Origin of the sequence: Pseudomonas macauensis (genome assembly GCF_047902425.1) — a bacterium.
Lineage (GTDB): Bacteria > Pseudomonadota > Gammaproteobacteria > Pseudomonadales > Pseudomonadaceae > Pseudomonas.
On the sequence record NZ_CP138377.1, the window covers coordinates 564952 to 620510 of the forward strand.

Consider the following 55559-nt stretch of genomic DNA (forward strand, 5'->3'; position numbering starts at 1 on the left):
ATGCACTGGGTGTTTTCTTCCATCAGGTAGGCGATGCACGGATCGGAGTTGATCACGATCTCGTAGGCGAGGCCCATCTGGCCGCGCTTGTAGTTCTTTTCCGTGCTGAGGAAGTGCTTGCCATAGGACCAGTGGTTGTAACCGATGGGCATGCCGACGGAGGCGTAGGCGTCCATCATCTGCTCGGCGGTGATCACCTCGATCTGGTTGGGGTAGGTGTCCAGCGCGTAACGTTCCGCGATACGGCTGATTTCGCGGTCGTATTGGCGGATCAGCTCGAAGGTCCACTCCGAGCCGGTGGCAATCGGCTGACGCTTACTCATGCGACGAGCCTCCTCTGGAACAGCTCGCGGAACACCGGATAGATGTCCGAGGAGGAGACGATCTGCTGCTGGGCGAAGCTGTCTTCGAAGCTGTCGCGGATCTTCTCGTACTCGAACCACAGCGCCTGGTGCTCGCGCGGGGTGATCTCGACGTAGGTGTAGTACTGCACGAACGGCATGATCTGTTTCATCAGGATATCGCGGCAGACCGGAGAATCATCGTTCCAGTTGTCGCCATCCGAGGCTTGCGCGGCGTAGATGTTCCACTCGTTGGTGGGGTAGCGCTCGGCCATCACTTCCTGCATCAGCTTGAGTGCGCTGGAGACGATGGTGCCGCCGGTTTCGCGGGAGTAGAAGAATTCCTCTTCGTCCACTTCCCGGGCGCTGGTGTGGTGGCGGATGAACACCACTTCGATCTTCTCGTAGTTCCGCTTGAGGAACAGGTAGAGCAGGATGAAGAAGCGCTTGGCGATGTCCTTGGTGGCCTGGGTCATGGAGCCGGAGACGTCCATCAGGCAGAACATCACGGCCTTGGAAGTCGGGTTGGGCTGTTTGACCAGCAGGTTGTACTTGAGGTCGAAGGTATCGAGGAACGGTACCCGGTCGATGCGCGCACGCATGCCGGCGATCTTCTGTTCCAGTTCCTGGATGTCGCCCAGGTTGTCCGGCTCTTCGCGCTTGAGCCGGTCCAGTTCGGCCAGGGCCGCGCGCAGCTTGCTGCGGGTCGAGCCGGACAGGGCGATGCGCCGCGCGTGGGCCGAGCGCAGGGTGCGCACGATGTTGATACGCGAGGGATTGCCCTCGTTGCTGATGCCGGCGCGCACGGTCTTGAAGGTGTCGCTACCGGTGAGATGACGCTTGACCAGGTTGGGCAGTTCCAGGTCCTCGAACATGAAGTCGAGGAATTCCTCCTGGGTGATCTGGAAGACGAAGTCGTCCATCCCATCACCCTGGTTGCTGGCCTTGCCGCCACCGCGTCCGCCGCCGCCGCCCTGGGGCCGCGGGATGTGTTCGCCGGAGGTGAATTCCTTGTTGCCGGGGTGGACGATCGTCTGCCGGCCGCCACGGCCATGGTGCAGCACCGGCTCGTCGATATCGCGGCCGGGAATACTGATCTGCTCGCCATGTTCCATATCGGTGATGGAACGACGGCTGACGGCCTCCTCCACGGCCTTCTTGATGTGCTCACGATAACGCCGCAGGAAGCGCTGGCGGTTCACCGTGCTCTTGTTCTTGCCGTTCAGACGCCGGTCGATGACGTAGCTCATGAATGCTCCTCAGGGCCTGCTGCGCGGCGGCGTGGAGCCGCCCCGGAGCAGGTCCGAATGCGACGGCGACCGGCGCGACGGAAACCGCCGCGCCGATGGCAGACTACTGCGACTTGCGAACCCGCAGATACCATTCCGACAGCAGGCGCACCTGCTTCTCGGTGTAGCCGCGCTCGACCATGCGTTTGACGAAGTCGTTGTGCTTCTGCTGATCCTCCTTGCTCGCCTTGGCGTTGAAGCTGATGACCGGCAGCAGGTCCTCGGTGTTGGAGAACATTTTCTTCTCGATCACCACGCGCAGCTTCTCGTACGACAGCCAGCTGGGGTTCTTGCCGTTGTTGCCGGCGCGGGCGCGCAACACGAAGTTGACGATTTCGTTGCGGAAGTCCTTCGGGTTGCTGATGCCAGCCGGCTTCTCGATCTTCTCCAGTTCCTCATTGAGGGCGGCGCGGTTGAGGATCTCGCCGGTTTCCGGGTCGCGGTATTCCTGGTCCTGGATCCAGAAATCGGCGTACAGCACGTAGCGGTCGAAGATGTTCTGGCCATACTCGCTGTAGGACTCCAGGTAGGCGGTCTGGATTTCCTTGCCGATGAACTCGACGTAGCGCGGCGCCAGGTATTCCTTCAGGAAGCGCAGGTAACGCTCGCGGGTTTCCGGCGGGAACTGCTCCTGTTCGATCTGCTGCTCCAGCACATAGAGCAGATGCACCGGGTTGGCCGCCACCTCATGCGGGTCGAAGTTGAAGACTTTCGACAGGATCTTGAAGGCGAAGCGGGTGGAAAGCCCGGCCATGCCCTCGTCGACCCCGGCGGTGTCGCGGTATTCCTGGATGGACTTGGCCTTGGGATCGGTGTCCTTGAGGTTTTCGCCGTCGTAGACGCGCATCTTCGAGTAGATGTTGGAGTTTTCCGGCTCTTTCAGGCGCGACAGCACGGAGAACTGCGAGAGCATCTTCAGGGTGTCCGGCGCGCAGTGGGCGTGCGCCAGGGAGCTGTTGACCAGCAGTTTGTCGTAGATCTTGATCTCGTCGGAGACGCGCAGGCAGTACGGCACCTTGACGATGTAGATCCGGTCGATGAAGGCCTCGTTGTTCTTGTTGTTGCGGAAGCTGTGCCACTCCGACTCGTTGGAGTGGGCGAGAATGATGCCGCTGTAGGGCAGGGAGCCGAGGCCCTCGGTGCTGTTGTAGTTGCCTTCCTGGGTCGCGGTGAGCAAGGGGTGCAGGACCTTGATCGGCGCCTTGAACATCTCGACGAATTCCATCAGGCCCTGGTTGGCCCGGCACAGCGCGCCCGAGTAGCTGTAGGCGTCGGCGTCGTTCTGCGGGAATTCTTCCAGCTTGCGGATATCCACCTTGCCGACCAGTGCGGAGATGTCCTGGTTGTTCTCATCGCCCGGCTCGGTCTTGGCGATGGCGATCTGGTTGAGGATCGAGGGATGCAGCTTGACCACGCGGAACTGGCTGATGTCGCCGCCGAATTCGTTGAGGCGCTTGGTCGCCCAGGGCGACATCACCGAACGCAGGTAACGCCGGGGAATGCCGTAGTCCTCTTCGAGGATGGCGCCGTCTTCATCCGGGTTGAACAGCCCCAGGGGCGATTCGAACACCGGTGAGCCCTTGATGGCGTAGAAGGGCACGTGCTCCATCAGCTGCTTGAGCTTTTCGGCCAGGGACGACTTGCCGCCGCCGACCGGGCCGAGGAGGTAAAGGATCTGCTTCTTCTCTTCCAGGCCCTGGGCCGCGTGACGGAAGAAGGCGACGATCTGGTCGATGCACTCTTCCATGCCATGGAAGTCGGCAAAGGCCGGGTAGCGGCGGATCACCTTGTTGGAGAAGATCCGCGACAGGCGCGAATCGACGGAGGTGTCCAGTAGCTCGGGCTCACCGATGGCCATCAGTATCCGTTCGGCAGCGGTGGCGTAGGCGGTCTTGTCCTGCTTGCAGAGATCCAGGTACTCCTGCAGGGAGTATTCCTCTTGGCGGGTCGCTTCGAAGCGTTCCTGGAAGTGACTGAAAATGCTCATGACGTCTCCTCGCTCGATGCATGGAGCCGGCGCGGGATCGGTCGTGTGCGGGTGCGGTCGGGCCGCCAGTGATGCCGGCGAGAATCCCCCAGAACTCCAACGGAACCTGGCCTCTGCCCTGATCCGCCCCAAATGGTCACTGCCGATTACCCGGAAGCCGGTGTGCCGGCTCTCCCTGTTTTGGATGGCCTGAGGGAAAGGATAGTTCGTTCTCAGACCTGTAAAGGGCGAAAGCGCGAGAAGTTACAGATTTTTTGAAGGGCTATTCCGCCTCTTTCGTAGGGGCTTTCAGTCAGAACCGCCTGCGCTGGTATCCGCGGGATAGACGCTGCGCCACAGTTCGAAGCCGCCGTCGAGGCTGTAGACCTCGGAGAAGCCCTGCTGGACGAAATAGGCCGCCGCGCTCTGGCTGGAGTTGCCGTGGTAGCAGACCACGACCAGCGGTGCGTCCATGTCCGCCTCGCGGATGAAGTCGGCCACCGAGTAATTGTCGATGTGCCGCGAGCCGGTGATGTGGCCCATGGCGTAGCTCTGCGGGTCGCGGATGTCGACGACCTGGGCGCCGCCTTCGCGCAGTTGCTGGGCCAGATCGGGGGCGATGCGCTTGAAATCGCTCATGTGAGATACCTCGCAAGAGGCGGGGCGCCTGGCCCCGCTGGAATCAGGGGTGTTCGCGGGCGCAACTGCAGTGGAGGCGCTCGAGGGTGTCGACGTTCAGCAGGGTCATGCTGCCGCCCCAGACGCAACCGGTGTCCAGGGCGAACAGGCCGGGGACATCGCACAGGCCTTCCAGTGCCGCCCAGTGGCCGAAGATGACCTTGCGTCCGGCAGCCTTGCGCTCGGCGTGGCTGAACCAGGGGGCGTAGCCGGGCGGCGCGGTGTCCAGGCCTTCCTTGGATTTCAGGTCGAGCTTGCCCTCGGGGGTGCAGAAGCGCATGCGCGTGAAGTAGTTGGTGATCACCCGCAGGCGCTCGATGCCGTGCAGCTTCTTGTCCCACTTGGCCGGCTCGTTGCCATACATGCCATCCAGGAACAGTGGCAACTGCTCGTCATCGTGCAGCACCGCCTCGACTTCGGCGGCGCGCTGCAGGGACTTCTCGATGGTCCACTGCGGCGGAATGCCGGCATGCACCAGGGTGAAGTCGCGCGCGGCGTCGTGGTAGACCAGCCGCTGCTGACGCAGCCACTCGATCAGCTCGGCGCAGTCCGGGGCCTCGATGATCTCGCGCAGGGTGTCGTTCTTCTTCAGGCGCTCGGTGTTGTAGGCCACGGCCACCAGGTGCAGGTCGTGGTTGCCCAGCACGCAGACCAGCGACTCGCGGATGGAGTAGAGGTAGCGCAGGGTTTCCAGCGAGGCCGGGCCACGGTTGACCAGGTCGCCGACCAGCCAGAGCTTGTCCTTGGCGGGGTCGAACTTCACCTGGTCGAGCAGGCACTTGAGCGGTTCCAGGCAACCCTGCAGGTCGCCGACGGCGTAGGTGGCCATCAGTGCAGGGCCCCTGGTACGGCCAGGCGGAACACCGGGATCTCGGCGTCGAAGTGATGGCCGTCGTCGGCGATCATCTGGTAGCTGCCGTGCATGCTGCCCACCTGGGTGGCGAGCACGGTGCCACTGGTGTAGGTGTGGCTGGCGCCCGGCTCGATCAGCGGCTTCTCGCCGACTACGCCGGCGCCGCGCACTTCCTGCACATGGCCGTTGCCGTCGGTGATGACCCAGTGGCGGGTGAGCAGCTTGGCGGCCTGTTCGCCCTGGTTGTGAATAGTCACGGTGTAGGCGAACACGTAGCGTTGCTGTTCCGGCTGGGATTGCTCCGGCAGGTGGCGGGTGGTGACGCTGACGGTGACGTTGTAGCGCGGATCGCTCATGCGGAAGTGTCCTGCGCAGGGAGGTCGGCCAGGCGGTTGGCCAGGCGGACGAAGTCGGCCACGTCCAGTTGCTCAGGGCGCAGGGTCGGGTCTACGCCTGCGGCTTCGATCTCTTCCACGCTCATCAGGTTGCGCAGGGTGTTGCGCAAGGTCTTGCGCCGCTGGTTGAAGGCTTCGCGGACGATGCGTTCGAGCAGGCGGTGGTCCTTGGCCGGGTGCGGCAGTTCGGTATAGGGCACCAGGCGCACGATCGCCGATTCGACTTTCGGCGGCGGGTTGAAGGCGCCCGGGCCGACGGTGAACAGGTAATCCACGCGGCAGAAGTACTGCACCATGATCGACAGGCGGCCCCAGTCGCCGTTGCCCGGCTCGGCGGCCAGGCGCTCCACCACTTCCTTCTGCAGCATGAAGTGCATGTCCTGGATGATCGAAGCGTGATCCAGAAGGTGGAAAATCAGCGGCGTGGAGATGTTGTAGGGCAGGTTGCCGACCACGCGCAGCTTGTCCTCCGGGGAGGCGACGAGACTTGCGAAGTCGAACTTCATGGCGTCGCCCTGATGCAGGCTGAAGTTGGGCTTGAGGCCGAAGCGCCATTTCAGTTGCGGGATCAGGTCCAGGTCCAGCTCGATCACATCGAGTTTGGCGCCGCTGTCCACCAGGCCTTCGGTCAGGGCGCCCTGGCCCGGGCCGATTTCCAGCAGGTGCTGGCCTTCCTTGGCGGCGATGGCGCGCAGGATGCGGTGGATCACTCCGGCATCGTGCAGGAAGTTCTGGCCGAAGCGTTTGCGGGCGCGGTGTTGGAAGAGTTCGGACATCAAGGGCTCCGGAGGAGCAGCTGGGAGCGCGAGGCTGCGAGCTGGGGACGAAAAACCGTCAGTTTACCAGCCCCGCGCGGCCAGCACGAAACGCTGGCCGAACGGAAGTCGGGATTCAGCGCCGTGCGGCGCCGGCTTCGGCCATCTGGTAGGCGGTTTCCAGGGCGACTTGCAGGCTGCCGCTGTCGATCCGGCCAGTGCCGGCGAGATCCAGGGCTGTGCCGTGGTCCACCGAGGTACGGATGATCGGCAGGCCCAGGGTGACGTTCACCGCCGCGCCGAAACCCTTGTACTTGAGCACAGGAAGGCCCTGGTCGTGGTACATGGCGAGCACCGCGTCGCAGTGCTCCAGATGCTTGGGGGTGAACAGGGTGTCGGCCGGCAGTGGGCCGATCAGTTGCATGCCCTCAGTACGCAGGCGCTCCAGGGTCGGCTCGATGACGTCGATTTCCTCGTGGCCGAGGTGGCCGCCTTCGCCGGCGTGGGGGTTCAGGCCGCAGACCAGGATGCGCGGGTTGGCCAGGCCGAACTTGTCGCGCAGATCGGCGTGGAGGATACGGGTGACGCGCTCCAGGCGCTCCGGGGTGATGGCGTCGGCGATCTGCCGCAACGGCAGGTGGGTGGTCACCAGGGCCACGCGCAGGCCGCGGGTGGCGAGCATCATGACGACCTGGGCGGTGGAGGTCAGGTCGGCGAGGAATTCGGTGTGGCCGGAGAAGGCGATGCCTGCCTCGTTGATCACGCCCTTGTGCACCGGTGCGGTAATCATCCCGGCGAAGTGCCCATCCAGGCAGCCTTGGCCGGCGCGGGTCAGGGTTTCCAGTACGTAGGCGGCGTTGGCTTTGTCCAGCTTGCCCGGTTCGACCGGCGCGGCCAGCGGGGTGTCCCACACATAGAGAGTGCCGGCGGTAGACGGCGCGCTCGGCCAATGATCAGGGCCAACTTCTTGCAGGGTGATGTTCAGCCCCAGCAGCTCGGTGCGCTCGGTCAGCAGCTGCCGGCTGGCGACGGCGACCAGTGGATGGGGCTGGGCCTCGCGGGCCAGCAGCAGGCAGAGGTCGGGACCGATGCCGGCTGGTTCGCCGGGAGTCAGGGCAAAGAGTGGGGATGTGCTCATCAGGTGATCTCGAATCGGGGCGTTGGAGCAGATGCGCCTACTCTACGACGAAGCCTCCTCACGACGAAGCTTGGCGCGGATAAAAAGAAACCCGGCCAAGGCCGGGTTTCTTCGTAGCGACTCAAGCGTCTTACTGCTTGATCTCGACGTAGGCTTCGTCGCGGATCTGCCGCAGCCAGGCCTGCAGTTCTTCGTCGTACTTACGTGCGCGAAGGGTCTGGGCGGCCTGCTGTTCGCGGAACTTGTCACTGCTGTCGGTGGCGCGGCGGCCAAGGACTTCCAGCACGTGCCAGCCGAACGGCGAGCGGAACGGTTTGGTGACCTGGCCCTGCGGCGCGTTGTTCATCACCTCGCGGAATTCCGGTACCAGGGACTCCGGGTCGACCCAGTTGAGGTCGCCACCATTGAGCTTGGAGCCCGGGTCTTCGGAATACTTCTTCGCCAGTTCGGCGAAGCTCTCGCCGGCCTGGATGCGCTCGTAGAGCTTCTCGGCCAGGCGCTGGGTTTCTTCGTCGCTGCGGATTTCGCTGGGCTTGAGCAGGATGTGGCGGACGTGTACTTCGTCACGCAGCATCTTGCTGCCGCCGCGCTTCTCTTCCAGCTTGAGGATGATGTAGCCGCCCGGGGTGCGCACCGGCTCGGTCACGTCACCGACGGCCAGGCTACCGACCATGCTGTCGAACGGGGAGGGCAGCTGGGCAGCCTTGCGCCAGCCGATCTCGCCGCCTTCCAGGGCGTTATCGCCGGCCGAGCGGGACACCGCCAGTTGGCTGAAGTCCGCGCCCTGCTTGAGTTGCTGGTACAGCTCGGCGGCCTGGCGGCCAGCGGCCTGTACGGTTTCCGGCGAGGCGCCGTCGGGTACCGGGATCAGGATGTTGGCCAGGCGGTACTCTTCGGAGAGCTGGATCTTGCCCATGTCGGAGGCGAGGAAGTTCTGCACTTCCTGCTCGCTGACCTGGATGCGCTCGGCCACGCGGCGCTGACGCACGCGGCTGATGACCATCTCGCGGCGCACCTGCTCGCGGGCGTCGTCATAGGACAGGCCGTCACGGGCGAGGGCGGCGCGGAACTGATCCAGGCTCATATTGTTGCGTTGGGCAATGGTGCCCATGGCCTGGTTCAGCTCCTCATCGGTGATGCGGATGCCGGAGCGGTCGCCGATCTGCAGCTGGATGTTCTCGATGATCAGGCGCTCGAGCACCTGCTGGGTCAGAACATGTTCCGGCGGCAGCGGCGCGCCACGCTTCTGGATGGTTGCACGGACTTCGCGCAGGCGTTGGTCCAGCTGGCTCTGCATCACCACGTCGTTGTCGACGATAGCGACTACACGGTCCAGCGGAACCACTTCGGCGTGCACGACGGAACTTGCCAACAGCGCGCCCAGCATCAGCGGGCGCAGGGCCTTACATAGCATTGTCTTCACGTTGACGATAACCCTGGATACCTTGGTCGAGGAAGCCTTCCACCTGGTTGCCAACCACGCCGCCAAGGCCTTTCAAGATGATTTGCAGGAACACACCGTGGTCGGCCTTGGACGTCGACGTCACGTAATCCTCGTCGTCGTAGTCGACCCAGTAGCGATTGATCAGGCGCAGCTTCCAGCAGCAGCTGTCGTACTCGAAGCCACCGAAGGCTTCCAGCGTGCGGCTCTGGTTGTAGTCGAACTGCCAGCGGCCGATGGCGGCCCACTGAGGCACGACCGGCCACATGAACGAGAAGTCGTGCTGGTTGATCTTGTACTGGTCGCTGTTGTATTCGAACTTCCCGGTATTGGGATCGAATCGCTTGGTATCCGAGCGATAGCGGTAGCCGGCGTTCAGTACCTTGCGTGGATCGGCTTCGGGCTGGTAGTGGAACATCAGGTTACCGTTGTCGGTATGGTGCCTGTCCGCATTCCAGTTGAAGTCCGAGCTTGCATACCAGTCATGGTTGAAGCGATAGATGCCAGTCAGGGCGTACGGCGAGCGCCAGGTATCGGCGTCCGGGTTGCTTGCGCCACTGACTGCCAGGTCGTTCTCGGTCAGGCCGGGCAGTTGTACGCGGCGATCGCTGAAGTAGTAGATCTGGCCGGCGGCAATATAGGCGCGCTCGAATCCGTCGTCCTCGATGAAGCGCGAGCCCAGGCCGAGGGACAGCTGGTTGGCGTCGCCGATGCGGTCCTTGCCGGTGAAGCGGTTTTCACGCCACAGCGAATCGTAGCTGAAGGTGAATTCGCCGGTGTCGAAGGTCGGCAGGTTGTCCTGGTTCTTGTACGGCACGTACAGGTACATCGCGCGCGGTTCCAGGGTCTGGCGGAACTTGGTACCACCGAAGGTGGTGTCGCGGTCGAAGTACAGGCCGGAGTCCAGCTTGGCCAGCGTCAGCGAGCGGTCAGGGCTGCTGTCGTAGTTCAGCCAGGGCTGATTCTGGGTGATGTATTGCTGACCTTTGCCATCCAGGTCCAGGTCATACTTGGTATAGAGCCCCTTGACGGTCGGGGTCATGAAGCCCCAACTGCGGTTCATCGGCAGGCTGATACCCGGCTCGGCGTGGAAACGATCGCCGGTCGCGCGCGCAAGGCCCTGGATGTTGGTGTCCGGACGCGGTACCTGGAATGTCGGATTGTCTTCGTCGGGAACGTAGAGGCCTTCATCCAGGTCGCGGTCGAAGCGGACCAGCTCTGTGCCGTAAGTGAATTTCAGGCCGCCCGGATTGAACGGCAGCGTACCGTCCAGGGTGAGCTGCGGCAGGCGATCATACGGCGTCACGTCGGTCACGGTCGCCAGCTGATAGGCCTGGGCATTCAGGCGCGCGGTGTAGCTGTCGCCGCGGTAGGTCAGCGAGCCCTGCTGGTTCACATAGGTCGGCGAGCCGATGCCCAGCGAGGTGTCCAGGTCCTGGAAGTAGTACGGGTCGCTGATGCGGGTGTAGTCCACCTGCGCCAGCAGACGCGAATCCAGGCCGCTGACGTTCTTCCAGCCATACAGCCAACGGGTGTCGGTGTATTGCGGGAAGTCCTTGCGGTCATCGTTCTTGTCGTTCAGGTAGGCCGCGTTGAACTGGCCTTCACTGGTGTGGGTCAGGTAGCGGAACTCGCCTTCCATCAGCAGGCCACGCTTGACCATGTAACGCGGGTACAACGTGGCGTCGTAGTTCGGCGCCAGGTTGAAGTAGTACGGCGTGGTCAGGGTGAAACCGGTATCGGTCGAGGTGGCGAACGACGGCGGCAGGAAACCGGACTGGCGACGGTTGTCGATCGGGAAATAGATGTACGGGGTGTAGAACACTGGAATGTCCTTCACCCGCAAGGTCGCGTTGGTCGCGGTGCCGAAACCGGTGGCCGGGTTCAGCTTGATATTGTTGCCCTTGAGGACCCAGGCGTTGCTATTGGGTTCGCAGCGGGTGTAGGTACCGTCCTTGAGCTGGATGATCGCGTCTTCCTGGCGCTTGGCGTACAGCGCGCTGCCGCGTACCTGGGCCTGGTGCATGACGTATTCGGCGTTGTCGATCTTCGCTGCGCCGTTGTCCAGTTGCAGCTCGGCGTGGTCGCCGACGATCAGCGCGCCGTTGTCACGCAGCTTGACGTTGCCGACCAGTTCGCCGCGGTTCTCGGCCTGGTGCAGGTTGGCTTCGTCCGCCTCGACCTGCATGCTGCCCTGGCGCAGGACCACGTTACCCGCGAGGGTGGCGATCTGCTTTTCCTGCTCGTAGCGCGACACCTTGGCCGAGACGTAAGTTGGCGCCTCGTCGTTCGGCGTCTTGTCGTTCATGCCTGGACGCACCGGCTCGACGTATTCGCCGCTGCAGTACGGGCCTATCTCTGCCAACTGGGCGGCAGTCAGCTTCTCGCGCGGAACCCAGTCGAGGTGGCTGTAGTCGGTGCTGCGCGACTTCAGGCCACGGCCGCCGGACTGGGTAACCAGTTGCTTGGGCTCTTCAGCGCTGGTGGTCGAGCCGCCGGCCGCCTCGCCGCTGGCGGCGGTGCTGGCGCCCGCACTCACGGCAGTGGCACTGTGTTGCGGACGCGGAATGCTGGTGGCGCTCTCCTGCGGTGCACAATTCCAGGCACCGGAGGCAGAGGGTTGGCAGGCGAACTGCTGACCGGGTGCCGCGGTCACAGAGGCGAGCGGCTGAATAGCCAGCAGGCCGCCGGTCACCAGTAAGGGGAATTTTCTACGGAACACGGGGAAATTCACTGCCATCTTGTTAATCCGGGCTTCCTGCAAGCCATCGGCCCAGTGAGGACCGCGAGCCTCTCGATGGGCTCAAAAAGATGCTGGATAATAAAGCATGACCCGCGCAACGGCTAGGGCCGTGGAGAACCCATAAAGATGTCACAGGATGCCCGTTACCAGCAGATGATCGGCTGGTTGGACTTGAGTTTGCCCGCTGTGTTCAATGCTGAAGGTTGGGGCCCGGTGCCCGAGGCGAGCCTGACGCCGGCCAGCAGCGATGCCAGCTTCCGTCGTTATTTCCGTTGGCAGGGCGATGGCCGCAGCCTGATCGTGATGGATGCGCCGCCACCCCAGGAAGATTGCCGTCCCTTCGTCAAGGTCGCCGGTTTGCTGGCCGAAGCCGGCGTGCACGTGCCGAAGATTCTCGCCGAGGATGTCGAGCAGGGTTTCCTGCTGCTCAGCGATCTCGGCCGTCAGACCTACCTCGACGTGCTCAACCCGCAGAACGCCGAGGAACTGTTCGAGTCTGCGCTCGATGCGCTGGTAGCCTTCCAGCAGGTGGACGTCGCCGATCGCCTGCCGGCTTATGACGAAGCCCTGCTGCGCCGCGAGCTGCAGCTGTTCCCCGACTGGTATCTGCAGCGCCACCTGGGCGTTACCCTGGAGGGCGAGCAGCTGGCCGCCTGGCAGCGCACCTGCGACCTGCTGGTGGGCAGTGCGCTCGATCAGCCGCGCGTACTGGTGCACCGCGACTACATGCCGCGCAACCTGATGCTCAGCGAGCCGAATCCGGGGGTCCTGGATTTCCAGGATGCCGTCTACGGCCCGGTCACCTATGACGTGACCTGCCTTTACAAGGACGCCTTCCTCAGTTGGCCGGAGCCGCGCGTGCACGATGGCCTGTCGCGCTACTGGCGCAAGGCACAGGCCGCCGGCATTCCGCTGCCGGAACGCTTCGAGGACTTCCTGCGCGCCAGCGACCTGATGGGCGCACAGCGCCACCTCAAGGTGATCGGCATCTTCGCCCGCATCTGCCACCGCGACGGCAAACCACGCTACCTGGGCGACGTGCCGCGCTTCTTCCGTTACCTGGAAAACGTCATCGCCCGTCGTCCCGAACTGGCCGACCTCGCCGCGCTGCTGGCCAGCCTGCCCAAAGACGAGACACATCCCGCATGAAGGCCATGATCCTCGCCGCGGGCAAGGGCGAACGCCTGCGCCCGCTGACCCTGCATACGCCCAAGCCGCTGGTGCGAGCAGGTGGCGTGCCGCTGATCGAGTACCAACTGCGGGCGCTTCGCCGTGCCGGTTTCGATCAGTTGGTGATCAACCACGCCTGGCTCGGCCAGCAGATCGAGGACTATCTGGGCGACGGCGCGCAGTTCGAGGTGAGCATCCGCTATTCGGCCGAAGGCGAGCCGCTGGAAACCGGAGGAGGCATCTTCAAGGCGCTGCCGCTGCTGGGGGACGAAGCCTTCGTCATCGCCAACGGCGACATCTGGACCGACTTCGACTACGCGAGCCTGCACGGTGCGCTGGCCGAGGACGATCTGGCGCACCTGGTGCTGGTGGACAATCCCGGGCATCACGCGCGCGGCGATTTCTGCCTGCGTGATGGCCGGGTGAGCGACTACCGCGAAGACGAGCCGAGTCTGACCTACAGTGGCATCGCCGTCCTGCATCCCGCGTTGTTCGATGGCTGCGAGCCCGGTGCCTTCAAGCTGGCTCCGTTGCTCCGCCAGGCGATGGCAGCGGGGCGCGTGAGTGGCGTCCTGCATGCGGGGCGCTGGGTCGATGTCGGCACCCATGAGCGTCTGGCCGACGTCGAACGCCAGTTGGCGGAGGGCTGAGGTGTTCTGGCCGGGCACATTGCTGGGCCTGCTCGCCGGCTGGGCGCTGGCGAGCATTCCCGGAGCCCTGCTCGGTGGGCTGCTCGGCCAGGTGCTCGATCGCCGTCTGAAAGTGCGCTCGTGGCGCGGATTGCTGGAGCAGTTGCGCGGTGGTCCGCAGGTCGGTGACCGCGAGCTGCTGTTCCTCCTGCTCGGCTGCCTGGCCAAGAGCCGGGGGCGTGTGCATGACGCACACATCCAGCAGGCCCGCGCGGAAATGCTGCGCCTGCAACTGGACGACCATGCGCGCCGCCAGGCCATCGAGGCCTTCGGGCGCGGCAAGAAGGGCGGCGAATTGCTGGAGATCGGCCTGCGCCAGCGGCGCGGCCATGAAGCGACAGCGGAAGGGCTGCTGCTGGCTTGCTGGCGCATGGCCTGGGCGGCCGGTGCGCCGGGTTCGGCGGAGAAACACCTGATCCTGCAATGGGGTGACTGGCTCGGTCTTTCGCGCGCCCGCATTCAGGCCCTGGCCGCGAGCGCGGAGCGGGCGAAGCCAGCGGTGACGCCGCGCGAGTCCTATACCCAGGCCTTGCGCGTGCTGGGCGTGACGCCGGACAGCGAGCCGGAGGAGATCAAGCGCGCCTACCGCAAGCTGGTCAGCCAGAACCACCCGGACAAGCTCGAAGGCCTGGGCGCGAGCCCCGAGCGCATCGCTGCCGCCACCGAGAAAACCCGCGAGATCCAGGCCGCCTACCTGCTGGTCCGGCAGCGTCGGGGCTTCCGCTGAATCAGGGCTGCTCGATCGGCTCCAGGTGCATCGACAGCCAGCCGCGAATTCGGCGGTAAAGCTGTTCCTGCTCGGTGGCGAGGTCGGCGGGCAGGGCGTTCATGCCGATCTGGATGTAGTTCGGTGACTTCTGCCGTTTGCTGGCGTGCAGGCGCCGCTGCGCCGCTGCGCGGTCTACGGCCTTGTCCTTGTAGTAGAAGTCGCCGGTGGCGAGGTTGAGCAGGGGGACCGTTTCTTCCAGCGACGGTAGGAAGTCACGCGGCATGGCCGGCGCCACCAGTAGCAGATTCTTGATATCGGCCGGCGCGCGTTCGCCCAGGTAGCGGGTTGCCCAGTAGGCGCCGGTGCCGTGCCCCAGGAGGACGATGGTCCTGGGTTTGTGCTGCTCGGCCAGATCGACCGCCGCCTGGATGCGCGCCAGTACACGCTCGGCGTGGGCCTTGCGCAGCGCCACCGGGTCGGTCGGTGTCGGCGCGCTTTCTGCCGGGCTGGCCTGGGCCGGCTCGGCGCTGCCGGCTTCGCCGGTGCTTTCCGGGGTTGGCGTGGCGTTACCGGCGCTGCCCGTCACTTCCGGTTTGCTGGCACTGTCGGCGGCGGTGGCGTCGGTGTCCGCGCTGGCCTTGTCCGCCGACTCGGCCGGACGCGGCACCGGGGCGGTGCTTTGCGGGTCGGGCAGGGTCACGCTGAGGCTTTGCCAGCCGGCGTCGGGCAGCTTGCGTCGCAATGGGCTGATCGCCACCGGCCAATCGGCGCTTTCGCCGTCGCCGGGGATCAGGATCACCACGCCTTCCGCCTCGGCGGTGTTGGCCGGCAGCCAGAGTGCGAGGAAGCTTTCGTCACCCGCCTGCAGCATCTGCCGCTCCTGTTCCGGCAACTGCCGCTCCAGGCCGCTGGCGTCGTCCTGGCTGCGTTCGCTGACCTGCACCCGCACCGCCGGCGCAGCCGCAGGCTTCTCCTCGGCGGCGGGCTTGGTTGCTTCGGCCCATGTTGTCGACAGGGGCGTCAGTCCGAGCGACAGGCAGAGGGCGAGCAGGGTAGGGCGAGGCAGGTGCGGCATCGGCGATATCCATGTCCAGGGTGGGCGCGAGTGCGGCCAGCCTAGCGGCTGTTATTGGGTTTGTCAGGCGCAGGCCATGCCGGGTTCCACTGGGGTTGCTGTAAGGTATGCCGGCTGTTTACTGGCGCGATCGAATCCTGGGGTGCTGTCGGCATGAGTCGTCTGTTCTGGAAAGCCTGTCTGTTCTGGCTGTGCTGCCTGCCGTTGCTGGTCGCGGCGGAGACCGCTGCGCCGTCGCTGACGCTGGACGAGGCGCAGCGCGCGTGGCTGGCCGAGCACCCGCAATTGCGCGTCGGTACGCTGCTGGAGGCGCCCTATGTGCAGCAGGACCGGCGCCTGCAACAGCTGTCCGGAGCGAACGTGGAATTGCTGGAATGGCTGGCCAAGTCCATGGGAGTGACCCTGCAGTGGCGCACCTATTCGGACCCGGCGGCGCTGGAGCGTGCGGTGCGTTCCGGGGATATCGACCTGGCGCCAGGCATCAGTCAGACGCCGGCGGCGCTGCGCGACTGGCTGTTCTCCGACCCCTATCTGCGCGTACCGCGCCTGGTGGTGGGCGACCGCCGCAGCGGTACCTCGGTGGAGCTGGACAACCTCGGCGATGGTGAATCCGTCGCTATCCGCGGGCCCGGATCGGTGGTGGATTACCTGCGCGGCACTTATTCGAGCCTTGCGCTGCAGGTGGTCGACAGCGATCGCGAGGCGCTGCGCAAGGTGCTCGGCCGCGAAGCCAACTATGCGGTCATCGACGAGGCGCAGTTGGCGCGCCTGACCCGCGAGACCGAGTTTACCGGCCTCTCGGTGGTGGCCGACATCGGCTACCCGCAGCTGCTGCGCGTCGCCACCCGGCGCGACCTGCCGCAGTTGGCGTCGATCATCGATGTGGCCCTGCGCGCGGTGCCGGCCAAGGACCTGGATCAGCTCCACGAGCGCTGGCTGCAACCCACCTATCCGCGCCTGGGCTCCTCGCCGGGCTTCTGGCAGAACCTCTGCATCCTGCTCGGCCTGCTGCTGGCCTTCGCCACCGGCGCCTTGCTGTTGCAGCGCCGCCAGCATCGGGCGCTGGAATCGCGCCTGGTCGCGGCGCGGCGCGATATCGAGTTGCGCCAGGCTGCCGAGCAGGCGCTGCGCCTGACCCAGTTCGCCATCGACAGCAGCACGGTGGGCATTCTCTGGGTCAACTGGGACAGCCACGTACGCTATGCCAACCGCGCCGCCGAGGAAATGCTCGGCTATCTGCCGGGCAGCCTGGTGGATCGCCCGTTGGCGGACCTCGAACCGACGCTGGACATGGACCGCTGGCTCAACCTCTGGCGCCGCGCGCGCAATGCCGACGAGGCGCCGCTGAGCTTCGAGACCCAGTGCCTGCGCGCCGACGGCCAGTGGCTGCCGGCGGATGTCTCGCTGAGTTTCCTGCGTTTCGGCGATTCCGAATACCTGCTGGTGTTCCTCAACGACGTCACCGAGCGCCGCCGCGCCCGTGCCGCGCTGGAGGAAAGCGAGGCGCGCCTGCAGGGCATCGCCGCCAACGTGCCGGGGCTGGTGTTCCGTCTGGAGCCCAACGCGCCGGAGGATGACTCCGACTTCGCCTACATCAGCTTCATCACCGGCGGCAGCGAGACCTCCCTCGGATACGCCCCCGGCTACCTGCGCGAGAGCGGCCTCGGGATCATGGGACTGGTGGTGCCCTCCGAACGCGACAGCTATCTCGCCAGCCAGTTGCAGGCGGTGGAAAGCGGCAGCAACTGGCGTTGGCAGGGGCGCATCCTCACCCGCAGCCATGAGCCGCGCTGGGTGGACATCAAGGCCACCGTGCGGACCCTCGACGACGGCCGCCTGGCCTGGGACGGCGTGGTCTGGGATATCACCGAGAACAAGCAGATCGAGCTGGAGCTGGGCGAGTCTCGCGCGCAACTGCGCGAATTGTCCGCGCACCTGGAAAGCGTGCGGGAGGAGGAGAAGGCGCGGATCGCCCGGGAAGTGCACGATGAACTGGGCCAGGTGCTTACCGTGCTCAAGCTGGAAACCTCGATGTGCGAGCTGGCCTACGCCGAGTTGGACGGTGGCTTGCGTGAGCGCCTGGACAACATGAAGCGCCTGATCGCCCAGCTGTTTCAGCTGGTGCGCGATGTGGCCACCGCGCTGCGTCCGCCGATCCTCGATGCCGGCATCGGTTCGGCGGTCGAATGGCAGGCGCGGCGCTTCGAGGCGCGCACGCAGATTCCCTGCCTGGTGCAGGTGCCGGAGAACCCACCGGCGCTGTCGGACGCCAAGGCCATCGGCCTGTTCCGCATCCTCCAGGAGGCGCTGACCAACGTCATGCGCCATGCCCAGGCGCATACTGTGGAGTTGCAACTGGGCGTCGAGGGCGACGAGTTGTGCCTGCGCATCGAAGACGATGGCGTGGGCTTCGACCCGAGCGCCACGCGCCAGGGCGTGTCCTTCGGTCTGGTGGGCATGCGCGAGCGGGTGTTGATGTTCGGCGGCACGCTGCAGATCGACAGCCAGCCCGGGGAGGGCACCACGCTGTGGATTCGGGTGCCCCTGGGCAACGATGGCTATGGCGACAACCCAAACGATAATGACAACGAAGGGGAGGAATGGCGGTGATTCGAGTACTGGTGGCGGAAGACCATACGATCGTGCGCGAGGGCATCAAGCAGCTGATCGGCATGGCCAAGGACCTGCAGGTGGTGGGCGAGGCCACCAACGGCGAACAGCTGCTCGAAACGCTGCGCCAGACACCTTGCGAGGTGGTCCTGCTGGACATCTCCATGCCCGGCGTCAACGGCCTGGAAGCCATCCCCCGAATTCGCGCACTGAACAATCCGCCGGCGATCCTGATGTTGTCGATGCACGACGAAGTGCAGATGGTCGCCCGTGCGTTGAAGGCCGGCGCCGCCGGTTATGCCACCAAGGACAGCGACCCGGCGCTGCTGCTCACCGCGATCCGCAAGATCGCCAGCGGCGGCCGCTACATCGATCCGGACCTGGCCGACCGCATGGTCTTCGAAGTCGGCCTGACCGACTCGCGGCCGCCCCACGCGCTGCTCTCTGAGCGGGAGTTCTCGGTGTTCGAGCGCCTGGTGCATGGCGAGGGCGTCAACGAGATCGCCCAGCAGTTGGCGGTCAGCAGCAAGACCATCAGCACCCACAAGGCCCGGTTGATGCAGAAGCTCAACGCCAACTCGGTGGCGGACCTGGTGCGCTACGCCATGGAGCACAAGCTCCTTTGAATTGGCCTGTTCGCTGTTTGATCTGCGACAGTTCGCCCGCTGAATTTTCCCCTCGCTCTGTGCGACGTGTCCGATTTTTGTAAGAAGCCGTCTATCTAGCCAGCGTGAGGCAGGGAATCATTGCCCGCTTCATGCAGTGCGTCGTGATAACAAGGAGAAGAAGATGTTGCGAGCGGTAAGGGGAGGGCTGCTGGTCGGCCTGCTGGGGAGCGTCGCGCTGCCGGCGCTGGCGGACTATGTCACGGTGATTTCCTTTGGCGGCGCCAACAAGGAAGCCCAGGAAGCGGCCTTCTACAAACCCTTCAAGGCGGCCACCGATACGGCGGTCGTGCACGGCTCCTACAACGGTGACCTGGCCAAGCTCAAGCGCATGGTGGAGATCAGCCATGTGTCCTGGGATGTGGTGGAAGTCGAGGCCCCTGAGCTCGCGCGCGGTTGCGAGGAAGGGCTGTTCATGAAGCTCGACGCCAAGACCGTCGGCAATGCCGCCGACTTCGTCCCCGGCGCCGTGCAGCCCTGCGGCGTCGGCATCTTCGTCTGGACCACCCTGCTGGCCTACAACCAGAGCAAGCTGCAAGGCACGCCCAGCGGCTGGGCGGACTTCTGGGACACCAAGAAATTTCCCGGCAAGCGCGGGCTGCGTTGGGGCGCCAAATACAGCCTGGAATTCGCCCTGATGGCGGACGGCGTCGCGCCCAAGGACGTCTACAAGGTGCTCGCTACCGACGAGGGCGTCGACCGCGCCTTCCGCAAGCTCGACGAACTCAAACCGAGCATCAACTGGTGGAAATCCGGCCAGGACCCTGTGCGCGACCTGGCTGACGGCACCGTGGTGATGAGCTCCGCCTACAACGGCCGGATCGCCGCCGCGCAGGGCGAGCAGAAGGGCTTCCGCATGGTCTGGGCCGGTGGCATCTACGACTTCGACTTCTGGGCGCTGCCCTCGGGCGTGTTCAAGAAGGAACTGGCCGAGCGATTCGTCCATTTCGCCAGCCAGCCGCCGCAACAGAAGGCCTTCGCCGAGAATATTTCCTACGGCCCGACCAACCGCAAAGCCGTGGAGTTGCTGGCGCCGGACGTCGCCGCCAACCTGCCCACCGCGCCGCAGAACATCGCCAACGCCGTAGGCATGAACGTGGCGTTCTGGGCCGAGCACGGCGATGCCCTGGAGAAGCGCTTCCAGGCCTGGGCCAAGCGCTGAAGGCGGGTCTCGGACCCGTCGCGCAAGCAGCGGGTCCGATATGCCATTTCGCTACTTTTTGTAGGGCGATCCCTACAAAGCATCCTCTCTAAGCCTTATAGCAATCTCTCATACCGCCCGATTTGCGTGCAGGTCCAGCTTCTCTAGGCTTGAGATCAACGGCATTTACAAAAAAACAAAGGTGCGGTTATGGCCGAGAATCAGGCAAACGATGTGCTGGTGAGCTTCCGTGGTGTGCAGAAGAGCTACGACGGCGAATCGCTCATCGTGAAGGACCTCAATCTGGACATTCGCAAAGGCGAATTCCTGACGCTGCTGGGGCCTTCCGGTTCCGGCAAGACCACCAGCCTGATGATGCTGGCCGGTTTCGAAACCCCCACCGCCGGTGAAATCCAGCTCGCCGGCCGCGCCATCAACAACGTTCCCCCGCACAAGCGTGACATCGGCATGGTGTTCCAGAACTATGCCCTGTTCCCGCATATGACCGTGGCCGAGAACCTGGCCTTCCCGCTGTCCGTGCGCGGCATGAGCAAGACCGACGTCACCGAGCGCGTGAAGCGCGCCCTGTCGATGGTCCAGCTCGATACCTTCGCCGGCCGTTATCCCGCCCAGCTCTCCGGTGGCCAGCAACAGCGCGTGGCCCTGGCCCGCGCGCTGGTCTTCGAGCCGCAACTGGTGCTGATGGACGAACCCCTGGGTGCGCTCGACAAGCAACTGCGCGAGCACATGCAGATGGAGATCAAGCACATCCACCAGCGCCTGGGCGTGACCGTGGTCTACGTGACCCACGACCAGGGCGAGGCGCTGACCATGTCCGACCGCGTGGCCGTGTTCCACCAGGGCGAGATCCAGCAGATCGCCCCGCCGGCCGAGCTCTACGAGCACCCGCGCAACTCCTTCGTGGCCAACTTCATCGGCGAGAACAACCGTATCGCCGGCCAGCTGCAGGCGCGCGATGGCGACCGCTGCACCGTGGGCCTGGCCCGTGGCGAGAAGGTCGAGGCGCTGGCGGTCAACGTCGGCAACGTCGGTGACACCGTCAGCCTGTCGATCCGTCCCGAGCGCGTGCGCCTGAACGGTCACAGCGAAAACTGCGTGAACCGCTTCTCCGGCCGCGTCGCCGAGTTCATCTACCTGGGCGACCACGTGCGCATCCGCCTGGAGGTGTGTGGCCGTACCGATTTCTTCGTCAAGCAGCCGATCGCCGAGCTCGATCCCGCGCTCAGCGTTGGCGATGTAGTACCGCTGGGCTGGGCCGTCGAGCACGTCCGCGCGCTCGATCCTCTGCCGGCGGCGTGACACCAAGGCCCGGCCACTCCCGGGCCTGATGCATCCAAGAAAAACAAACCTGCACACTGTGGAGAGAACAATAATGTCGAAGTCCCTGAAAGCAGCGGGCTTGAAGCTCGCGGCACTGAGCGTCGGCCTGGCCTGCGCGGCCCAGTCGATGGCCGCCACCGACCTGACCGTGGTGTCCTTCGGTGGCGCCAACAAGAACGCCCAGGTGAAGGCGTTCTACGAGCCCTACCAGAAGAGCACCGGCGATAAGATCGTCGCTGGCGAGTACAACGGCGAGATGGCCAAGGTGAAGGCCATGGTCGACACCAACAGCGTCTCCTGGGACCTGGTGGAAGTGGAATCGCCGGAACTGGCCCGCGGCTGTGACGAAGGCCTGTTCGAGCCCATCGACCCGGCCATCCTCGGCAAGGCTGACGACTACGTACCGGGCGCCGTGACCAACTGCGGCGTTGGCTTCTTCGTGTGGTCCACCGTCCTGGCCTACAACGCGGACAAGCTCAAGACCGCTCCGACCAGCTGGGCCGATTTCTGGGACACCCAGAAATTCCCGGGCAAGCGCGGCCTGCGTAAGGGCGCCAAGTACACCCTGGAGTTCGCCCTGATGGCCGACGGCGTCGCGCCCAAGGACGTCTACAAGGTGCTGGCCACCAAGGAAGGCCAGGACCGCGCCTTCAAGAAACTCGACCAGATCAAGCCGAGCATCCAGTGGTGGGAAGCCGGCGCCCAGCCGCCGCAGTACCTCGCTTCCGGCGACGTGGTCATGAGCTCTGCCTACAACGGCCGCATCGCTGCCGTGCAGAAGGAGAGCAACCTGAAGATCGTCTGGAACGGCGGCATCTACGACTTCGACGCCTGGGCCATCCCGAAGGGCGCCAAGAAAGTCGAGGAGAGCCTCAAGTTCATCGCCTTCTCGGTCAAGCCCGAGCAGCAGAAGATCTACGCCGAGAACATCGCCTACGGCCCGGTGAACAAGAACACCGTGCCGCTGCTCGGCAAGGAACTGCTGCACAACATGCCGACCACCCCGGAAAACATGCAGGGCCAGGTGGGCATGGACGTGACCTTCTGGGCTGACTACGGCGAGCAGCTGGAGCAGCGCTTCAACGCCTGGGCTGCCAAGTAAGACGCAGTGCCTGACCGCCGTGGCCGTTCGAGCCACGGCGGACCGGAGTCGCAGCGCCCCCTCGCGGCGGCTCCTCCTGACACCACACCTTGGCCGCTCCCGGGCGGCCTGTTTTACCGGAGTTCGCTATGGCCACCGCTGTGTCCCTGAACGAGGTCGCCGGCACCACCACCCTCAAGCAGCGCCTGGCGCGTGCGGAGCGGATGAACCGTTTGAAGTCCCAGGCGCTGATCCTGCCGCTGCTGGTCTTCCTCCTGCTGACCTTCCTGGTGCCCATCGCGGCGCTGCTCTACAAGAGCGTGAACAACCCCGAGGTCGTCGGCTCGCTGCCGCTGACCGTCAACGCCATTTCCGAATGGGACGGCAAGTCGCTGCCTTCGGATGCGGTGTACAAGGCGCTGAGCGAAGACCTGGTCGCCGCGCGCAAGAACCAGACCATCGGTGACCTTTCCAAGCGCCTGAACATGGAGCTGGCCGGCTACCGCAGCCTGCTGTCCAAGACTGCCCGCGCGCTGCCGTTCAAGGAGCAGCCGGCGTCGTACAAGGACGCGATGGAAGGCCTCGACGAGCGCTGGGGCGACCCGGCCTACTGGCAGGCGATCCGCCGCAACGCCAGCCACGTCACCCCCTATTACCTGCTGGCGGCGCTCGATCACCGTATCGACGACCTGGGTGAAATCGCCCGCGCGACGCCCGACCAGTCGATCTACCTGGACATCTTCGCCCGTACCTTCTGGATGGGTGCGGTGATCACCGTGATCTGCCTGCTGCTGGCCTACCCGCTGGCCTACCTGCTGGCCATCCTGCCGACCCGCAAGTCCAACCTGCTGATGATCCTGGTGCTGCTGCCGTTCTGGACTTCGATCCTGGTGCGTGTCGCCGCGTGGATCGTGCTGCTGCAGTCCGGCGGCCTGATCAACGGCGCGCTGCTGAAGATGGGGCTGATCGACCAGCCGCTGCAGCTGGTGTTCAACCGCACCGGCGTGTACATCTCCATGGTGCACATCATGCTGCCGTTCATGATCCTGCCGATCTACAGCGTGATGAAGAGCATCTCCCCCAGCTACATGCGCGCCGCCATCTCGCTGGGCTGCCACCCGTTCTCCAGCTTCTGGAAGGTCTACTTCCCGCAGACCGTGGCGGGCGTCGGTGCCGGTTGCCTGCTGGTGTTCATCCTGTCGATCGGCTACTACATCACCCCGGCGCTGCTGGGCAGCCCGAACGACCAGATGGTCAGCTACTTCGTAGCCTTCTACACCAACACCACCATCAACTGGGGCATGGCCACGGCCCTGGGCGGCCTGCTGCTGTTCGCCACCCTGGTGCTCTACGTGATCTACGGCTGGCTGGTGGGCGCGAGCCGCCTGCGCCTGGGCTGAGGAGAAGAAAATGCTGAGTCCCTACATGTCCCCGGTCGAGCGCCTGTGGTTCTACACCCTGCGCATCCTCTGCGGCCTGGTGCTGCTGTTCCTGGTGCTGCCGGTGCTGGTGATCGTGCCGCTGTCGTTCAACTCCGGCACCTTCCTGGTCTACCCGCTGCAGGGCTTCTCCCTGCGCTGGTACGCCGACTTCTTCAACTCCGCCGAGTGGATGCGTTCGCTGACCAACAGCATGATCGTCGCCCCGGCGGCCACCGTGCTGGCCATGGTCTTCGGCACCCTGGCCTCCATCGGCCTGACTCGCGGCGAGTTCCGCGGCAAGGCGCTGGTCATGAGCCTGGTGATCTCGCCGATGGTCGTGCCGGTGGTGATCATCGGTGTGGCCAGCTATCTGTTCTTCGCGCCGCTGGGGCTGGGCAACAGCTACATCTCGCTGATCATCGTCCACGCGGTGCTGGGCGTGCCGTTCGTGATCATCACCGTGTCGGCGACCCTGCAGGGCTTCAACTACAACCTGGTGCGCGCCGCCGCCAGCCTGGGCGCGCCGCCGGTGCTGACCTTCTTCAAGGTCACCCTGCCGTTGATCGCCCCTGGGGTGATTTCCGGTGCGCTGTTCGCCTTCGCCACTTCCTTCGATGAAGTGGTGGTGACCCTGTTCCTCGCCGGCCCCGAGCAGGCCACCCTGCCGCGCCAGATGTTCAGCGGCATCCGCGAGAACCTCAGCCCGACCATCGCCGCCGCGGCGACCCTGCTGATCGGTTTCTCCGTCCTGCTCCTGCTCACCCTCGAGTGGCTGCGCGGCCGCAGCGAGAAGATGCGGACCGCACCGACTGCCTGATCCACAGTGTTTCGCGGACGGTTTCGTCGCCGTGCTCACCCACAGCGGCGGGATCGATCCGCGATCTTTTTCTCCGCTTTCCCGCCTCATTTACCGCACTTTCTGTATCGGCCATCGGTGCAATCATCAGTACGGCCCCCTTCGAGCCGCCCGAGCGGCTACAATGCGCGCCATCCGTGATTTCGCCCACAGAGGTGCGCCATGCAACCCTACGCCATCGCTCCGTCGATCCTTTCCGCCGACTTCGCCCGCCTGGGCGAGGATGTGGACAAGGTGCTCGCTGCCGGCGCCGACATCGTCCACTTCGACGTGATGGACAACCACTACGTGCCGAACCTCACCATCGGCCCGATGGTCTGCTCGGCCCTGCGCAAGTACGGCGTCACCGCGCCCATCGACGTGCACCTGATGGTTTCCCCGGTGGACCGCATCATCGGCGACTTCATCGAAGCCGGCGCCACCTACATCACCTTCCACCCGGAAGCCTCGCAGCACATCGACCGCTCCCTGCAACTGATCAAGGATGGCGGCTGCAAGGCCGGCCTGGTGTTCAACCCGGCCACCTCGCTGGACGCGCTCAAGTACGTGATGGACAAGATCGACATGGTCCTGCTGATGAGCGTGAACCCCGGCTTCGGCGGGCAGAAGTTCATCCCCGGCACCCTCGACAAGCTGCGCGAAGCCCGCGCGCTGATCGACGCCTCCGGCCGCGACATCCGCCTGGAGATCGACGGCGGCGTGAACGTGAAGAACATCCGCGAAATCGCCGAAGCGGGCGCCGACACCTTCGTCGCCGGCTCCGCCATCTTCAACGCACCGGACTACGCCGAGGTCATCCGCGCCATGCATGCCGAGCTGGCGCAGGCGCGCAAGTGATGAGCGCCGCGCAGCCGTTGTTCGCCGGGCACCTGCCGCGTCTGGTGATGTTCGACCTGGACGGCACCCTGGTGGACTCGGTCCCGGACCTGGCCGCCGCGGTGGACAAGATGCTGCTGGCGCTCGGTCGCCAGCCCGCCGGCCTGGACGCCGTGCGTCACTGGGTTGGTAACGGCGCGCGCGTACTGGTGCGCCGTGCCCTGGCCAACGACATCGAGCACGAGGGGGTTAGCGAAGAGGACACCGAGCGCGCCCTCGAACTCTTCATGGACGCCTACGCCGACAGCCACGCGCTCACCGCGGTCTACCCCGGCGTGGTGGACACCCTGAAGTGGCTGAAGAAGCAGGATGTCGAACTGGCGCTGATCACCAACAAGCCCGAGCGCTTCGTCGGTCCGCTGCTGGACGAGATGAAGCTGGGCAAGTTCTTCCGCTGGATCATCGGCGGCGACACCCTGCCGCAGCAGAAACCCGACCCGGCCGCGCTGCTGTTCGTGATGAAGATGGCCGGCGTGTCGGCGGATGAAGCCCTGTTCGTCGGCGACTCGCGCAACGACATCCTCGCCGCCAAGGCCGCCGGCGTGCGCAGTGTGGGCCTGAGCTACGGCTACAACCACGGCCGCCCGATCACCGAGGAAGCACCGACCGTGGTGGTGGACGATCTGCGCCAATTGCTGCCTTGCTTCGATAAAGGCAACGCGATAGTGTTGCCCGACCACAGCTCCAACCCCGCCAAGCGAGATCGCACCGTGGATACGGCTCCCCACACACTCTGGATGAAAGTCATCAAGGCCCTGGCCCGCTGGCGCTGGCGCGCCTGACATCCCCTGGCCGGTTCACCCGGCGTGTGTGTGCAACCTAGACCGTTTCCTCCTCAAAGCCTGTTCACCCTCTCCCGCACATCGGCGAGATCCTGAGCAGGCTCATATTCCACGAGGCTGATCATGACCCGCGAAGAATTCCAGCGCCTGGCCGCCGAAGGCTACAACCGCATTCCGCTGACCTGCGAAACCCTCGCCGACTTCGACACCCCGCTGTCGATCTACCTGAAGCTTGCCGATGGCCCCAACACCTACCTGCTCGAATCCGTGCAGGGCGGCGAGAAGTGGGGGCGCTACTCCATCATCGGTTTGCCCAGCCGCACCGTGCTGCGCGTGTACGGCCACCAGGCGAGCATCAAGGTCGACGGCGTCGAGACCGAGAGCTTCGAATGTGCCGATCCGCTGGCCTTCGTCGAAGAGTTCAAGAACCGCTACCGCGTGCCGACCATTGCCGGCCTGCCGCGCTTCAACGGCGGCCTGGTCGGCTACTTCGGCTATGACTGCGTGCGCTACGTCGAGCAACGCCTGGCGCAGTGCCCGAACCCCGATCCGCTGAACAACCCCGACATCCTGCTGATGGTCTCCGACGCGGTGGTGGTCTTCGACAACCTCGCCGGCAAGATGCACGCGATCGTTCTCGCCGACCCGGCCCAGGCCGACGCCTACGACAAGGGCCTAGCGCAGCTGGAAGAACTGCTGGAGCGCCTGCGCCAGCCGATCACCCCGCGCCGTGGCCTGGACTTCAGTGCGGTCAACGCCCCGGAACCGCAGTTCCGCGCCAGCTTCACCCGCGAGGACTACGAGCGCGCCGTCGGCACCATCAAGGAATACATCCTGGCCGGCGACTGCATGCAGGTCGTGCCGTCGCAGCGCATGTCCATCGACTTCGCCGCCGCGCCGATCGATCTGTACCGCGCGCTGCGCTGCTTCAACCCGACGCCGTACATGTACTTCTTCAACTTTGGCGACTTCCACGTCGTCGGCAGCTCGCCGGAAGTGCTGGTGCGGGTCGAGGACGGCGAAGTCACCGTGCGCCCCATCGCCGGCACCCGTCCGCGCGGTGCGACCGAAGAGGCCGATCGCGCGTTGGAAGAAGACCTGCTCTCCGACGCCAAGGAAATCGCCGAGCACCTGATGCTCATCGATCTGGGCCGCAACGACGTCGGCCGCGTGTCCGACACCGGCACGGTGAAGGTCACCGAGCAGATGGTGATCGAGCGCTACTCCAACGTCATGCACATCGTCTCCAACGTGAACGGCCAGCTGAAGCCCGAGCTTTCCGCGATGGACGCCCTGCGCGCCATCCTGCCGGCTGGCACCCTGTCCGGAGCGCCGAAGATTCGTGCGATGGAAATCATCGACGAGCTGGAACCGGTCAAGCGGGGCGTCTACGGCGGCGCCGTGGGATACCTCGCGTGGAACGGCAACATGGACACCGCCATCGCCATCCGCACTGCGGTAATCAAGAACGGCGAGCTTCACGTCCAGGCTGGCGGCGGCATCGTGGCCGACTCCGTGCCGGCGGCGGAGTGGGAAGAAACCATCAACAAGCGCCGCGCCATGTTCCGCGCCGTGGCGCTGGCTGAACACACCGCCAAGTTGCACGGCAACGGTTGAGTCGCTGACTCGAAAAAAGCCCCGCTTCGGCGGGGCTTTTTCTTTTCCGTAGGAGCGGGTTACACCTGTGTTCTGGATGAGGAGGGATCCCTGCGCAGAACTATCAGGGAAGCAAGACTCTTCGTAGGAGCGAGCTTGCTCGCGAACAGATTTCGCCGGCTGCTCCGTCACTAGGCCGGTTCGCGAGCAAGCTCGCTCCTACAGGGCGTGGCGTTCGGCTCACCCCGCCTGCCGTGCTTCCATCACCTGCAGGTTCGCCTTGCGCCGGGCGAGGGCGGCGTCAGCCTGCTGGGAACGCTCTTCCACATAAGCCGCCAGATGATCCACCGCCACGTACTGCATCGCCTTGTGGCTGTCGTCCAGCGTGGTCACCGGCAGGGCGATGCGCCCGCAGGACAGGGCCTTGCTGAAGTTCTCCCGGTTCAGGTTGCGGAACCAGCGCTCGCGTACCTGCTCCAGCGGCACCAGGACGTCCCCGAAAATCTGATAGACCAGGCTCACCGTCTCCGGGCGCGGGGCGGGGCGAATATCGGCGGTCGACTGCATGGGACTCTCCTGTTCCGATGGTGGTGGCGACAAGTGTAAATATAGCAAAGGTTGTATTTTGCTTCAATCGCCGGCCAAAGAAAAACCCCGCCGAAGCGGGGTTCATGCTGCGAAAGGGCTTCAGCGCACCAGGGTCGGCGCACGGCGATGACGCACGGTGGACCACCAGAATACCCAGCCGATCATGCGGATCTGCCCGCTGTCGAACTGCTCCGGCGGGTACTCCTCGTCGGGGTATTCGTCGCGGTTGAAGCTGCGCAGGCGGATGCCGCCGCCGGGCAGTCGATAGACGAACTTCACCCGCAGCATGCCCTCATGCTCCAGGGCGTAGATCTCGCCGTCGGTGATGTGCGTGGTGGCAGTGTCGATGCCGATGGTGGAGCCATCCATGATCAGCGGCTCCATGCTGTTGCCGGTGAGCTGGGCGCAGATCGCCGCCGCCGGATCGACCCCCGCCGCGCGCAGCGTGGCGTAGGAGAAACGCAGCTTGCGCCCCTCTATCTCGCGCACTGCGGTGCGGCCGGCGCCGGCCGCCAGTTCCACTTCCTTGTACAGGCGTAGTTCCACTTCGTCCTCGTCCAGCGGCGTATCGCTATCCCACGGGTGCAGCGGTTCCAGTCGCAGCGGGCTGCCATCGGCGGGGAGCGCGGCCGGTGCCCTGGCGGATTGCGTCGGCGTGCCTTCGCCGGTCGCCAGCCAGGTCGGCGAGACGCCCAGCGCGCTGGCGATCTCGATCAGCTTGCGCGTGCTCTGCGCCTTGCCCGAGGTCAGCTTGTGGATGGTGTTCTGCGAAACCCCGGCGGCTTCGGCCAGGGTTTCCTGCTTGAGGTTGCGCGAGGCCATCGCCTGCTTCAGACGGTCGGCCAGTGTCGATGAGGGTGTCTTGTCCATGGCCGGCACTCTACCTCCTGGGTTGTAGCCTGTAAATAGCTTTGGTGTTGACTGAATATAGCTATGGTTGTAATCATAAAAACCAGCAGCCCACCGAGCAGACGAGAAACCGATCTGGGCTGATGGGAAGCAACGGCTTCCTCACCGCTGCGGCAAGGGTGCCGCAGGTTGCCTGCAGACCGTGATGCGCGGGGCAGGCTGGAGGACGCGGGCGGGCCAGGGAGGCGCCGCCCGCGTACCGGCAAGGGACGCTGCCGTGAAGGGCTGGCGTCCGCGACGAACAGATCGCGACTGACCACCCCAGGCGGCCGAAGGCTCGGCGACGCCGGAGGGCACGTCGCCAGGAGGACCTTCATGAACCAACACCCGAACTGCGCCATACGACGTGCCAATCCCGCCCAGGCGGAGGTGTGCCATGGCTGATATCGCCGACTACGCCAACGACCTTGTGCTCGACCGCATCGAGGACCTGCTGCACAGCCGCCGCTCAGCAGTGGCCGTCAGCTCCGCCGAATACTGCGAGGACTGCGGCGACGACATCCCGCCGGCGCGCCGCCTGGCCGCGCCGGGCTGCACCCGCTGCATCGACTGCCAGGCAATGGACGAACTGGAGCGGCGGCACTGAGCCGCCCTGGGAGAAACGCCGTGATCAAACCCATCGACGAAATGCTCAAGCTCTGGGCCGAAGAGATGCATAACCCTGGCAGCGCCGGTGGCGGCTACGCCGGGGGCAACCTGCTGGCGATGATGATCGCCAACAAGGGCGAGATGGTGCGTGGCACGCGGGGCAGCCGGGTGATCCTCGATCGTGTCGCCGAGCTGGACCTGATCATCAACCAACTGCCCGACGAGCAGAAGGACGTGGTCACCGAGCACTACCTCAACCGCGACAGTGAGGCTTCGCAGAAGTACCGGCATTGCCGCTGCAGCCGCAATACCTTCTACCTGCGTTTGCACGTGGCGCACCAGAGCATCCAGTCGCGGCTGATGCGCCGCGCCGCCTGAATCTTTCCCGCCCTCCGAAGCCCGGCCCAGTGCCGGGCTTCGTGCTTTTCGCGTGCAGTGTTGCGCTATGCTCGCGCTCCATGAAAACGCCTATCCTCATTCGCCGCGCCGAACCCGTCGATGCCGATGCCATCCTGCGCATCCTTGGCGAAACCTACGAAGCCACCTGGAAGCCCGCGTTGACTGCCGAAGCCATCGAGCGCTTCGAGTCTTCCGCGCACACCGCCGCCTATGTGCGCGAGCGCCTACCGTTATTCCATGTCGCCTGTATCGATGACGAGGTCGTCGGCCTGCTCGACTGGCGCGACGACTTCATCGATGCGTTGCATGTCTCTGTGCAGCGGCAACGCCTGGGGATCGGCGCGGCACTGCTGAGTCATGCCGAAGCTGAGATCGCCAGGGCGGGGTATCTCCAGGTTCGACTGGAAACGGACACCTTCAACAACCAGGCGCGCGCCTTCTATGGCAAGCACGGCTACGCGGAAGTCGATTTCTACCCCGACGAGGAGTGGCACAGCGGCTTCACGACGGTGCTGATGATCAAGGCACTCTGAAATTTCCGAAGCCGGATTTCCGCGTTTCGACTGCACATTCCGGTGTGTCATCCACCTATTGCCGTGCATTCCCCAACAAGCCTTGTTCCGGCGGGAATCGGGGGGTACAAAGTAGTCATTCTTGTAAAGGTGCGTCCCCAGGGAGCACAGCGCGAAACCCCGAAAAGCCCGGCCATTGAGCCGGGCTTTTTCATGCCCGCGTTTTTCTGATCCGCCGTGGCGGCGGGTGGCCGGCGAGCACGCCGGCAGTCATCCCCGGTTGGCTGATAGCCGCCGGTTTCGCCCGTTCGCGGGCGTCTTTATCCAAGGTGAGCCAATGGGCAACGAACCTCAGACCCTGGCCGACGTGCCTTTGTGGGGGCTGATCCTGCTCGCTGTCGCGGGCGGCATCAGCGGTGAAATGTGGCGCGCCGACAAGGCGGGCCTGGGCGGCTGGCGATTGCTGCGGCGACTGGCGCTGCGCTCCGGCGCCTCGATCGTCTGCGGCATGGCCGTGATGTTCCTGGCCATGGCCTGCGGCGCCTCGCTGACGCTGGCCGCCGCCATCGGCAGCCTGACCGCGGCGGCCGGCGCGGAGATCGCCGTCGGCCTCTACGAACGCTGGGCGGCGAAGCGCCTGGGCGTGTGCGAACTACCGCCGAGCGAGCGCGGGCAAGAGTGAAGCTGCAAGGAGACGACATGTCGGAACAACCTTTGACCCTGGCGCTACTGCTCGACACGGTGGAGCAGACGCTGACCGCGCGCCTGACCGAGATCGGCACCTTCCTGCGCGGCCCTTTGCGCAGCGTACCAGTGACGCTCCCTGCGTTGGCGCTGGAGTGTGCCGGCCTGCTGCCGGGACAGGACCCCGGCAATGGCCAGACGGCCCTGATCTGCCAGATGCAGGCGCGCGTCCTGGTGGAGCGTGACGACGAAGCCGAAGCCCTGGCGCTGCGCAACGTCGCTGCGCTGACCATCCTGCTGCGCGCGCAGAACTGGGGGCTGGAACTGGAGCCGGTGAGCTTCATCCAGGCGCAGCCGGAGACTGACGATCCGGCGTTGGCGGCGTGCCGCGTCTGGTTAGTCGAATGGCGGCAGCCGGTGCTGCTGGGCGAGACCGAGTGGCTGTGGGAAGACCAGCCGCCGGGCAGCCTCAGGCTCGGTTTCGATCCCGAAACCGGTCCCGGCCACGAGGACGATTACTTCGATCCGGGAGCCCTGCAATGAACCAGGACTACGTGAGCGCCGAGCACGACCGCATGCTGGCCGCGCTGGTCATGCCCTGCGAAGTGGTGGCGGTGGACCTTGCGGCGGCGCGGGTGCGCGTGCGCTCCGGCGAATGGACCAGCGCCTGGGTGCGCTGGCACGCCCAGGCGGCGGGTGCCGCGCGCCACTGGCGAGCGCCGAGCCTGGGCGAGCAGGGCGTGCTGCTCAGCCCGTCCGGCATGGCAGCCATGGGCACCTTCGTGCCCGGTCTGTTCGGTGCGGCAGCGGTGGCACCCAGCAATCGTGGCGAAGTGGAGAGCTGGCATTTCCCCGACGGCGCGGTGCTGAGCTACGACTGGCAGGCGCACCGCTACGACCTGCAACTGCCGGCCGGCAGCGCCACGGTGAAGGTCGGCGGCACCCAGGTGGTGATCGACCCCGGTGCCGTGAGCGTCACCGCCGCGAGCATCCAGCTGAGCGGGCTGGTGAGCATCAAGGGCGCGCTGACAGTGAACGGCAACATCAGCAGCACCGGCTCGATCATGGACACCGCCGGCAACAGCAACCACCACACCCACTGACGCCTTTCCACTTTCAACCCGGCCCGCCCTGCGCGGGCCTTTGCATTTCTGGAGAACTGCCATGGGCAAACAATCCTGTGCGCACCCCGAGCGGCGGAGGGCATGGCCATGATCGGCATGGATCGACGCAACGGCCAGCCGCTCAGCGGCCTGGCGCACCTCAAGCAATCCATCGAGGACATCCTCGGCACACCGCTGGGCAGCCGGCGCATGCGTCCCGAGTACGGCAGCCGCCTGCGGCGCATGGTCGACTTGCCGGTGACCGAAGGCTGGAAGGGCGCCGTGCAGGCTGAAGTTGCCCGCGCCATCGGCCGCTGGGAACCGCGCCTGCGCCTGAGTTCGGTGCAGGTGACGGCGGTGATGGGCGGCAGCGTTTCGCTGCGCTTGCGCGGCATCTACCTGGGCGACGAAGTCGGCCTGGAGGTGGCGGCATGAGCCTCATCGACCTGTCTCAACTGCCTGCCCCGGAAGTGGTGGAGGACCTCGACTACGAGAGCCTCTACGAGGAGCTGCTGGCGGACTTTCGCCGTGCCATGGGAGAGGGCTGGAACGCCGCGCTGGAGTCCGATCCGGTGGTCAAGCTGCTGGAACTGGCGGCCTATCGGGAGCTACTGCTGCGCGCCCGGATCAACGACGCCGCTCGTGCGGTGATGCTGGGTTATGCGACCCAGGGTGACCTTGACCAACTGGCCGCTGGCTACAACGTGAAACGCCTGGTGATCCAGGAGGCGGATGCCACGACTTCGCCACCGACTCCGGCCGTGCTGGAAGGTGATGACTCGCTGCGCAACCGCACCCAATTGGCTTTCGACCAGCTTTCCGTCGCCGGCCCGCGCAATGCCTATGTGGCCTTCGCGCTCGGCGCCGACGGGCGCATCGCCGATGTCTCGGCGATCAGCCCGCAGCCGTGCGAGGCGCTGGTCAGCGTGCTGTCCTCCGAGGGCAATGGCGCCGCCTCGGAAGAGTTGCTTCAGGCGGTGCGCAGTGCGCTGAACGATGAAGATGTGCGCCCGGTGGGCGACCGTCTCACGGTGCAGTCCGCCGCTATCGTGCCGTACCAGGTCGACGCGGTGCTCTACATCTACCCGGGCCCGGAAGCCGAGTTGATCCAGCAGGCCGCCGAGGCCTCGTTGCAGACCTACATCGCCACCCAGCGCCGCATCGGCCGCGACATCCGCCGCAGCGCGCTGTTCGCCGCCCTGCATGTGGAAGGCGTGCAGCGTGTCGAACTGGCCAAGCCGGCGGCCGACGTGGTGCTCGACGCCACCCAGGCGGCGTACTGCAGCGGCTACCAGATCCGTGTGGGAGGTTCGGATGAGTAGCCGCCTGCTGCCGATCAACTCGACGCCGCTGGAGCGCGCGCTGGCTGACGTGCAGGTCGGTGATCTGCCTGTGCCGCTGCGCGAGCTCATGGACCCGCAGCGCTGCCCAGTGGCGTTGTTGCCGTACCTCGCCTGGGCCTGGTCGGTGGACCGCTGGGACCCGGCCTGGAGCGAGACGGTGAAGCGCAAGGCGGTGGCAGCGGCATTCCGCATCCACCAGCACAAGGGAACCATCGCCGCGCTGCGGCGGGTGATCGAGCCGCTGGGTTACCTGATCGAGATCGTCGAGTGGTGGCAGGGCGCGCCCATGGGCGAACCGGGCACCTTCCGTCTGCGCATCGGCGTGCTCGACAGCGGCATCAGCGAGGAAATGTACCAGGAGGTGGAGCGCCTCATCGAAGACGCCAAACCGCTCACGCGGCACCTCATCGGGCTGGATATCAGCCTGGAATCCCAGGGGCGGATCAACGTCGGCTCCGGGCAATACGACGGCGACATCGTCACCGTCTATCCCTATCTCCCGGATGTGATCGAAACACTCGGCAGCTACGGCTTGCCGGGACGGGAGCACACCATCGATAGCTTGAGCGTCTACCCATGGCCGTAACCTACTACGCACTCCTCACCACGATCGGTGCCGGCAAGCTGGCGAATGCCGCTGCGCTGGGCACCACCCTGAAAATCACCCAGCTCGCCGTGGGCGACGGCGGCGGCAACGTGCCGACCCCCGATGCCAGCCGCACGGCACTGGTCAACGAAGTGCGCCGGGCGCCGCTGAACCAATTGAGCATCGACCCGGCCAACAGCGCGCAGATCATCGCCGAGCAGGTCATCCCCGAGAATGTGGGGGGCTGGTGGATCCGCGAGATGGGCCTGTACGACGAGGCCGGCGCGCTGATCGCCTACGCCAACTGCGCGCCCTCCTATAAACCGCAACTGGCCGAAGGCAGCGGCCGCACCCAGACCGTGCGCATCGTGCTGATCGTCAGCAACGCGGCATCGGTGGAATTGAAGATCGATCCGAGTGTGGTGCTGGCGACTCGGGAGTATGTCGACAATTCCATCGTCACCGCGCTGAATCGGTTGGATTGCAAACAGTCGGTACGTGTCGCCACAACTGCGAGCATTACTCTCAGCGGTTTGCAAACTCTGGACGGTATTGCACTCATGGCTGGTGATCGGGTGTTGGTGAAGAACCAGAGCAATGCTGCCGACAATGGCATCTACGTTGCGGCTATAACTGGGTGGAAACGTTCCACCGATGCAGACGAAAAAAGTGACGTGACCCCAGGCCTGACAGTGTCGGTGGAAAGTGGTATCTCCCAGGCCGACAGCATTTGGCAACTGGTGACCGACGGAGCGATCGTGTTGGGAGTCACGGTGCTCACATTCCAGAATATTACCAATGGGCTGGCGAGGTTGGCTTCGCCAGCCTTTTCCGGATCTCCCACCGCACCAACGCCAGCTCAGTTTGACAACGATACATCTATTGCAACCACTGAGTTTGTCCAGCGGGCTCAGGGGAACTTGGCAGGATTCGTCACTTACAGTGCCAGTAATGTTTGGCTGACTGCGGCTGATGTCGGTAAGTACATTTATTGTGTAACAAATGGCATGGTGGTGACGTTGCCTGATGTTGCAGTGGTTCCAGTCGGATCTAGAGTTTATATTCAAGCCGCGGTCGGTGTTTCGTCAATTATTATAAATAACCTGAATGGGAATCTGGCTGGCACAAATGATAAAACTTCGGGGGCGGATTTCATTGCTTTGCTGGGAGATACGAGTAGCGAGTTTATAAGCAGTGGTACGGCTTGGTATGCAACGGGTGGTAGCGGTTCCGGACAGCTGTCTACTAGTGGCTATCAGAAATTCCCAAGTGGCATTATTATTCAATGGGGAGTCGCTTCAGCTCAAGGGAATGATGGGAATGACGGAACAACGGCCGGAGTGGATGTGCCGATTATGTTTCCTATGGCCTTCCCGAATTCGTGCTTCATTGTCACCGCTACACATTTCGGGCATCGCCCCAATACCACTGTTTGTGTTCGCGCCCTAACTAAGTCTTCGTTTGTGGCTGAAGGTAGTGAGGCTGGAGTAAATCGCGTAATCAACTATATTGCTATTGGTTGTTGAGGTGGGTGATTTTCCCCGTCGTATATCATCGGTTGATTCTATTTTTGGATGCGATTAATTTTGTCTTCTTTGTTGTGTGATAGTTATGTGGGAAGAGCTTTTGAATTTTCAATCTGTTGGTTTTGATAATAACTAAAATCTCGACTCGCAACGATATCTTCTTGAGTCCACACATCGCCTTTCTCCTCAAGAGTAAGGCAAACCACCCAACCGCCTCCCGGCGGTTTTTTTATGTCTGGAGAAAACCCTATGAGCTTCTTTCACGGCGTCACCGTGACCAATGTCGACGTCGGTGCGCGCACCATTGCGCTGCCGTCGTCCTCGATCATCGGCCTGGTGGATACCTTCACCCCCGAGGCCACGCTGACCGCAAAAGCGGACGTGCCGGTGCTGCTCACCAGCCTGCGTGAAGCGGCCGCCGCCTTCGGTACCGCCTCGGCGATCTACAAGTCCTGCACCGCCATCTTCACCCAGTCCGCCGCGGTGGTCGTGGCGGTGGGCGTGGCCAAGGTTGAGGATGCGGCGCAGCTGACCTCCGCGATCATCGGCACCGTCACCGAAGCCGGCCAACGTACCGGCCTGCAGGCGCTGCTCGACGGCAAGTCGCGCTTCAACGCCCAGCCGCGCCTGCTGATCGCGCCGAAGCATTCCGCCACCCAGGCGGTCGCCACCGCCATGGGCGCACTGGCCGACAAGCTGCGCGCCATCGCCATCGTCGACGGCCCGAACACCACCGACGAAGCGGCCATCGCCTATGCCGGCGAGTTCGGCAGCAAACGCATCTACCTGGTCGATCCGGGCGTGCAGTACTGGGACACCGCCAGCAGCGCCACGCTGAACGCGCCGGCCTCGGCCAACGCCGCCGCGCTGTTCGCCTGGACCGATAGCCAGTACGGCTTCTGGTCCTCGCCGTCGAACAAGGAACTGCTCGGCATCACCGGCACCGGCCGCCCGATCGAGTTCCTCGACGGCGACGAGACCTGCCGCGCCAACCTGCTCAACAACGCCAACATCACCACCATCATCCGCGACGACGGCTACCGCCTGTGGGGCAACCGCACTCTCTCCAGCGACGCCAAGTGGGCCTTCGTGACCCGCGTGCGGACCATGGACATGGTGATGGACGCCATCCTCGCCGGGCACAAGTGGGCGGTCGACCGCGGCATCACCAAGACCTACGTGAAAGACGTCACCGAGGGCCTGCAGGCCTTCATGCGCGACCTGAAGAACCAGGGCGCGGTGATCGACTTCGAGGTCTACGCCGACCCGGAACTCAACACCGCCAGCCAGCTGGCCCAGGGCAAGGTGTACTGGAACATCCGCTTCACCGACGTACCGCCTGCCGAGAACCCCAACTTCCGCGTCGAGGTGACCGATCAGTGGCTCACCGAAGTTCTGGACGCAGCTTAAGGAGACCTATCGATGATTCCGCAGATCCTCACCAACACCAACCTCTTCGTCGACGGCGTGAGCTTCGCCGGTGACGTGCCGTCCCTGACCCTGCCGACCCTCAAGGTCAAGACCCAGGAGTACCGTGCCGGCGGCATGGATGCACCGGTCCTGCTCGATGTCGGTCTGGAGGCGATGGAAGCCAAGTTCACCACCAACGGTGCGCGGCGCGAGGCCATGAAGTTCTTCGGCCTGAGCGACCAGGGCGCCTTCAACGGCACCTTCCGTGGCTCCTTCAAGACCCAGAAGGGCGGCACTGTGCCGGTGGTCGCCACCGTCCGCGGCCTGCTCAAGGAGATCAACCCCGGCGACTGGAAGGCCGGCGACCTGGCCGCCTGCACCTACAGCGTGGCGGTCTCCTACTACAAGCTGGAAGTCGAAGGCCGCGAGATGTTCGAGATCGACCCGGCCAACTCGGTGCGCAAGATCGACGGCGTCGACCAGCTCGCCGCCATGCGTAACGACCTGGGCGTCTGAGGAGAACCCTGATGCAAGACTCCGTCAAACAGCCCGCGTGGCTGAGCCTGTCCGAGGACGCGGCGGTGGTGAAACTGTCCCGCCCGACTTCCTGCAACGGCGTCGAGGTCGACGCTCTCACCCTGCGCGCGCCGACGGTGCGTGACATTCGCCTGGCCAGCAAGGTGGCCTGCGACGACGAGGAGCGCGAGCTGCAGCTGTTCGCCTCGCTGCTGCAGGTCAGCCGCCAGGACCTGGAGGGGCTGAAGCTCAGCGATTACCAGCGCCTGCAGCACGCCTACTTTCGCCTGGTGCGAGAGGACGGCGATGAGCTTCGCGCTGATGCGCCAGCTGGCGCGGCGACTGGCGACTGAGTCGGGCTTCACGGCCGGCGAGCTGGAGCGCATGACCCTCGGCGACCTGCGTTGGTGGCTGGGGGATGAAGCGGGCTAGTTCGCCCTGAAGGGAGCGTCGGGTAACCGGCGCTCCTTTGTCGTCAAAGGGGCAAGTGAAATGAATATGAGTGAGAAGCCGGAACTGGTGACAGGCGCAATCGTGGGCCTGGGCAGTACGCTCGGGAGGGTGGTCGGGGATGCCGCCACGCGCCTGGGCACACTCGCCGGTCTGCTGGACCCGCGCCTGCCGCTGATGACGCTGGCGGATGAAGTCGAGGTCGTCCAGGACAACCAGGACATCCGCCAGCGCGCCAGCGAGCGCAATGCGGGCGAAACGCGGCTGGCGCTGCGGCGGATCATCGACCTGCTGGCGCTGCGGCCGTTGGATATTCGCCTGCCAAAAATCACAGTCAGCGTGGCGCCGGCTGCGAGCGCGCCGGCGAACGATTGGCAGCGCCTGGAGACAGCGACCAAGTCTCTGTTTGAATTGAACTCAGTCGGCGACGTTCTGCGCTCCTCGGTCGGCACGACCCTCGCGTTCCGCGGGCGGCTGATGCAAGTGCGCGAGGCAGCGGGGCAGCCATACGATCCGACTGCTGAAGCTGCGCTGAGCGACCGGATGGTACAGGCGGGGCACGACGCCGCGATGCCGCGTGACAAGGTGCTGGAACTCGCGCAAGCCATGGTTGAGCGCAAGATCCCGCTGAGCGACGTGGCCGCGGTGCTGCCGGTGGCGGCGAAGTTTGCCCAGGGCCAGGGCGTGTCGACGGAAATTGCGGCCCAGCTGGTCAGTGAGCTGCAGCAGAAGGGCGGCATCAACAACGCGGCGGATCTGGCGCGTGCACTGAGTGCGGTGGCCTGGCGCGGTCAGAAAGAAGCTCCGTCGGTAGAGCTGTTCAGCCGTGGTCTGCTCACTGGGCTGACCACGATCCGGACGGGCGATGCGCAGAAGGTCGAGAGTTTGCTTCAGTCCCGACAAGCCCTTGCTGCCGCGCCTGCCGATCTGTTGCAGCAAGGTGTGGAGAAACGTCGCGAGTCGCCGCTGGGCCAGTTGGAGCAGAAAGAACAGTTGATCAGCGGCGCGATGCTGCAGATCGGCGATGCGTTACTCAAGAGCAATGATTTCCTGCTGACCGCGGCTGCGGTGATGGGTGGTGGATTGCTGGCGGTGAAGTCGGCCATCGGTATCAAGCAGTTCGCCCAGGACGCCAGGGGATTGCTGCCCGGGAACTGGGGCAAGCGTGATGTCCAGGACGTCTTCGTCACCAACTGGCCAGCTGGCAGCTTCGGCGATTTGCCTGATCGCAGTCCGAAGGGCAAAGGCAAGGGGAAGTCCGGTGGCAAGACCAGGCCGGAGGGCACCGGCAAGAGTTCACGCGGTAGCATCCTCCAACGTGCGCGATCCACGCTGGGACGCGCCGCCAGTGCCGCTTCCGGATGGATGGGGAGGACTGCGCAGCCGGTCCGATCTTCGCGGGTCGGGCGCGTGGCGGGCGGTATGTTGCGCCGTGGTGCGAGCCTGGCAAGAGCGGTTGACGCCTCCGGCGTAGGGCAGGCGGTGGGCAGCCTGGCACGGGGTGCGGGCACTGCACTGAGGCGTTTCGGACCGGTCAACGCAGCGCTGGCAATTACCGATGCCGCTTCCATCTACAACAGCAATCAGTCGCCACAAGAAAAGGCAGTCGGCTATGGCAAGGCGGGCGGCTCGGCCATCGGTGCGGCTGCTGGTGCTGCGCTGGGCACATTAATCCCGATCCCAGTGGTCGGTACGTTGGTGGGCGGCGCCATCGGAGCGAGCGTGGGCGAGTGGATCGGCGGCAAGGCCGGCGCTCTGCTCGGCCCGTCCGACAACGCTCCGAAACCGCCGCCCGCTGCGCCGCAACCCGCAGCTCCGGCCGCTGCAACACCCGTTGCCAGTGGCCCGCCCAACTGGACCTTCTCGCCGCAGGTCAGCATCAACGTGGCGGGCAATATCGTTAACCCACAGCAACTGCTGGACGAGTTGATCCCGACCCTGCGTCGCCTGATCGGCGAAGCCCAGCAGGAACGTCAGCGCAATGCGCTGTTCGATACCGTCGTCGTGTAAGGAGGCCGCATGACCTATCTGGAACAGTTCCATGCCGGCCTCGACAAGATCGCCGGCGCCGCCACGGCTGCCCGGCGCGACCTGGGGCAGGTCGCCGAGCCGCTGGACAAGGCCATGCTGCACATCCGCAGTGGCGTCTCCGCGCTCGAGGGCTTGCCCGGCGTGACAGCGGAGGCGGCGGCCAAGCTCAAGCGCGTCACCGACGGCGTCCTGCGCGCCCAGGGCAAGCTGCAGAACGTGGTGAACAAGGCCCAGCGCGAGCAGGAAAAGCTGCAGCAGGACATCGACAAGGCCAAGCGCGTCGCTACCGAGGTGAACGAGCGGGTGAAGAAGCTGGGCGAGGAGGTCAGTCGCGCCGGGCAGGCGGTAAACAAGGTCCTAGGCAGGATCGACCCGCGCCTGGGCGACATCCTGCCGACCTCGGTGCTGGCACCCAAGCTCGATCCCTCCGAGCAGATGTGCAAGGTACCGCAGCACCTGTTGATCATGACGCCGCTGAAGTCGACCGAGCACACCTACTACTTCAACGTCGACACCACCGGCTTCCAACGCCTGACGCGCACCAGCAGCTACGCCTGGAGGGACCAGGCGCGGCTGGGGCGGCGCAGCGCTCAGCAGAGCGTCGGCCTGGGCCCGGAAACCCTCACGCTCAGTGGCGTGGTGATGCCGCTGTTCATCCGCGCCGGCGATACCGCTCAGCGGGTCGGTTGGAACCAGCCGCGCACGCTGCGGGATATCGCGGCGCTGCGCGAACCGGTCCACCTCGGCACGGGCCGTGGCGACGACCTGGGCAACTGGTGCCTGACCAAGATCACGGAGACGCAGGAGGCGCTGTTCGCCAATGGCGTACCGCGTCAGCAAACCCTCGACCTGGAGTTCACCCGCTATGGCGACGACGATAGTCAGAAGCGCTGACGGCGACCTGCTGGACCGCCTGTGCTACCAGCGCTATGGCCACCTCAATGGCTGCGTGGAGGCCGTGCTCGATGCCAACCCTGGACTCGCCGACGAACCGCAACCGCTGCGAGCGGGAGTGATCATCCACTTGCCGGAACTGGCCGCGCCGGCTGAGCAGAGCGTGCGCCTGTGGGAGTGACCACGGTTGATCGCTTCCACAACCAGGCCCCGCTTCGGCGGGGCCTCTTCATTCAGGGGGGCTTATGAAACCAGTCTTTCGCATCAGCGCCGACGGTGCGGACATCACCCCGCTGGTCAGTGACCGGCTGATCGAGCTGCAGCTGACCGACAAACCCGGCCTGGAGTCGGACACCTTCCAGATCACCATCGACGACCGTGACGGCGCGGTGATCCTGCCGCGTCGCGGGGCCGCGCTGGAAGTCTTCCTCGGCTACGACGGTGCTCCGCTCACCCGTATGGGCCGCTATGTGGTGGATACGCTGACCTATGGCGGCATGCCGGACAACCTGGTGATCAAGGGCAAGAGCGGTGACATGCGCGGACAAGGCAAGGCCAGCCGTAGCGGCCACTGGGAGGGTGCGAGCCTGGCGAGCGTGGTGACCGACATCGCGGCGCGCAATGGCTGGCGGGCGGCGTGCAGTGTCGAGACGGTGATCGCGCGTATCGATCAGATCCGCGAGTCGGACTTCAATTTCATCACCCGCCTGGCGCGGTTGTACGACTGCACCGCGAAGCTGGCCAACAACAGCCTGCTGGTGCAGCCGCGTCAGTCCGGCCGCAGCGCCAGTGGCCAAGTGCTGGAGATACCGGTGCTGGGGCGTGGTGATGTCAGCGCCTTCCGTTTCACCCTGGACGATCGCAAGGTGGTGGCGGCGGTGAAGGTGCCTTATCGCGGCGCCGATGGCGGGCAGAAGCAAGTGCGCTTGGCCAACCCGGACGCTCCGTCGAAGGTTGCCGCCGAACATTGTGATCGCCACCCGCAACCGGACGAAGCGGCGGCACGGCGTGTCGCCGCCGCACGGTTGGCCGAATTCAATCGCAACAGCGCTGAAGTGCAGCTGGACTTGCCAGGCCGCGCCGATCTGTTCGCCGAGCTGACTGTTGACCTGCAAGGTTTCAAGGCGGGGCTCGATGGGCGCTACCTGATTGACTCGGTCACCCAGCATTACTCTGCCGCTGGCTGGACCACCACAGTGAAATGCAACGGCGGCGCACAGGGCAAAGGCAAGGCAGGGGAGGGCAGCTGACATGCTCATCGACGAACGCCAACTCCTGTTGATCCTCCCCAACGCCCGCCCCGTCGCGGGCGTTTTTCTGCCCGTGCTGACCGAGGCGATGCGCGACTTCGCCATCGACGCGCCGCCGCGTGCTGCCGCCTTCCTCGCCCAGATCGGCCATGAGAGCGCACAACTGAGCCGTCGCGCGGAGATCCTGACCTACAGCGCTCAACGTCTGGCGACCGTCTGGCCTCGACGTTTTCGCAGCGCCGATGGCTCGCCCACGGCGCTGGCGCGGGAGATCGCCTACCAGCCCGAACGCATTGCGAACGTCGTCTACGCCGGGCGCAACGGCAACGGGGACGAAGCTTCCGGCGATGGCTGGCGCTTTCGCGGGCGTGGGTTGCTGCAGGTGACTGGGCGGAGCAATTACCGGGCGGTCGGCGAGGGGCTCGCGCAACCCTTTGTCGCGCGCCCGCAGTTGCTTGGCGAACCGCGCTGGGCCTGCCGGTCCGCCGCCTGGTGGTGGCAGCGCCACGGCCTGAACGAGTTGGCCGACAGTGGGCGCTTCGAGGAAATCACTCGCACAATCAACGGCGGGTTGAATGGGCTCGAGGAACGCACGCGGTTGTGGCTGCGGGCACAGGAGGTGCTGGGATGAGTCGCATCAGGCTGGCGCTGGGCGTTGCGGGCATTCTGCTCAGCGGCTATGTCGGCGGTTGGCTGATGGCTCGTTTCTATGGTGGGCAACTGGAACGCTTGCGCCTGGAGCAGGTGCGCTGCAGCGATGCCGGAAAGGCGCTGGAAGCGCAGCTGGCGCTGCAGAACGGGCTGATAGATGCGCTGGAACGGGCCGCTCGCCAGCGCGCGGAGTCCGCCGAGCGCGCCCTGGCTCAAGCTCGCGAGCAGGCGGAAAGCCACGAAGCCGCTGCCAGCCGGCTTCTGCTGGAACGCAGCCAGGGCGAGGAGTGCGCCGTGGTGCGTCAGCTGATCGACCGGGAGCTAACGCCATGAAGCTGCCGCTGCTCGCCCTGCTGCTATCTATTGCCGGCTGCACAAGCACCGTGCCCCAGCCGGTGGAAGTTCGTGTTCCCGTCCCGGTACCGTGCCAGACGCCATCCATCGAGCTCCCCCGATTCGCCACCGCCGACCTGCGCCCGGCGGACGATCTGCAAACCAAGGTACGGGCGTTGCTGGCCGAACGTCAGCAGCACCTGGCCTACGAAACCCGCCTGCGCGCCGCGCTCGATGCGTGCCGCTGAACCTTCCTACCTTCGTCGGCAGGGGCGCCGTGCGTATTGCGCTGGCGCCCGGCCTTGGGCTACTGTTCGGCCATTGCTAGGCGAGACCGCAACCGTGATCCACCGCAGCCGCATCATTACCTCCCTCCTCAAGGCATTCGCCCGTTGGCGCTGGCGCGCCTGATTCCTTCTTTCCCGGCATGACGCCGGTCTCTTCTTACGCGTCCATTCCCTCCATCCGCTGGCATAATTGCCAGATTCGCGCAGCCCGCAGGGCCGCATCGGGTGTCGACGATGGCGCGATCCGAAAGCAGTGCAATCATTGAGGTTCGAGCAGACATGCTGCTGATGATCGATAACTACGATTCCTTCACCTACAACCTGGTGCAGTACTTCGCCGAGTTGAAGGCCGACATCCACGTCATTCGCAATGACGAACTGAGCGTCGACGAGATCGCCGCGCTCAACCCCGAACGCATCGTCCTGTCCCCCGGCCCGTGCACGCCGAACGAGGCGGGCGTGTCCCTGGAAGTCATCGAACGCTTCGCCGGCAAGCTGCCGCTGCTGGGCGTGTGCCTGGGCCACCAGTCCATCGGCCAGGCCTTCGGCGGTGATGTGGTGCGCGCCCGCCAGGTCATGCACGGCAAGGTCAGCCCGGTGTTCCACAAGGACCAGGGCGTGTTCGCCGGCCTGAACAACCCGCTGACCCAGACCCGCTACCACTCGCTGGTGGTCAAGCGCGAGACGCTGCCCGACTGCCTGGAGATCACCGCCTGGACGGCGCTGGAAGACGGCTCGGTCGACGAGATCATGGGCCTGCGCCACAAGACGCTGAATGTCGAGGGCGTGCAGTTCCACCCTGAGTCGATCCTTTCCGAACAGGGCCACGAAATGCTGGCCAACTTCCTCAAGCAGACCGGCGGGGTGCGCGCATGAATATCAAGGAAGCCCTCAACCGCGTGGTCAACCAGCTGGACCTGACCACCGAGGAAATGCAGGACGTCATGCGCGAGATCATGACCGGGCAGTGCACCGACGCGCAGATTGGCGCCTTCCTCATGGGCATGCGCATGAAGAGCGAGACCATCGACGAGATCGTCGGCGCCGTGGCCGTGATGCGCGAGCTGGCCGACCAGGTCGAGCTGGACAGCTTGAAGCACGTGGTCGACGTGGTCGGCACCGGCGGCGACGGCGCGAACATCTTCAACGTGTCCTCGGCGGCGGCCTTCGTGGTCGCCGCAGCGGGCGGCAAGGTCGCCAAGCACGGTAACCGTGCGGTCTCCGGCAAGAGCGGCAGCGCCGACCTGCTGGAGGCCGCCGGCATCTATCTGGACCTAAAACCGGTCCAGGTGAAGCGCTGCATCGAGACCGTCGGCGTCGGCTTCATGTTCGCCCAGGTCCACCACAAGGCCATGAAGCATGCCGCCGGCCCGCGCCGCGAGCTGGGCCTGCGTACCCTGTTCAACATGCTCGGCCCGCTGACCAACCCGGCGGGCGTGAAGCACCAGGTGGTCGGCGTGTTCAGCCAGGCGCTGTGCCGCCCGCTGGCCGAAGTGCTCAAGCGCCTGGGCAGCGAGCACATCCTGGTGGTGCATTCCCGCGATGGCCTGGACGAATTCAGCCTGGCCGCGCCGACCCACGTTGCCGAACTGAAGGACGGCGTGGTCACCGAATACGAAGTGCAGCCCGAAGACTTCGGCATCAAGAGTCAGAGCTTGATCGGCCTGACTGTGGACAGCCCGCAGCAATCCCTGGAGCTGATCCGCGATGCCCTCGGTCGTCGCAAGACCGAGGCCGGGCAGAAAGCTGCCGAACTGATCGTGCTCAACGCTGGTGCCGCGCTCTACGCCGCAGACCTGGCCACCAGCCTGCACGAAGGCATGCAATTGGCCCACGACGCCCTGCACACGGGGTTGGCGCGGGAAAAAATGGAAGAGCTGGCGGCCTTCACCGCCGTTTACCGAGAGGAGAACGCACAGTGAGTGTGCCGACGGTTCTGCAGAAGATCCTGGCCCGCAAGGCCGAAGAAGTCGCCGAACGCCGCACCCGCGTGAGCATCGCCGAGCTGGAGCAGCTGGCGCGAGCCGCGGAAGCACCGCGCGGTTTCGCCAATGCCCTGCTGGAGCGCGCCAAGCGCCGTGAGCCGGCGGTCATCGCCGAGGTGAAGAAGGCTTCGCCGAGCAAGGGCATCATTCGTGAGAACTTCGACCCTGCCGATATCGCCCGAAGCTACGAAGAGGGTGGCGCTACCTGCCTTTCGGTGTTGACCGATATCGACTTCTTCCTCGGCAGCGACGCTTACCTCAAGGAAGCCCGAGCGGCCTGCAAGCTGCCGGTGATTCGCAAGGACTTCATGATCGACCCGTACCAGGTGGTGGAAGCCCGTGCCATTGGCGCCGACTGCATCCTGCTGATCGTCTCGGCGCTGGATGACGTGCGCATGGCCGAGCTGGCCTCGGTGGCCAAGGACGTCGGCCTCGACGTGCTGGTGGAAGTGCACGACGCGCTTGAGCTGGAGCGTGCGCTGAAAACCCTGGACACCCCGCTGGTCGGCATCAACAACCGCAACCTGCACACCTTCGAGGTGAGCCTGGAGACCACCCTGGACCTGCTGCCGGAAATCCCGCGCGAGCGCATGGTGATCACCGAGAGCGGCATCCTCAACCGCGCTGATGTCGAACTGATGGAGGTCAGCGACGTGTTCGGCTTCCTGGTGGGCGAGGCCTTCATGCGTGCCGAGGAGCCGGGTACCGAGCTCAAGCGCCTGTTCTTCCCCGAATACAGCAAGGTCAAGCTGGGTTCCGACCCGGATTGATCGTTCCTGCGAACAACAAAAAAGCCGGCGATTGCCGGCTTTTTTGTTTCTGGAGTGTCTTCAGCGGGTGCCGAAGACCACCATGGTCTTGCCCTTCACGTGCACCAGACCCTGTTCTTCCAGGCTCTTGAGCACGCGGCCGACCATTTCGCGGGAGCAGCCGACGATGCGGCCGATCTCCTGGCGGGTGATCTTGATCTGCATCCCGTCCGGGTGGGTCATGGCGTCTGGCTGCTGGCACAGGTCCAGCAGGGTGCGGGCGACACGGCCGGTCACGTCGAGGAAGGCCAGGTCGCCGACCTTGCGGGTGGTCTTGCGCAGGCGATCGGCCATCTGGCTGCCGAGAGTGAAGAGAATCTCCGGATCCTGCTGGCTCAGTTCGCGGAACTTGGTGTAGCTGATCTCGGCAACTTCGCATTCGGTCTTGGCGCGGACCCAGGCGCTGCGCTCCTGGTTGCTGCTGCCTTCCTTCTCGAAGAGCCCCATCTCTCCGAAGAAGTCGCCGGTATTGAGATAGCCGATGATCATCTCGCGGCCATCATCGTCCTCGATCAGTACGGTCACCGAGCCCTTGATGATGAAGAACAGGCTCTCGCAGCGGTCGCCGGCGTAGATGATGGTGCTCTTGGCGGTGAAGCGGCGGCGGTGGCAGTGCGCGAGCAACTTGTCGAGGTTCTTGATTTTGGGTGTAAGGGTAATAGCTACCATGCCCGAGTCCCGGAAAGTAAAAGAGTGGCCTTTGCACAACAGGCGTCTAATGATTTTTTATTCAGTATGAGTGGCGCCGCATGTCCCTGGCTGGATCCCCCTCGATCCCCAGGGCGGCAAGATTGCCCCTTGGTGCAATGACTTGCCTGTAGGTAATTGGGCAAGAGATTAACAGACGACGTGTTACCAACAATGAGAAAACCGGAACATTCGTCGGGGCAATTTCCGAGAGTGTGCCAGTAAAATGGCGCCAGCTTAAGCAATAAATGACAGTGATCCTCGCTGAATTGCGACACAGCTAACAGCCGGCGGCTCCACTGGGCGGTCGAAAGGGCTGTGATAAGCTGGCGCCCCTTTTTTCGGCGGAGTTCTTCTCAATGAAAGCGCGAATCCAGTGGGCTGGCGAAGCGATGTTTCTCGGTGAGTCCGGCAGTGGCCACGTGGTGGTGATGGATGGCCCGCCGGATGCCGGTGGCCGCAACCTGGGCGTGCGCCCGATGGAGATGCTCCTGCTGGGCCTGGGTGGCTGCACCAACTTCGACGTGGTGAGCATCCTGAAGAAGGGACGCCAGCCGGTGGAAAGCTGCGAAGCCTTCCTCGAAGCCGAGCGCGCCACCGAAGACCCCAAGGTGTTCACCAAGATCCACGTGCACTTCGTGGTCAAGGGCCGTGGTCTGAAGGAAGCGCAGGTCAAGCGTGCGGTCGAGCTGTCGGCCGAGAAGTACTGCTCCGCATCGATCATGCTGGGCCGCGCCGGCGTCGAGATCACCCACGACTACGAGATCGTCGAGCTGGGCTGACAGCCAGGTTCATCCTTTCATCATCAAGGGTGCGCAAACTGTGGCAGAGGTCGCCTGACCTCTGCATAATGCGCCACCTTTTTTCAGGGCCCTCCGGCTCGAAACCAAGCAACCACAATCGCCATCGCGAAGAGGTGTAAACCGTCCTACGCAGGTGCGCCGTACGCATCTGACGGGCATGCTCAACCACGCGGCAGAGCCGCATTGAAGAGAGTTCCCACGGTGAAAAGCAAACTCAAGCTCCACGGGTTCAACAACCTGACGAAGACCTTGAGCTTCAACATCTATGACATCTGCTATGCCGAGACGCCTGAAGACCAGCAGGCCTACGTGCAGTACATCGACGAAGAGTACGATGCCGAGCGTCTCACGCAGATCCTCACCGATGTTGTCGACATCATTGGCGCAAACATCCTGAACATCGCCCGTCAGGACTACGATCCGCAAGGCGCCAGCGTGACCATCCTGATCTCCGAGCAGCCGGTCACCCCGACCGACAGCCAGATCGAGGAATCCCCGGGGCCGCTACCGGAAACTATCCTGGCGCACCTCGACAAGAGCCATATCACCGTGCACACCTATCCGGAGATCCATCCGGTGGAAGGCATCGCGACCTTCCGGGTGGACATCGATGTGTCGACCTGCGGCGTCATCTCGCCGCTCAAGGCGCTCAACTACCTGATCCACCAGTTCGATTCGGACATCGTCACCGTGGATTATCGTGTGCGCGGTTTCACCCGTGACGTGGAAGGCAAGAAGCACTTCATCGACCACGAGATCAACTCGATCCAGAACTATCTCTCCGACGACACGTACGAGGCCTATCAGATGACCGACGTGAACGTGTACCAGGAGAACATGTTCCACACCAAGATGTTGCTCAAGGAGTTCGACCTGGACAATTACCTGTTCGGCGATGCGACCAGCAACCTGTCGCTCGAGCAGCGCAAGCAGGTGGAGGAGCGTGTGCGTCACGAGATGCTGGAAATATTCTACGCGCGCAACATGCCGCGCTGATCGAGCTACTGCGCTGGGAGATACGGCGTTGAAAAGCCGGGCCGAAATGCTCATTTGCTGCAGCAAACTCCGCTTTCATCCCGACTTTTCGCCTTGTCTCTCCTGCGCTCGTAACGCTCGATAGTAGAAACGAAAAAGGGGCACCCACCGGGTGCCCCTTTTTGTTTCCGGCCGGCTCAGATCCGGTAGGTTGACTTGGTCATCACCTTCGACAGCAGGGTCATGCCGAACTTCACCGGCGCGGGGAAGCGCAGGCCGCCGGCCTCGATGGCGCTGGTGGCGTGGTGCTGCTCGTCGGTGCGCATCTGTTCGAGGATGGCGCGGGACTTCTGGTCCTCGGCGGGAAGCTCGGTCAGGTGCTCGTCGAGGTGCTTGCACACCTGATCCTCGGTGGCGGCGACGAAACCGAGGCTGACGCGGTCGCTGATCAGGCCGGCGGCCGCGCCGACGCCGAACGAGAGGCCATAGAACAGCGGATTCAGCAGGCTCGGTCGGCTGCCCAGTTCGCGGATGCGCTGTTCGCACCAGGCCAGGTGGTCGACTTCCTCGTCGGCGGCGACTTCCATGGCTTTACGTACGTGCGGCAGCTTGGCGGTCAGCGCCTGGCCCTGGTAGAGCGCCTGGGCACAGACTTCACCGGTGTGGTTGATGCGCATCAGACCGGCGACATGACGGGCATCGGTTTCGCTGAGCTCGGCGTCGGGCTGGACGATGGCCGGCGACGGGCGCCCCGGGTGGCCGCTGAACGGCAGCAGGGTGCGCAAGGCGGCATCGGCTTGCAGCAGGAAGCGGTCGGCGGGGGAGTAGTGACGGTCGGCGGACATGGCGCACCTCCGGAAAGAACATTCGCCCGGCAGTTTACCGGATGGCGGATGACAGGTCTTGCCGTGGTGCGCGCAAAGAGTCCCCAGGTTACCTGTCAGCCCGGCGGCCAGTGCATCTGGCGCTGGCCGAGCACGTGCATGTGGATGTGGTGCACGGTCTGCCCACCCAGGTCGTTGCAGTTCATCACCACGCGGAAGCCTTCGTCGCAGCCCAGCTCCCTCGCCAGGCGCTGGGCGGTGAAGAGGATATGCCCGGCCAATGGCTTGTCTGCTTCCTGCAGGTCGTGAAGGGTAGCAATGTGCTTCTTCGGCACCACCAGGAAGTGCACCGGTGCCTGTGGGCCGATGTCGTGGAAGGCGATCACCTGGTCATCTTCATAGAGCTTGCGCGCGGGAATTTCCCCGGCGACGATCTTGCAGAACAAACAGTCCACGGACGTTCCTCCGATCTGGTTGGCTGGAACAGGAGTTTAGCGGCCGTGACCCGCACCGCCCAGGTTCGCGGCGGTATTCGCAAGGAGCCAGCGTGCAGAACGATATCCATGACCTGGGTCTGGTACTCGATTCCAGGGTCAAGCTGATCGTGATCGAGTCCTGGGACGAGCCCCGGGTGTTGGAAACCCTGACCGGCCTTGCCGTGCGCCGCGGGCTCGACCTGCGGCTATGGTCGGCGACCGAGGGCTTGCAGCGCCTGGGCTTCGGCGGCGAGCCGCAGGGCGCGGGCGACAGCCGCGAGGCGGAAACCGCGCTGCAACTGATCAAGGCCGACCCGCAGCCAACGCTCTACGTACTCTGCGACCTGCATCCCTACCTCAATGACAACCCCCGTGCGGTTCGCCTGCTCAAGGAAATCGCCATGGCCGAGGGCACGTTCAAGCCCACGGTGATCCTGGTGTCCCATGCGCTGAAGCTGCCGGCGGAGGTCCAGCGTTTCGCCGCGCGCTTCGCCCTGTCGCTGCCTTCGGAGGACGAACTGGTTGGCATCGTCCGCGAAGAAGCCACGCGCTGGAGCGAGCGCAACAGCGGGGAGCGCGTGCGAACGGACAACCGTACCCTGCGTCAGGTGGTGAAGAACCTGCGTGGCCTGACCCACGGCGAGGCCCGCTCGCTGGCGCGCGGGGTGATCTGCAATGACGGTGCGATCACCCAGGAAGACCTGCCGGAACTCAATCGCACCAAGTTCGAGCTGCTCAACCTCGACGGTGTGCTCAGCTTCGAGCACGACACCGCGCGCTTTGCCGAAGTTGGCGGGCTGGCGAACCTCAAACGTTGGCTCGGCGAGCGGCAGAGCGCCTTCACCGAGGGTAAGGAGAAGGACCTGCCCAAGGGTGTGCTGCTGGTCGGTGTGCAGGGTGGCGGCAAGAGCCTCGCGGCCAAGGCTGTCGCCGGACTCTGGGGCCTGCCGCTACTGCGGTTGGACTTCGGCAGCCTGTACAACAAGTACTTCGGCGAGACCGAGCGCAACCTGCGCGAGGCGCTGCGTCTGGCCGACAGCATGGCGCCCTGCGTGCTCTGGGCGGACGAGATCGAGAAGGGCGTGGCCACCGGCGATCAGGACAATGGCGTCAGCCAGCGCGTGCTCGGCACCCTGCTGACCTGGATGGCGGAACGCAAGGCGCCGGTGTTCATGGTCGCCACTGCCAATGCCATCGACCGTCTGCCACCGGAACTGGTGCGCAAGGGGCGCTTCGATGAACTGTTTTTCGTCGACCTGCCGGAGCGCGAGGTGCGCATGGATATCTTCCGCATCCACCTGGCGCGCCGCGAGCTTGATGTGGTGCAGTTCGAGCTGGGCGCGCTTGCCGATGCCGCCGAGGGTTTTTCCGGCGCGGAGATCGAGCAGGCCGTGGTCGGCACCTTCTATGCTGCGCAGGCGCGGCAGAAATCGGTGGATCAATCGCTGCTGCTGGAGGAAATCCGGCGGACGGCGCCGCTGTCGGTGGTGATGGCCGAGGAACTGGCCCAACTGCGGGAGTGGGCCGACGGCCGCACGGTGCGGGCCGACTGAATACGGCTCAGCTGGCCAACGCCATGCGGTTGAGGCGGCCGGCCAGCTTGCGCAGCGCCCAGCGTGGCAGCAGGCGTACGGCGAAGGCCATCAGACGGTTGCGCCAGCCAGGGATGATGATCGCCGGCGCTCGGCGCAGCGCCCTGACGGTGCGGAAGGCGACCTCTTCGGGTGACATCATCAGCTTGCCGCCATCGAACCGGGAGGTCTGCAGCTCCGCATGGCGGAAGAAGGCGGTGCGGGTCGGTCCGGGGCACAGCACGGAAACCTTGATGCCGCGTCCCCGCAGCTCCTCGCGCAGCCCTTCGGAGAAGTGCAGCACGAAGGCCTTGCTGGCGTAGTAGCTGCTCATCCACGGGCCTGGCATCAGGCCGACCACCGACGCGACATTGAGAATCTGCCCGCCGCCGCTGCGCTCCATCATCGCGCCGATGCCATGGCACAGGCGCGCGACCGCGAGGACGTTGAGCTCCAGCAGTTCCTGCTCGCTGGACCAGTCATGGTCGAGGAAGGAACCTGAGGTGCCGATACCGGCGTTGTTCACCAGCAGCTCGATCTGCCGGCCGCTTTGCTCCAGCTCATGGAGCAGACCGGAAATCTGCAGCGGCTCGGAGAGATCGCAGACGCGGAACAGCACCTCGACGCCGAAGCGCTGCGACAGCTCGCAGGCGATGCTGTCCAGCGCATCGCGCTGGCGGGCCACCAGGATCAGTGCCTGGCCGCGCCGCGCGAGGGCTTCGGCCAGCGCCAGGCCGATGCCGCTGGAGGCGCCGGTGATGAGGGCAAAACGAGGCATTCAAAGGTCTCTGTGGCGGGGTGGCGTTCGACCACGCCCGCCACGGGTTGTTGCATTACTGGTCGGTGCTGCCGGCGTCGTCGGAGTCGGCGCCTTCGGTGTCGCCGCTGTTGAATTCCTCAGACGGATCGGCCGATGCGGCGGCATCCGGCTCGCCCTGTTGGTACTGGGCTGCGTTGGCGCGCTCGACGTACTGCTCGTAACTGGGAATCGCGACGGCGGCAAGGATACCGACTACCACCGGAACGATCACCATGCTCCAGGCCAGAGCCACCACGCCACGGCTGTTGGGCGGCGGCGGCGGGCCGTAGCGGTTGGCGCCGTCGTTGCCGGGGATCAGCATCATCAGCAGGGGGAACACGCTGCCCACCACAGGGACGATGTTGAGCAACATCAGCCATCCCGACCAGCCAATATCATGCAGGCGCTGGATACCCATCATGACGCCGACGATCGCATAGGCGATGAACACCACCGCCGCCAGCAGCATGCCCAGCGTCTGGGAGATCGCGAAGGCGCCGGCCACCAGCAGGAAGATCGGGATGGCGACCAGGAACAGCGCCATGCTCCAGCCCAGGTAGCGGACCCGGCCGATACGGCCTTCGCTGGTGAAGGGCTGGAGTTCGCCGAATTCCGGCAACTCGTCACCCACATGGGCCTGTGGCGGCGCATAGGGGGAGGCGGTCGATGTCGCTGCGCCGGGCGTCGCCAGGCTGGCGTTCATCTCGGCCTGACGGGCGAGATAGCGCTCGATGATGATGCCGCAAGCGCTGCAGTCGCTGGCCTTGAGTTGTACATGCCCACACTTGGGGCAGGTCATCTGGTCGTCGCGGATCGTTTCGGCGGGGGCGCGGCTGACCAGTGTCGCTTCGCTGGGATGGTCGTCGGTTTCGACCAGGCTCAAGCCGCCTGCCTGCTCCTCGGCTTCCTTGCGGGCGTTGGCGCCCGCGCCGTGCAGGGCGCGGAGGTATTTGTCGGCCTCGTCGTCGGAAAGGTCGCGCTTGAGCACCACCGGCTTGCCGCTGAACAGCGCGTCGATCTTCGACGTGTCGCTCTTGAACAGGCGGGCGAGATTTTCCTTGGCGGTTTCCAGCGGCGTCTGCGGCATCAGCGTGCCGTCGAACACGATCTTGAAGCGGGCTTGGTCCATTGGGGCATCCTTGTCAGCGGGCTGTGGTGAGATCGATACAGCGTAATCGTGCCTTTTGGGGGCAACAAGCTGCCCCGCTATACATATCGGCAAGTGGTGGCGCTGGTCAGACCAGCAGTTGGCCGGGCAGCGTCGTGCTGCGGCTCAAGGCCTGGCGGTACTCGTTGTCGAGCCGGGCGATGAGTTCCTCCACCGACGGCAGGTCATGGATGTTGCCGACCCCCTGGCCGGCCGACCAGACGGTCTTCCAGGCCTTGGCCTCGTCGCTTACCGGCTTGAGCTTCTCGCCATAGTTGATGTCGGCCTTGTCGGTCAGGCGTTTCATGTCGAAGCCGGCGGCCTCCAGGCTCTGGCGCATGAAGCTGGCCGGTACGCCGGACACCGCCGGCGTATGGATGATGTCGGCGGCGCGGGCTTCGAGGAGCATCCGCTTGTAGTCGGTGGAGGCGTTGCTCTCGCGGGTGGCGATGAAGCGGGTGCCGAGGTAGGCGAGGTCGGCGCCGAGGACCTGCGCGGCGAGAATCTCGTGGCCGTGGTTGATACAGCCGGCCAGCAGCAGGGTCTTGTCGAAGAACTGGCGGATCTCCGCGATCAGCGCGAAGGGGCTCCAGGTGCCGGCATGGCCGCCGGCGCCGGCGGCGACCGCGATCAGTCCATCGACTCCGGCTTCCGCGGCCTTTTCGGCGTGGCGGCGGGTGGTGACGTCATGGAAGACCAGTCCGCCATAGCTGTGCACGGCATCCACCACCTCGCGCACCGCGCCCAGGCTGGTGATGACGATAGGGACGCGATGCTCCACGCACAGCGCCAGGTCCGCCTGCAGACGCGGGTTGCTGTGGTGGACGATGAGGTTCACCGCGTAGGGCGCCGCCTTGGGATCGGCGGCCAGGCCCGCCTCGATTTCCTCCAGCCAGGCCTTGAAGCCGCTGCTTTCGCGCTGGTTCAGCGCCGGGAAACTGCCGACGATGCCGCCCTTGCAGCAGGCCAGTACCAGTTGCGGGGTGGACACCAGGAACATCGGTGCCGCCACCAGGGGAACGCGCAGGCGACGGTCGAGCAGGGCAGGCAGGGACATGGCAGTCTCCTCGGACGGCAGAGTCAGAAGGGTTTGATCACCACCAGGATGACGATGGCAAGCAGGAACAGTACCGGTACCTCGTTGAACCAACGGTAGAACACGTGGCTGCGGCCGTTCTCGCCGCGGGCGAAGCGCTTGAGCATGGCGCCGCAGGCGTGGTGATAGCCGATCAGCAGGACCACCAGGGTGAGCTTGGCGTGCAGCCAGCCCTGGCTCAGCCAGGCCGGGTTCAGGTAGAGCATCCAGGCGCCCAGGAGGATGGTGAGGATCATCGAGGGGCCCATGATGCCGCGGTACAGCTTGCGCTCCATCACGCAGAAGCGCTCCCGGCTGGCGGCATCCTCGCTCATGGCGTGGTAGACGAACAGGCGCGGCAGGTAGAACAGGCCGGCGAACCAGCAGACCACGGCAATGATGTGAAAGGCTTTGAGCCACAGGTACAGCATCGGGACTTCCTCGGATCGGTGATGAGCCGATAGTAGTGGCGCGGTGCAATGGCGTCATCCCTGGTTCTATTACACTAGGGACGTCATCGACCTTTCCATGCGTGGCGCGTTGCCGCGTATGCCGCTCGGCATCCGGCAGATGCCCGACTCGTGCCCATGTCCGATTCCACGCAGCCCCAGAGCACCTCCGAGTCGATTGCCCAGGCTTCGCCGCAGCAGGCGCCGAAGCGCTCATGGCTGCGGCATCCCTTGCTACGACGCTGGCGACGGACTCTGGCTTTCTGGGTGGGGGCCTTGCTGGTGGGG

The 55559-nt window shown here is 64.8% G+C and carries 60 protein-coding genes (2 of these 60 only partly in view); 40 read left to right on the forward strand and 20 right to left on the reverse strand.

Features of this window, described 5'->3' with window-relative positions:
- The 10 genes from SD196_RS02575 to SD196_RS02620 all read right to left on the reverse strand — a co-directional run.
- Positions 1-323 carry the 5' end (the start) of a SpoVR family protein gene (locus SD196_RS02575; RefSeq protein WP_275609920.1) on the reverse strand. 1231 nt of this gene lie to the left of the window's left edge, so 323 of the gene's 1554 nt are visible here — the first part of the coding sequence; the start codon lies at positions 321-323; the stop codon falls past the left edge of the window.
- Positions 320-1591 (reverse strand): YeaH/YhbH family protein, encoded by a 1272-nt coding sequence (locus SD196_RS02580; RefSeq protein ID WP_331319922.1) that lies wholly within the window; start codon positions 1589-1591, stop codon positions 320-322. Before SD196_RS02580 ends, SD196_RS02575 begins: the two co-directional genes overlap by 4 nt.
- Positions 1592-1694: 103 nt before the next feature.
- Positions 1695-3617 carry a PrkA family serine protein kinase gene (locus tag SD196_RS02585; RefSeq protein WP_015475261.1) on the reverse strand — a complete coding sequence of 641 codons (1923 nt, stop codon included), beginning with the start codon at positions 3615-3617 and terminating at the stop codon, positions 1695-1697.
- A gap of 288 nt (positions 3618-3905) precedes the next feature.
- Positions 3906-4235: a thiosulfate sulfurtransferase GlpE gene (gene glpE, locus SD196_RS02590; protein ID WP_152219810.1), complete on the reverse strand. Its 330-nt coding sequence runs from the start codon at positions 4233-4235 to the stop codon at positions 3906-3908.
- A 43-nt stretch (positions 4236-4278) separates the two neighbouring features.
- Positions 4279-5103 carry a symmetrical bis(5'-nucleosyl)-tetraphosphatase gene (locus SD196_RS02595; RefSeq protein ID WP_343578200.1) on the reverse strand — a complete coding sequence of 275 codons (825 nt, stop codon included), beginning with the start codon at positions 5101-5103 and terminating at the stop codon, positions 4279-4281.
- Positions 5103-5483, reverse strand: a complete 381-nt coding sequence (gene apaG / locus SD196_RS02600) for a Co2+/Mg2+ efflux protein ApaG (protein WP_152219814.1) — start codon at positions 5481-5483, stop codon at positions 5103-5105. The genes SD196_RS02595 and apaG overlap by 1 nt, the downstream gene beginning before the upstream one ends.
- Positions 5480-6298 (reverse strand): 16S rRNA (adenine(1518)-N(6)/adenine(1519)-N(6))-dimethyltransferase RsmA, encoded by an 819-nt coding sequence (gene rsmA, locus SD196_RS02605; protein ID WP_343578201.1) that lies wholly within the window; start codon positions 6296-6298, stop codon positions 5480-5482. Before rsmA ends, apaG begins: the two co-directional genes overlap by 4 nt.
- A gap of 115 nt (positions 6299-6413) precedes the next feature.
- Entirely contained in the window at positions 6414-7415 is a 1002-nt protein-coding gene (pdxA, locus tag SD196_RS02610) for a 4-hydroxythreonine-4-phosphate dehydrogenase PdxA (RefSeq protein ID WP_343578202.1), read from the reverse strand.
- A gap of 130 nt (positions 7416-7545) precedes the next feature.
- Positions 7546-8838 (reverse strand): peptidylprolyl isomerase, encoded by a 1293-nt coding sequence (locus SD196_RS02615; protein WP_343578204.1) that lies wholly within the window; start codon positions 8836-8838, stop codon positions 7546-7548.
- Complete coding sequence (locus SD196_RS02620) at positions 8819-11596, reverse strand: LPS-assembly protein LptD (protein ID WP_416311035.1); 2778 nt, start codon at positions 11594-11596, stop codon at positions 8819-8821. The genes SD196_RS02615 and SD196_RS02620 overlap by 20 nt, the downstream gene beginning before the upstream one ends.
- Before the next feature lie 129 nt (positions 11597-11725).
- Here SD196_RS02620 and SD196_RS02625 point away from each other — a divergent pair, with 129 nt between their 5' ends.
- From SD196_RS02625 to SD196_RS02635, 3 genes are read left to right on the forward strand one after another with little or no spacing between them, the layout of a single operon-like run.
- Entirely contained in the window at positions 11726-12748 is a 1023-nt protein-coding gene (locus SD196_RS02625) for an aminoglycoside phosphotransferase family protein (protein WP_416311036.1), read from the forward strand.
- On the forward strand, positions 12745-13419 hold the full coding sequence (gene murU / locus SD196_RS02630; RefSeq protein ID WP_275609928.1) for an N-acetylmuramate alpha-1-phosphate uridylyltransferase MurU: 675 nt from the start codon (positions 12745-12747) through the stop codon (positions 13417-13419). The genes SD196_RS02625 and murU overlap by 4 nt, the downstream gene beginning before the upstream one ends.
- Position 13420: 1 nt before the next feature.
- Positions 13421-14185, forward strand: coding sequence for a DnaJ domain-containing protein (locus SD196_RS02635; protein WP_275611871.1), 765 nt, complete (start codon positions 13421-13423; stop codon positions 14183-14185).
- Between the two features lies 1 nt (position 14186).
- Here the strand turns inward: SD196_RS02635 and SD196_RS02640 are convergent, their stop codons facing one another.
- Positions 14187-15242 carry an alpha/beta hydrolase family protein gene (locus tag SD196_RS02640; RefSeq protein WP_416311037.1) on the reverse strand — a complete coding sequence of 352 codons (1056 nt, stop codon included), beginning with the start codon at positions 15240-15242 and terminating at the stop codon, positions 14187-14189.
- Between the two features lie 153 nt (positions 15243-15395).
- Between SD196_RS02640 and SD196_RS02645 the strand changes: the two genes are divergently transcribed.
- The 10 genes from SD196_RS02645 (at position 15396) to trpE (ending at position 27632) form a co-directional block, all read left to right on the forward strand.
- Positions 15396-17852, forward strand: coding sequence for a PAS domain S-box protein (locus SD196_RS02645; RefSeq protein ID WP_416311038.1), 2457 nt, complete (start codon positions 15396-15398; stop codon positions 17850-17852).
- Positions 17843-18478 (forward strand): response regulator transcription factor, encoded by a 636-nt coding sequence (locus tag SD196_RS02650; RefSeq protein WP_343578208.1) that lies wholly within the window; start codon positions 17843-17845, stop codon positions 18476-18478. Before SD196_RS02645 ends, SD196_RS02650 begins: the two co-directional genes overlap by 10 nt.
- Positions 18479-18641: 163 nt before the next feature.
- On the forward strand, positions 18642-19679 hold the full coding sequence (locus SD196_RS02655) for an ABC transporter substrate-binding protein (protein WP_370600594.1): 1038 nt from the start codon (positions 18642-18644) through the stop codon (positions 19677-19679).
- A gap of 189 nt (positions 19680-19868) precedes the next feature.
- Complete coding sequence (locus SD196_RS02660; RefSeq protein WP_275609932.1) at positions 19869-20978, forward strand: ABC transporter ATP-binding protein; 1110 nt, start codon at positions 19869-19871, stop codon at positions 20976-20978.
- Positions 20979-21051: 73 nt separating this feature from the next.
- Entirely contained in the window at positions 21052-22101 is a 1050-nt protein-coding gene (locus SD196_RS02665) for an ABC transporter substrate-binding protein (protein ID WP_275609933.1), read from the forward strand.
- A gap of 128 nt (positions 22102-22229) precedes the next feature.
- Positions 22230-23480 (forward strand): ABC transporter permease, encoded by a 1251-nt coding sequence (locus tag SD196_RS02670; RefSeq protein WP_416311039.1) that lies wholly within the window; start codon positions 22230-22232, stop codon positions 23478-23480.
- Positions 23481-23490: 10 nt separating this feature from the next.
- A complete protein-coding gene (locus tag SD196_RS02675; protein ID WP_275609935.1) occupies positions 23491-24318 on the forward strand; it encodes an ABC transporter permease in 828 nt (275 codons plus the stop codon).
- Positions 24319-24519: 201 nt separating this feature from the next.
- The gene (rpe, locus tag SD196_RS02680) at positions 24520-25194 is read left to right on the forward strand and encodes a ribulose-phosphate 3-epimerase (RefSeq protein ID WP_254470221.1); all 675 of its coding nucleotides are present in this window, start codon (positions 24520-24522) and stop codon (positions 25192-25194) included.
- Entirely contained in the window at positions 25194-26015 is an 822-nt protein-coding gene (locus SD196_RS02685) for a phosphoglycolate phosphatase (protein ID WP_416311040.1), read from the forward strand. Before rpe ends, SD196_RS02685 begins: the two co-directional genes overlap by 1 nt.
- A gap of 123 nt (positions 26016-26138) precedes the next feature.
- Positions 26139-27632: an anthranilate synthase component I gene (gene trpE / locus SD196_RS02690; protein ID WP_416311041.1), complete on the forward strand. Its 1494-nt coding sequence runs from the start codon at positions 26139-26141 to the stop codon at positions 27630-27632.
- A gap of 219 nt (positions 27633-27851) precedes the next feature.
- Here the strand turns inward: trpE and SD196_RS02695 are convergent, their stop codons facing one another.
- Together SD196_RS02695 and SD196_RS02700 are read right to left on the reverse strand one after the other, a co-directional pair.
- Positions 27852-28178, reverse strand: a complete 327-nt coding sequence (locus SD196_RS02695) for a pyocin activator PrtN family protein (RefSeq protein WP_275609938.1) — start codon at positions 28176-28178, stop codon at positions 27852-27854.
- A 120-nt stretch (positions 28179-28298) separates the two neighbouring features.
- On the reverse strand, positions 28299-29069 hold the full coding sequence (locus SD196_RS02700) for a helix-turn-helix transcriptional regulator (protein WP_343578211.1): 771 nt from the start codon (positions 29067-29069) through the stop codon (positions 28299-28301).
- Positions 29070-29484: 415 nt separating this feature from the next.
- Here SD196_RS02700 and SD196_RS02705 point away from each other — a divergent pair, with 415 nt between their 5' ends.
- From SD196_RS02705 to trpC, 23 genes are all read left to right on the forward strand, one after another.
- A complete protein-coding gene (locus SD196_RS02705; RefSeq protein ID WP_331319934.1) occupies positions 29485-29694 on the forward strand; it encodes a TraR/DksA C4-type zinc finger protein in 210 nt (69 codons plus the stop codon).
- 20 nt (positions 29695-29714) lie between these two features.
- Positions 29715-30074, forward strand: coding sequence for a hypothetical protein (locus SD196_RS02710; protein WP_275609941.1), 360 nt, complete (start codon positions 29715-29717; stop codon positions 30072-30074).
- 80 nt (positions 30075-30154) lie between these two features.
- Positions 30155-30628, forward strand: coding sequence for a GNAT family N-acetyltransferase (locus SD196_RS02715; protein ID WP_275609942.1), 474 nt, complete (start codon positions 30155-30157; stop codon positions 30626-30628).
- 316 nt (positions 30629-30944) lie between these two features.
- Entirely contained in the window at positions 30945-31289 is a 345-nt protein-coding gene (locus SD196_RS02720) for a phage holin family protein (RefSeq protein ID WP_024763586.1), read from the forward strand.
- Between the two features lie 17 nt (positions 31290-31306).
- On the forward strand, positions 31307-31834 hold the full coding sequence (locus tag SD196_RS02725; protein ID WP_343578214.1) for a hypothetical protein: 528 nt from the start codon (positions 31307-31309) through the stop codon (positions 31832-31834).
- Positions 31831-32394 carry a phage baseplate assembly protein V gene (locus SD196_RS02730; RefSeq protein WP_343578215.1) on the forward strand — a complete coding sequence of 188 codons (564 nt, stop codon included), beginning with the start codon at positions 31831-31833 and terminating at the stop codon, positions 32392-32394. The genes SD196_RS02725 and SD196_RS02730 overlap by 4 nt, the downstream gene beginning before the upstream one ends.
- 108 nt (positions 32395-32502) lie before the next feature.
- Positions 32503-32829 (forward strand): GPW/gp25 family protein, encoded by a 327-nt coding sequence (locus SD196_RS02735; RefSeq protein WP_169942377.1) that lies wholly within the window; start codon positions 32503-32505, stop codon positions 32827-32829.
- The gene (locus SD196_RS02740; RefSeq protein WP_343578216.1) at positions 32826-33716 is read left to right on the forward strand and encodes a baseplate assembly protein; all 891 of its coding nucleotides are present in this window, start codon (positions 32826-32828) and stop codon (positions 33714-33716) included. Before SD196_RS02735 ends, SD196_RS02740 begins: the two co-directional genes overlap by 4 nt.
- Entirely contained in the window at positions 33709-34323 is a 615-nt protein-coding gene (locus SD196_RS02745) for a phage tail protein I (RefSeq protein ID WP_331319939.1), read from the forward strand. The genes SD196_RS02740 and SD196_RS02745 overlap by 8 nt, the downstream gene beginning before the upstream one ends.
- A complete protein-coding gene (locus SD196_RS02750; protein ID WP_343578217.1) occupies positions 34314-35849 on the forward strand; it encodes a phage tail protein in 1536 nt (511 codons plus the stop codon). Before SD196_RS02745 ends, SD196_RS02750 begins: the two co-directional genes overlap by 10 nt.
- Positions 35850-36098: 249 nt before the next feature.
- A complete protein-coding gene (locus SD196_RS02755) occupies positions 36099-37259 on the forward strand; it encodes a phage tail sheath family protein (protein ID WP_331319941.1) in 1161 nt (386 codons plus the stop codon).
- Positions 37260-37271: 12 nt separating this feature from the next.
- Positions 37272-37775, forward strand: coding sequence for a phage major tail tube protein (locus tag SD196_RS02760; RefSeq protein ID WP_081520768.1), 504 nt, complete (start codon positions 37272-37274; stop codon positions 37773-37775).
- An 11-nt stretch (positions 37776-37786) separates the two neighbouring features.
- Positions 37787-38128 (forward strand): phage tail assembly protein, encoded by a 342-nt coding sequence (locus tag SD196_RS02765; protein WP_343578218.1) that lies wholly within the window; start codon positions 37787-37789, stop codon positions 38126-38128.
- A 139-nt stretch (positions 38129-38267) separates the two neighbouring features.
- Complete coding sequence (locus SD196_RS02770; RefSeq protein WP_343578219.1) at positions 38268-40235, forward strand: glycine zipper domain-containing protein; 1968 nt, start codon at positions 38268-38270, stop codon at positions 40233-40235.
- A 9-nt stretch (positions 40236-40244) separates the two neighbouring features.
- Entirely contained in the window at positions 40245-41150 is a 906-nt protein-coding gene (locus tag SD196_RS02775; RefSeq protein WP_343578220.1) for a phage tail protein, read from the forward strand.
- Positions 41122-41331: a tail protein X gene (locus tag SD196_RS02780; RefSeq protein ID WP_416311042.1), complete on the forward strand. Its 210-nt coding sequence runs from the start codon at positions 41122-41124 to the stop codon at positions 41329-41331. Before SD196_RS02775 ends, SD196_RS02780 begins: the two co-directional genes overlap by 29 nt.
- A 64-nt stretch (positions 41332-41395) precedes the next feature.
- Positions 41396-42400: a phage late control D family protein gene (locus SD196_RS02785; protein ID WP_343578221.1), complete on the forward strand. Its 1005-nt coding sequence runs from the start codon at positions 41396-41398 to the stop codon at positions 42398-42400.
- A gap of 1 nt (position 42401) precedes the next feature.
- Complete coding sequence (locus SD196_RS02790) at positions 42402-43031, forward strand: glycoside hydrolase family 19 protein (RefSeq protein ID WP_343578222.1); 630 nt, start codon at positions 42402-42404, stop codon at positions 43029-43031.
- Complete coding sequence (locus tag SD196_RS02795; RefSeq protein ID WP_343578223.1) at positions 43028-43384, forward strand: hypothetical protein; 357 nt, start codon at positions 43028-43030, stop codon at positions 43382-43384. The genes SD196_RS02790 and SD196_RS02795 overlap by 4 nt, the downstream gene beginning before the upstream one ends.
- Positions 43381-43632, forward strand: coding sequence for a hypothetical protein (locus tag SD196_RS02800; protein WP_331319948.1), 252 nt, complete (start codon positions 43381-43383; stop codon positions 43630-43632). Before SD196_RS02795 ends, SD196_RS02800 begins: the two co-directional genes overlap by 4 nt.
- A 318-nt stretch (positions 43633-43950) precedes the next feature.
- Positions 43951-44547: an aminodeoxychorismate/anthranilate synthase component II gene (locus tag SD196_RS02805; RefSeq protein ID WP_081520759.1), complete on the forward strand. Its 597-nt coding sequence runs from the start codon at positions 43951-43953 to the stop codon at positions 44545-44547.
- Positions 44544-45593, forward strand: coding sequence for an anthranilate phosphoribosyltransferase (gene trpD / locus SD196_RS02810; protein ID WP_275609958.1), 1050 nt, complete (start codon positions 44544-44546; stop codon positions 45591-45593). The genes SD196_RS02805 and trpD overlap by 4 nt, the downstream gene beginning before the upstream one ends.
- Positions 45590-46426: an indole-3-glycerol phosphate synthase TrpC gene (gene trpC / locus SD196_RS02815; protein WP_343578224.1), complete on the forward strand. Its 837-nt coding sequence runs from the start codon at positions 45590-45592 to the stop codon at positions 46424-46426. The genes trpD and trpC overlap by 4 nt, the downstream gene beginning before the upstream one ends.
- A 60-nt stretch (positions 46427-46486) precedes the next feature.
- On the opposite strand, the gene crp is transcribed toward trpC, so the two are convergent.
- Entirely contained in the window at positions 46487-47134 is a 648-nt protein-coding gene (gene crp / locus SD196_RS02820; RefSeq protein ID WP_275609960.1) for a cAMP-activated global transcriptional regulator CRP, read from the reverse strand.
- Between the two features lie 377 nt (positions 47135-47511).
- Here crp and SD196_RS02825 point away from each other — a divergent pair, with 377 nt between their 5' ends.
- Both SD196_RS02825 and speD read left to right on the forward strand, forming a co-directional pair.
- Positions 47512-47934, forward strand: a complete 423-nt coding sequence (locus SD196_RS02825) for an OsmC family protein (protein WP_275609961.1) — start codon at positions 47512-47514, stop codon at positions 47932-47934.
- 222 nt (positions 47935-48156) lie between these two features.
- Positions 48157-48951 (forward strand): adenosylmethionine decarboxylase, encoded by a 795-nt coding sequence (gene speD / locus SD196_RS02830; RefSeq protein WP_343578225.1) that lies wholly within the window; start codon positions 48157-48159, stop codon positions 48949-48951.
- Positions 48952-49127: 176 nt separating this feature from the next.
- On the opposite strand, the gene coq7 is transcribed toward speD, so the two are convergent.
- Together coq7 and SD196_RS02840 are read right to left on the reverse strand one after the other, a co-directional pair.
- On the reverse strand, positions 49128-49775 hold the full coding sequence (coq7, locus tag SD196_RS02835) for a 2-polyprenyl-3-methyl-6-methoxy-1,4-benzoquinone monooxygenase (protein WP_275609962.1): 648 nt from the start codon (positions 49773-49775) through the stop codon (positions 49128-49130).
- 95 nt (positions 49776-49870) lie between these two features.
- Positions 49871-50209, reverse strand: a complete 339-nt coding sequence (locus tag SD196_RS02840; protein WP_343578227.1) for a histidine triad nucleotide-binding protein — start codon at positions 50207-50209, stop codon at positions 49871-49873.
- Between the two features lie 92 nt (positions 50210-50301).
- Between SD196_RS02840 and SD196_RS02845 the strand changes: the two genes are divergently transcribed.
- Positions 50302-51783 (forward strand): AAA family ATPase, encoded by a 1482-nt coding sequence (locus SD196_RS02845; RefSeq protein ID WP_343578228.1) that lies wholly within the window; start codon positions 50302-50304, stop codon positions 51781-51783.
- 7 nt (positions 51784-51790) lie between these two features.
- Here SD196_RS02845 and SD196_RS02850 read toward each other — a convergent pair whose 3' ends face one another.
- The 4 genes from SD196_RS02850 to hemJ all read right to left on the reverse strand — a co-directional run bounded on the left by SD196_RS02850 (position 51791) and on the right by hemJ (position 55250).
- Positions 51791-52579, reverse strand: a complete 789-nt coding sequence (locus SD196_RS02850; RefSeq protein WP_416311043.1) for an SDR family NAD(P)-dependent oxidoreductase — start codon at positions 52577-52579, stop codon at positions 51791-51793.
- Positions 52580-52634: 55 nt separating this feature from the next.
- Positions 52635-53729: a DUF805 domain-containing protein gene (locus SD196_RS02855; protein WP_416311044.1), complete on the reverse strand. Its 1095-nt coding sequence runs from the start codon at positions 53727-53729 to the stop codon at positions 52635-52637.
- Positions 53730-53835: 106 nt separating this feature from the next.
- Positions 53836-54804 carry an NAD(P)H-dependent flavin oxidoreductase gene (locus tag SD196_RS02860; RefSeq protein ID WP_275609967.1) on the reverse strand — a complete coding sequence of 323 codons (969 nt, stop codon included), beginning with the start codon at positions 54802-54804 and terminating at the stop codon, positions 53836-53838.
- A 23-nt stretch (positions 54805-54827) separates the two neighbouring features.
- Complete coding sequence (gene hemJ, locus SD196_RS02865; protein ID WP_275611872.1) at positions 54828-55250, reverse strand: protoporphyrinogen oxidase HemJ; 423 nt, start codon at positions 55248-55250, stop codon at positions 54828-54830.
- Positions 55251-55409: 159 nt separating this feature from the next.
- Here hemJ and SD196_RS02870 point away from each other — a divergent pair, with 159 nt between their 5' ends.
- Positions 55410-55559, forward strand: partial view of a chloride channel protein gene (locus tag SD196_RS02870; protein WP_416311045.1) — the 5' end (the start) only. The gene runs 1224 nt beyond the window's last position; the window shows 150 of its 1374 coding nt (coding positions 1-150); it begins with the start codon at positions 55410-55412; its stop codon lies beyond the right edge, outside the window.

Coding starts and splice junctions, on each gene's coding strand:
- SD196_RS02730 (WP_343578215.1), top strand. CDS start 31,831: ATGAACCAGGACTACGTGAGCGCCGAGCACGACCGCATGCTGGCCGCG.
- SD196_RS02780 (WP_416311042.1), top strand. CDS start 41,122: ATGGCGACGACGATAGTCAGAAGCGCTGACGGCGACCTGCTGGACCGC.
- SD196_RS02645 (WP_416311038.1), top strand. CDS start 15,396: ATGAGTCGTCTGTTCTGGAAAGCCTGTCTGTTCTGGCTGTGCTGCCTG.
- SD196_RS02805 (WP_081520759.1), top strand. CDS start 43,951: ATGCTGCTGATGATCGATAACTACGATTCCTTCACCTACAACCTGGTG.
- SD196_RS02620 (WP_416311035.1), bottom strand. CDS start 11,596: ATGGCAGTGAATTTCCCCGTGTTCCGTAGAAAATTCCCCTTACTGGTG.
- SD196_RS02580 (WP_331319922.1), bottom strand. CDS start 1,591: ATGAGCTACGTCATCGACCGGCGTCTGAACGGCAAGAACAAGAGCACG.
- SD196_RS02785 (WP_343578221.1), top strand. CDS start 41,396: ATGAAACCAGTCTTTCGCATCAGCGCCGACGGTGCGGACATCACCCCG.
- SD196_RS02850 (WP_416311043.1), bottom strand. CDS start 52,579: ATGCCTCGTTTTGCCCTCATCACCGGCGCCTCCAGCGGCATCGGCCTG.
- SD196_RS02755 (WP_331319941.1), top strand. CDS start 36,099: ATGAGCTTCTTTCACGGCGTCACCGTGACCAATGTCGACGTCGGTGCG.
- SD196_RS02695 (WP_275609938.1), bottom strand. CDS start 28,178: ATGCAGTCGACCGCCGATATTCGCCCCGCCCCGCGCCCGGAGACGGTG.
- SD196_RS02715 (WP_275609942.1), top strand. CDS start 30,155: ATGAAAACGCCTATCCTCATTCGCCGCGCCGAACCCGTCGATGCCGAT.
- SD196_RS02720 (WP_024763586.1), top strand. CDS start 30,945: ATGGGCAACGAACCTCAGACCCTGGCCGACGTGCCTTTGTGGGGGCTG.
- glpE (WP_152219810.1), bottom strand. CDS start 4,235: ATGAGCGATTTCAAGCGCATCGCCCCCGATCTGGCCCAGCAACTGCGC.
- SD196_RS02770 (WP_343578219.1), top strand. CDS start 38,268: ATGAATATGAGTGAGAAGCCGGAACTGGTGACAGGCGCAATCGTGGGC.
- SD196_RS02585 (WP_015475261.1), bottom strand. CDS start 3,617: ATGAGCATTTTCAGTCACTTCCAGGAACGCTTCGAAGCGACCCGCCAA.
- crp (WP_275609960.1), bottom strand. CDS start 47,134: ATGGTAGCTATTACCCTTACACCCAAAATCAAGAACCTCGACAAGTTG.
- SD196_RS02760 (WP_081520768.1), top strand. CDS start 37,272: ATGATTCCGCAGATCCTCACCAACACCAACCTCTTCGTCGACGGCGTG.
- SD196_RS02595 (WP_343578200.1), bottom strand. CDS start 5,103: ATGGCCACCTACGCCGTCGGCGACCTGCAGGGTTGCCTGGAACCGCTC.
- SD196_RS02795 (WP_343578223.1), top strand. CDS start 43,028: ATGAGTCGCATCAGGCTGGCGCTGGGCGTTGCGGGCATTCTGCTCAGC.
- rsmA (WP_343578201.1), bottom strand. CDS start 6,298: ATGTCCGAACTCTTCCAACACCGCGCCCGCAAACGCTTCGGCCAGAAC.
- SD196_RS02655 (WP_370600594.1), top strand. CDS start 18,642: ATGTTGCGAGCGGTAAGGGGAGGGCTGCTGGTCGGCCTGCTGGGGAGC.
- coq7 (WP_275609962.1), bottom strand. CDS start 49,775: ATGTCCGCCGACCGTCACTACTCCCCCGCCGACCGCTTCCTGCTGCAA.
- trpD (WP_275609958.1), top strand. CDS start 44,544: ATGAATATCAAGGAAGCCCTCAACCGCGTGGTCAACCAGCTGGACCTG.
- SD196_RS02625 (WP_416311036.1), top strand. CDS start 11,726: ATGTCACAGGATGCCCGTTACCAGCAGATGATCGGCTGGTTGGACTTG.
- SD196_RS02775 (WP_343578220.1), top strand. CDS start 40,245: ATGACCTATCTGGAACAGTTCCATGCCGGCCTCGACAAGATCGCCGGC.
- SD196_RS02860 (WP_275609967.1), bottom strand. CDS start 54,804: ATGTCCCTGCCTGCCCTGCTCGACCGTCGCCTGCGCGTTCCCCTGGTG.
- SD196_RS02650 (WP_343578208.1), top strand. CDS start 17,843: ATGGCGGTGATTCGAGTACTGGTGGCGGAAGACCATACGATCGTGCGC.
- SD196_RS02855 (WP_416311044.1), bottom strand. CDS start 53,729: ATGGACCAAGCCCGCTTCAAGATCGTGTTCGACGGCACGCTGATGCCG.
- SD196_RS02765 (WP_343578218.1), top strand. CDS start 37,787: ATGCAAGACTCCGTCAAACAGCCCGCGTGGCTGAGCCTGTCCGAGGAC.
- SD196_RS02740 (WP_343578216.1), top strand. CDS start 32,826: ATGAGCCTCATCGACCTGTCTCAACTGCCTGCCCCGGAAGTGGTGGAG.
- trpE (WP_416311041.1), top strand. CDS start 26,139: ATGACCCGCGAAGAATTCCAGCGCCTGGCCGCCGAAGGCTACAACCGC.
- SD196_RS02685 (WP_416311040.1), top strand. CDS start 25,194: ATGAGCGCCGCGCAGCCGTTGTTCGCCGGGCACCTGCCGCGTCTGGTG.
- SD196_RS02665 (WP_275609933.1), top strand. CDS start 21,052: ATGTCGAAGTCCCTGAAAGCAGCGGGCTTGAAGCTCGCGGCACTGAGC.
- SD196_RS02745 (WP_331319939.1), top strand. CDS start 33,709: ATGAGTAGCCGCCTGCTGCCGATCAACTCGACGCCGCTGGAGCGCGCG.
- SD196_RS02660 (WP_275609932.1), top strand. CDS start 19,869: ATGGCCGAGAATCAGGCAAACGATGTGCTGGTGAGCTTCCGTGGTGTG.
- SD196_RS02640 (WP_416311037.1), bottom strand. CDS start 15,242: ATGCCGCACCTGCCTCGCCCTACCCTGCTCGCCCTCTGCCTGTCGCTC.
- rpe (WP_254470221.1), top strand. CDS start 24,520: ATGCAACCCTACGCCATCGCTCCGTCGATCCTTTCCGCCGACTTCGCC.
- SD196_RS02670 (WP_416311039.1), top strand. CDS start 22,230: ATGGCCACCGCTGTGTCCCTGAACGAGGTCGCCGGCACCACCACCCTC.
- SD196_RS02700 (WP_343578211.1), bottom strand. CDS start 29,069: ATGGACAAGACACCCTCATCGACACTGGCCGACCGTCTGAAGCAGGCG.
- SD196_RS02750 (WP_343578217.1), top strand. CDS start 34,314: ATGGCCGTAACCTACTACGCACTCCTCACCACGATCGGTGCCGGCAAG.
- SD196_RS02825 (WP_275609961.1), top strand. CDS start 47,512: ATGAAAGCGCGAATCCAGTGGGCTGGCGAAGCGATGTTTCTCGGTGAG.
- SD196_RS02675 (WP_275609935.1), top strand. CDS start 23,491: ATGCTGAGTCCCTACATGTCCCCGGTCGAGCGCCTGTGGTTCTACACC.
- SD196_RS02800 (WP_331319948.1), top strand. CDS start 43,381: ATGAAGCTGCCGCTGCTCGCCCTGCTGCTATCTATTGCCGGCTGCACA.
- murU (WP_275609928.1), top strand. CDS start 12,745: ATGAAGGCCATGATCCTCGCCGCGGGCAAGGGCGAACGCCTGCGCCCG.
- pdxA (WP_343578202.1), bottom strand. CDS start 7,415: ATGAGCACATCCCCACTCTTTGCCCTGACTCCCGGCGAACCAGCCGGC.
- SD196_RS02790 (WP_343578222.1), top strand. CDS start 42,402: ATGCTCATCGACGAACGCCAACTCCTGTTGATCCTCCCCAACGCCCGC.
- SD196_RS02725 (WP_343578214.1), top strand. CDS start 31,307: ATGTCGGAACAACCTTTGACCCTGGCGCTACTGCTCGACACGGTGGAG.
- SD196_RS02735 (WP_169942377.1), top strand. CDS start 32,503: ATGATCGGCATGGATCGACGCAACGGCCAGCCGCTCAGCGGCCTGGCG.
- SD196_RS02705 (WP_331319934.1), top strand. CDS start 29,485: ATGGCTGATATCGCCGACTACGCCAACGACCTTGTGCTCGACCGCATC.
- apaG (WP_152219814.1), bottom strand. CDS start 5,483: ATGAGCGATCCGCGCTACAACGTCACCGTCAGCGTCACCACCCGCCAC.